Below are 54,311 nucleotides of genomic sequence, written 5' to 3' on the forward strand. Positions count from 1 at the left end.
CTCCGGGGAGCGGGTCGGGTCCTAGACAAGCCACACCCCAACCCGGGGGCTCTCTCTCGATCAACTACCGCTGGCCGCGTGTCACGCCATCCCGACCGTCACCAACGTCCTGGCCGAGTACACCTAGGGCATCGTCGACCCCGACCGAGCAGGTAGCAGGTGGCGACCACCGTGGTCAGAGCCCGTTCGGCGCGGCGGCGGCGCTCGAGCAGCCACTCCGGAAGTAGGAGCCGGAGCGCAGCTTGGGGATCGCCACGTCCAGGGTGCCGGCGTGGGTGTCGAACTCGCGGTGGCGGTAGCCGTTGCGTGACGATCACCAAGGCCGCCTGGTGATCGCGGCGGACGTCGACGGACGTTGCCTGAGCGACCGATCTGGCATCAAGCAAGATCAGCGCGCCCGCCCCCTGAGTGACGAACTGCGAGACAAGCACCAAGGGCACCGGACGATCGCCGGGGACGTCGACGGACGATGTCGAGCGGGCCGAGCGGGGATCAGGGAACATCAGCTGGCCGGCGATTTGCCTTCACACCGAAGAGATCACTCGTTCGACCCCAGTATCGGCCACCGCTATAACACCAGGTCAGCCCCGATATCCCCGGGGGCTGACCTCCCACCATCCGCGCCCAGTACCGCCGTCCTCCACATCCTCGCCACCTGCCGCTGGTCGACGCCCGCGCAGGCGGCCACATGGCCCTTCGGTAGCAGCGGTACGGGTATGCCCGACCCGGAGCACGTCCCCCTGGATCGACCTGACCCATCGGGCGCGACGAACGGCCCGGTGCCAGCGGCTTCACCGATCAGAAATCCTCCGCCAGGTCGTCAGTTCTGGTAGCCCCTCGCCACCCGCGGAAGGATTCACGACCATGACCGACGCCAGACTGCTAAGCGCCGACGAGGCTGCGTTCATCGCGGCGGCCCGCTCAGATGACACAGCACAGTTCGCGCTCGTCACAGAGCGCCACCGGCGTGAGCTGCAGGTGCACTGCTACCGGATGCTCGCGAACTACGAGGACGCCCAGGACATGACGCAGGAGACGTTCCTGCGGGCGTGGAACAAGCGGGAGTCGTTCGAGGGCCGCGCTGCGCTGCGGACCTGGCTGTACCGGATCGCGACCAACGCCTGTCTCGACTTCCTGGAGAAGCGCAACGACCGCACAGCCGTCCCGTCCGAGCTGCCGGACCCCGGCTCCGAGATGCTGTACCTGCAGCCGTACCCCGACCGGATGCTCCCCGAGGACCCGCAGGAATCTGTGGTGGCACGGGAGACGATCGAGCTGGCGTTCATCGTCGCCGTCCAGCACCTGCCGCCGCGGCAGCGGGCGGTGTTCATCCTGCGCGACGTCCTCGGCTGGCCGGCGTCGAAGGCCGCCGACGCCCTCGAGCTGACCGTCGCTTCGGTGACCAGCGCACTGCAGCGGGCGCGCGTGACGATGCGCGAGCGGCTGCCCGGCCGCCGCCTCGACTGGCGGAGCCCCGCCACCCACGAGCTGTCGGACGACGAGCGCAGCGTGGTGAAGTCGTACATCGACGCCCACGAGCGCAACGACCTCAGCGGGTTGATGTCACTGCTGCGCGACGACCTGCGCTTCGCGATGCTTCCCGATCTGGGCACCGTGATCATGACGGCCGAGGACGCGGTGGACGGCTGGGTCTCCGGTGGGCTCTTCCAGCGCGGCTACGACGACTGGCGCGGTATCACCACGACGGTCAACCGCATGCCTGCCGCGGTGCTGTACCGCCGCACCCCCGATGCCCCGGAGTACCGGTTGTTTGCCATCGCGGTCCTGCGCATCGTCGACAGGAAGATCGCCGATCTCACCGGATTCGACGCCACCGACAAACCATGGCTCGGCCTGCCCCCGACACTGTCATCAGACGGAGTCCCCATCGTCGACGAGGCCGGCGCAGGGGCCGCCGTCACCGAAGTCACCGCGGAATGGAGCACCCCGACCAGCTGAACACCAACCGACAACGCGAACACCACCGCCCCGCCGACGTGCCGGCGGGGCATTCTCATGCCCCGAAGAACATCGTCACGATCACCGACGCCGTCGTCCTCGTCCCCGGAACGCAACGAAGGGCCGGGGACGGGTGCCCACATAACCAGGGTCACGGTGAACACGCCGGGAAGGATTTCGACCCGGCCTCAGGAGCCGAGCACCTGGCCCGCGTTCATCGCCTCGTCTCGTATCGGGTCAGCACCACACCGCCGGGAAACGCCCGCGTCTCCACCAGGTTCAGGTTCACCCAGCTGTCCAGCGCCGTGAAGAACGGCGTGCCGCCGCCCACCACGACCGGGTGGGTGGCCAGCACGTACTCGTCGATCAGCCCGGCCCGCATGGCCGCCCCGGCGAGCGTTGCGCCACCGATGCCCATCGGGCTGCCGTCCTCGGCCTTGAGCCGGGTGATCTCGGCGACCGCGTCGCCGGTGACCAGGCGGGTGTTCCAGTCGACCTCGTCGATCGTCGAGGAGAACACCACCTTCGGCGTGTCCCGCCAGTTCCGCGCGAACTCGATCTCCGCCGGGGAAGCGTCGGGCTGCTGGTCGCCGGTCGGCCAGTAGGAGCACATCGTCTGCCACAGCTTGCGCCCGTACAGCGACAGTCCGCTCGCCCGCTCCTGGTCGAGCCACCACTGGAACAGCTCGTCGCTCGGCGGCCCACTCCAGCCGATGTCGTCGCCGGTCGCGGCGATGTAGCCGTCCAGGGTCACATTCATGCCGAAGATCAGTTTCCGCATCGTGCGAGCCTCCCGTGAGTCGATCTCACACGTACAGACGGGCGCGGCGCGGAAACCCGATCTGTGCACGATCTGCGGTCCGCAGGTAGTTCTCGCGTTCCGGACTCAGCACGGCGCACTCGGCTGGGCTCGAGTTCGAGGCGGCCGGGTCACCTCGGCACTGGACCAGGTCGCCGTCACCATGCGGGCGCTCGCGGTTCGAGGTCTGAGCAAGCGAGCTTCTCGCGGCGACCACAGCAGGTCCGACACGCTTCTCGCGCACCAGCCCCGAGAGCATCGGCACCGACGGGGCGCTTCGCGATGCGCTCGGCATCCGCCCGCGGGCGGCCATCTCGAGGAAGCCCGTACAGCAGGTTGGCTGGCCAACGGGACGTCGACCTGCCAGCCTTCACGAGTCGGAAAGGAGCTCCAGTGGGCGACATCGTTTACGTCTCCGAGGTCCGGATCGAGCGCGAGAACGGGCCGGTGCGGCGGGCCTACCTACCCGCGGAAGCCGACCCGGTCTACTACGGCACCCATGGCCCGGTGGCCGAGCACTACGGCCACGCACGCGGTCAGTTTCCCGAGCACGCCACCACACTTGACCACGTCGTCGGCGCTGCCGCCGGTTGACTGACGGGCACGTTCGCCGGCGCCCTCGCGGCCCGGCGGATCGATCCCACCGGTCTGGTGGGACACGCTCGGGGCGAGATCGAGCTCGAGGACAACGTCCTGGTCATCAAGCGGATCCACGTCGAATACAGCGGCGTGGCGGTGCCCGAGGACAAGCGCGACGCTGCCGACCGCGCACTCACAACGCACCAACAGGCCTGTCCTGTCTCCCGCAGCATCGAGGCGGCCATCGAGGTCACGACGGCATGGGCTCGGCCCGCCGACTCCTGACAGCGGCGGCGGCGTGGTGGGCTCGGCCGCCCGTTTCGCCCAGCCAAGGACTCGCACACCGCTGCCGAGACGCAGCCGGGACCGCGGCTCGTGATCTCGTCCTCGGCACAACGCCAAGACCGGCAACTCCAGGAACTCGATGACGGCGCCCCACCTCGGCCCACCAGCTGTTCGCCTCGCTGGTGGTCGAGTTCAGGACGACGCCTCGCAGGGACGGGTGCGTTCGTCCCCGCGCTGGTTGCCGACTGGTGGACCTTGGCAAGCCCACACCGGTCACGCCGGCGGCGCTCCAGGATCCGCTTGATCGCGGCGAGGTCCTCGTCGCTGGCGCGCCGGAGGGCGGTGGCGATCACACGTGCGAGGATCTGGCCGAAGCCGGCCGGTTCGCCGCGGTTGCGCGAGGACATTCGAGTGCGAGCGTTATCCACCGTCGTCCACGTGCAAGTGGTCTCCATGGGGAACGGCCCCTGGGCAGTCCGCATCACGACCTTCTCGCCCGGCATCCACTCGACGATCTCGTAGGTCGTCCGAGCCGGTCGTCCCGCGGGTCATTGCATCGCCGATGCGGGCGTCGGGTGCACCCGGGTCACGACGGAGCGGTCCGTGAGCAGCAGCTCGCCGACCGTCGGGCCGATGCGCTCGCGCCACTCTGGGTCCTCGTACACGGCGGTGTAGCGGGTCACGCGGTCGTCCTCGTCGTCGAACCGGCGGATCCAGACGTAGCCGTCCTGGTCCTCCTCGTCGATGAACGAGGCGATCACGGTCATCCCCTTGGCCTGCTGGAACGGGATGACGGTGTCTTCCATGTAGCGGACCCAGTCGTCCCGGCGTCCGGGGCGGGCCTGGTAGCGGCGGATCTCGTAGAACATGGTGGTCTCCTCAGGAGCCGAGGGTCAGGACGATCTTGCCGCGGGTGCGGTTCGTCTCGCCGAGGGCGTGCGCGCGGGCGGCCTGTTCGAGGGGGAAGGTGCGCGCGAGCTCGACCCGCACGTCGCCGGCGTCGATCAGTTCGGCGATCTGCCCGAGCGCGGCACCGTCGGGCTCGACGAGGAACGAGGACGCGTGGCCGTCGATGGCCTCGACCGCGGCGGCGAGCGCGTCGGACTCCCCGCCGGGCACGGCCACGATCGACCCGCCGGGGCGCAGGCAGGCGACCAGCCGCAGATCCTCGCCCCCGCCGACCAGGTCGACGACGCTGTCGACGTCCTTGATCAGCGATTCGTACCCGGCGTCGTGGTAGTCCACGACCTCGTTCGCGCCGAGCTCGAGCAGCCACTCGTGGTTCGCGGGACTCGCGGTCGCCAACACGTGCGCGCCGAGATGGCGGGCGAACTGGACCGCGAAGTGGCCGACGCCCCCGGCCGCGGCCGTGATCAGGATCCGGTGTCCCGGCTGCACGTGCAGGGTGTCGACGAGGATCTGCCATGCCGTGAGCGCCGCCAGCGGCACCGCCGCGGCCTGCGCGTCGCTCAGCGAGGTCGGCGAGTGGGTGAACTGGCGCGCCGGCGCGGTGACGTACTCGGCGTAGCCACCCGCTGCGCGCGGGAACCACGGCATGCCGTAGACCCGGTCTCCCACGGCGAGGGTCGTGACACCGAACCCGACCTCCTCGACGACGCCGGCCACGTCCCAACCGAGGACGAGGGGCGGTTCGCCGAGGGCTCCGGCCATGCCGTGTCCTTCCCGGGTCTTCCAGTCGACGGGATTCACCCCGGCGGCACGGACGCGGACGAGAACCTCGGTGGGCAGTGGCACGGGCCGGGGGAGCGTCTCGACGGAGAGCACCTCGCCACCACCGAAACGGTGCTGGACGACCGCACGCATGGTGTTGATCTGTTCGGGCATGCGTCCAGCCTCGCCCGACTCGAGAACACAAGGCAGTGGCTAGAAGGACATCGTGCGTAAAATTCTGGCCATGCCCCATCGCGTCGCCGTTCTCGCCCTCGACGGGGTGATCCCGTTCGACCTGGGTATCCCGGCCCGGGTCTTCCGCGAGGCCCTCGATCGGCACGGCAGGAACCTCTACAGCGTGTCCACGTGCTCGCTCGGTGGGCGACCCGTGCGCACCAGCCAGGACTTCGTCGTCGCGGTGGAGCACGACGAGGGCCTGCTCGCACGGGCGGAGACGGTCGTGATCGCGACGCAGGAACCGACGCCCGAGTTGCTGGCCACCGGTGCCCTTCCGGACGAGCTCACCGCGGCGCTCGCACGCGTCCCGCCGTCCAGTCGCATCGTCAGCCTCTGCACCTCGGCGTTCGTGCTCGCCGCAGCGGGCCTGCTCGACGGCCGATCCGCGACGACGCACTGGGCCCTGTGCCGAGCGTTTGCGGACCTCTTCCCGCAGGTATCGGTCGATCCCGACGTGTTGTTCGTCGACAACGGCCAGGTGCTCACCTCGGCCGGCGGTGCCGCGGGGATCGATCTGTGCCTGCACCTGGTTCGGCGCGACCACGGGGCCGAGGTGGCCAACGGTGCGGCCCGGCGATGCGTCGTCGCCCCCTGGCGGGACGGCGGCCAGGCCCAGTTCATCGAACACCCGCTGCCGATCGACCCGGAATCGTCGACCGCCGCCGCCCGGACCTGGGCGCTGGCCCACCTCGACGAGCCGATCGGCCTGCTCGACCTCGCGCGTCAGGCGAACATGAGCGTGCGCACCTTCTCCCGCCGCTTCCGCGCCGAGGTCGGCGAGAGTCCGGCCCAGTGGCTGATCCAGCGACGGATCGACACGGCGCGCCGCTTGCTCGAGACTTCCGACCTGACCGTCGACCAGATCGCCACCGCCGCCGGGTTCGGCAGTGCGACGCTGCTCCGCAAGCACCTCCACGCCGCGATCGGACTGTCGCCGGGCTCATACCGCCGGACCTTCACCGGGCCGTCGGAACCGGTCACGGCCGGCCCGAAGCGAACGGTCAGCGGCCGTAGCGGAGGAGGTCGCCGACCCGGTCTCCTGCCCCACCATCGCGTGGACGCCTGAGCGGTTGTCCGCCCCTGGCGACGAGGGACCCGAACGCACCGCCCCCTCGGCATCGTCACCGCCGTCGTCGGAGCTCCGCTGTTGCTCCTGCTCGTCCGCCGGCTCCGGTCGTCCGCCCCGTGACCCGGCGTTACCGGTAACGACAGCCATCGGTCCGGTTCGAGGTGGCGAGCTCCCGCCGGTGCGGTCCGTCCGCAGATCAGCGAGCACCATCGGGACCGGCCCAGCGCGGCTGGACCCGCTGCTCGGCAGCACTACCCTTGAACCATCCGGAACGGCGACGGGAGCTCACGTGCAACGCGACCACCGAGCGTCCGATGTCGAGCGGCAGGCCGTCGTCCGACGGCTCGAGCGGGCGTTGCGGGAGAGGCGGTTGACGGTCGTCGAGTTCGACGAGCGGACGCGAGCGGCCTACGCGGCGACGATGTGCGGTGAGCTGGATGTCCTCACCGAGGATCTGCCTCCGGATCTGTGGTGAGCGCGCGCTTCGCGGTCTCGTCACCATCGGTGTGCTGGTGCCCTCCGGCGAGCGCGGTGGGGTCGGCGGGCGGTGGCGGGGGGATCGAGGCGTCGGCAGATGCGGAACCGGTTCGTTCGCGGCTCGACATGCCGGTCGCGTTCTCGAAGAAACGCAGAAGCTCCACCGGTAGCGGCATGACCAGGGTGCTGTTCTGGTCCGAGGCCACGTCGCTGACGGTCTGCAGGAGCCGTAGCTGCAGCGCGCCGGGGGTGTCGGCCATGACCCGCGCGGCGTCCGCGAGCCGTGTGGAGGCCTGGTACTCGCCGTCGGCGGCGATGACGCGGGCGCGGCGGTCCCGCTCGGCCTCGGCCTGGTGGGCCATCGCGCGGCGCATGCTCTCGGGAAGCGCGATGTCCTTGATCTCCACCCGGTCGACGGAGACCCCCCATTCATCGGTCGGGGTGTCGATCACTGCACGCAGCTCGGCGTTGACCCGCTCTCGGTCCGACAGCATGGTGTCCAGGTCGGCCCGGCCGATCACCGACCGCAGCGACGTCCGGGCGACCTGGGAGATGGCGCCGAGGTAGTTCTCGACGTTGACCACTGCTTTCACCGGGTCTGTCACCCGGAAGTACACCACCGCGTCGACGCTGAGGGTCACGTTGTCCTTGGTGATGGCGCCTTGGGGTGGGACGTCGAGCACGATGGTCTGGACGGGCACTTTCACCATCCGGTCGGCGACCGGGATCATCAGGCGAAGGCCGGGCTGCCGCACCTCGGGCAGGAGCCGCCCGAAGCGCAGGACGACACCGCGCTGGTACTGCTGCACCATCCGGACCCCGCCGCTGACGAGCAGCACCACGAGCACGACGAGCACGATCAGTACGGTCGTGAGCACAAGTTCCACATCCTTCGTTCGGCGGACGGTGCCGATCAGGGGCTTCGGTCCGGCCGTTCTTCTCGGTGGCGGCGAGCAGCAGCCACGGGACGACGACCAGCGTGGTGGTGAGTCCGAGCGCGGCCCGCCACGGCGCCGGTAGCAGCGTGCCGGCGAGGACTCGGCGCTCCCATTCCGACAGGGCGTCGTGGTCGTCGTGACGGGGAGTGGACGATGCGGTCATCGCCGGGGCCTTTCGCGCAGTCCGTACCTGCTGCCGACCAGCCTTCCCGGCACGCCCTGTCCTGATCGTACGGTTCGCCGAGTCGACCCACCACCCCGCAGCTGCACGCGGATCGACCTCGGGGCCGGTCTTGGTCGTCGTAGGCGTCGGGTACTCCGCCGGCGGAGGTTCCCGGCTTCGGTCGCGCAGCAGGCCGGTGGATGTCCTTGTCGAGATGCGACGACCCGCTGCTTCGCGAGTACTTCCCGGCTTCTGTCTCGGCCGGCGACGCCCGTGAGCCAGCAGGTGCGGCGGCTGGAACGCGAGCTCGGGGCGGACCTGCTCGACCGGTCGTCGCGGTGGGTGCGGCCGACCGAGGCCGGTCGGCGGTTCTTGCCGGCGGCGCGGGAGGTGTCGGCTGCCGAGCAGCGGGCGCTCACCGCCGACAGGTGGCCCCTGCCCGTCACGACCGCAGCAAGGTGGCCATGCTGACGTAACACGGCAGCATGGCCACCTTGCTGTCATCCGGGAGTGACCGCACCCGAACGATCGGAGCACCGGCATGCGGCTGCGGGCCGTCACGATCAACGTCCAGAACGACGAGGGCGACCCTCGGCGCATCGGCCTGCTCAACCAGGAGTTGCGTCGCCTCGCGCCCGAGCTCGTCGCGCTGCAGGAGGTCGTCGGCCGCGAGCATCTCGACGAGCTGCTGGAGGGCACCGGGCTGCACAGCACCCATCAGGCCGACGTGATGGCCTACGCGCCGCCGTTCGCCGACCGCTACGGCGGCAACGCGGTGGCCACCCGCTGGCCCCACACGGTCGTGGAGGTCCTCGACCAGCGCCTGGCGGGTGCGGGTGACGTTCCGTGGTGCACCGTGGCGGTGAAGGTCCCGCTGCCGGACGTGGGTGAGCTGCTGTTCATCTCCGCCACCGCGTCCTGGCAGCTGGACGCCGAAGCCGTCCGCGAGCGGCAGGCCGTTGCACTCGGGGATCTCGACGCCCGGCACCGCACCGAGCTGCCCACGATCATCGCCGGTGATTTCAACGCCGACCCCGACGCGGCCAGCATCCGCTACCTCACCGGTCGCCAGTCGCTGTCCGGACGCAGTGTCCACTACCACGACGCGTGGGAGGTCGCCGGCAACGGGCCGGGCCATACCTGGAGCGTCGACAACGCCAACGCCGCCGCCCTGTTCGACCGGATCGTGCGCCAGCCCGGACACCGGGGCCGGCTCGACTACGTGTTCACCGGCTCATGGCACGCCCATCCGAAGGCGCGCTGCGAGATCCGTTCGGCGAGCGTTGCCTTCGACCGGCCCACCGACGGGGTGTGGCCGAGCGACCACTACGGCGTCGTCGTCGACGTCGAGATCGCCACGGACAGGTGACCCGATCGGACGCCCCCAGCAACCGGCAGATCCTCGAGCTGCATGAACCGGTCGGCGGCGGACCGGCGCGCCGGCGTCTCGCGCCGGCGCTGTGAGGGCAGCGGGCCGGCTCGCTCGGCCGGTCGGGCAGCCCACGGGTGCGGTCAGGCGCCGGCGGCGTAGAGGACGTCGCGCAGTCCGGGGAGATCCGCGCGGTCGTCGCGCCAGACGAGCCGCAGGCTCAGGTCCGGGGTGGGGAAGTCGAGCCGGTGGAGGGTGCCGGACTCCAGTGCGGTGGACACGGCGAACTCGGGCAGCAGGGCGATGCCGAGGCCCTGTTCGGTCCAGGTGCGCATCACCGAGACCGCGCCGGCGTGGACTCGCGTCGGGCTGCCACCGATGACCTTGTCGGCGGCCATGGAGAAGGAACAGTTCGGAACGTTGACCAGCAGCCGTTCCCCGGCGAGGTCGGCAGGGGTCAGCTGCGGGCGCCCGAGAAGCCGGTGGCCGTTCGCGGCGACCAGGACGAGCGGAACAGCGTCGAGGTCGAGGAACGCCAGTGGCTCGGCCGGGGCGGGGAAACCGAGGTCGCCCAAGGCGTCGCCGGTGTCCAGCAGCAGTGCCGCCTCAAGGCGCCCGGCCGCGACGTCAGCGAGCAGATCGTCGCGGCTCGCGCTCGAGCGCACCTCCACGCAGATGTCGGGTCGGCGCTCGGCAAGCCTGCCGAGTACGCCCGGGATGTAGGTGCCGGCGATGGTCTCCAGCGCACCCAGCCGCACCGCCTGGCGCAGGGCGCTCACCTCGCGGCGGGCTTGTTCGGCCTGATCCAGCAGGCGTCGCGCCCAGCTCAGCAGACGCTCGCCCGCACCTGTCAGGCGCATCCCCTTGGGCGTCCGCTCGAACAATGCGATGTCGAGGGACTTCTCCAGCGTGCGGATCTGTTCGGACACGCTGGATGGCGCCATCTCCAGGGCGACGGCGGCATCGGTCACCGTGCGATGCCGGACCACGGCCTCGAAGGTCCGCAGCTGGCGCAGTTCCATGGCGGTTGTCAACCAGCACGCCGCGTTCGGAATTTCCGAACGCGGGTGCGGGCGTGCCGGTGGAGCCGGTGGCGGCCGATCCGGACAGTGACAGGCGTGACAGCTTCCCGAACGTCCGACCCGCAGATGACGAGGCCGGGTGGTCGAGCCCTCGCGCTGCTGGGCATCTCGCTCGCGTACTTCATGGTGCTGCTGGACATGACCGTGCTCTCGGTCGCCGAGCCGGACCTCGCCGCGTCCCTGCACACCTCGATCTCCGGTCTCCAGTGGGCGACCGCCGGCTACACGGTCGTGTTCGGCGCACTGCTGCTGTCGGCCGGCGCGGTCGCCGACCGCTTCGGGGCGCACCGGGTCTTCCGGGTGGGCGTCGCGGTGTTCGGCGCCGGATCGCTGCTGTGTGCCCTCGCTCCCGCACTGGGGGTGCTGGTCGCGCTCCGCGCGGTGCTCGGCGCTGCCGGCGCCGCGTGCGTGCCCGCGTCGATGGCACTGATCGCGCGGCTGTACCCGGACCGGACCGAGCGCGCCCGCGCCGTCGCGACCTGGGCGGCGATCAGCGGTGCGGCGGTCGCCACCGGGCCGATCATCGGTGGCGCACTCGTCGACCTGGCGGGCTGGCGGGCGATCTTCCTGCTCAACGTGCCGATCGCGATGCTCGTGCTGACACTCGCGGCCGGCCGTGCGGTGCGCTGCCCGGCCGGTGAGGAGCGCATCGACTGGCCGGCGCACCTGGCGGCCTGCGCGGTGCTGGTGCTGCTGACCGACGCGCTCATCGCGGCGGGTGCGGGCGCCTGGGCGCACGCGGCCGGCTCGGGAACGGGCACCGTGCTCGTGGCTGCCGTGTTCGCCGTCCTCGAGCGGCGCAGCGCCCGGCCCGTGCTCAACCGGGCACTGCTGCGCAGCGGCGACGTGCGGGCAGCACTCGCGGTCGGCGCGGCGGTGACCTTCGCCCTCAACGGGAGCCTGTTCGTGCTGCCCCTGCTGTTCCAGCAGGATCGCCACCTCAGCGCGGTACTCAGTGGCCTGGCGTTCCTGCCGCTCACCCTGCCTTTCGCGCTCAACCCGCCGGTGACCGGCCGGATGGTGGCGCGTTTCGGGCCGCGCCCGCCGATCCTGACCGGGATGGCGCTGCTCGTCGCCGGTGGCGTTGTGCTCGGCTGCGCGGCCTGGGCGCGCGCCGAGTACGCCTGGCTCGCGCTCGGGCTGCTGCTCACGGGTTTCGGGGTGTCGTTCGTGCTACCCGCCGTGGTGGCAGCCATCCTCGGTGTCGCCCCACGAGGAACCGCCGGAGCCGCCGGAGGCCTGCTCAACGCCGTTCGCCAAGCCGGAGCAACCCTCGGGGTCGCGACCACGGGTGCCTTCGTCGGCCACGCCACGGCATCCGGCTCGGCGTACGCGTTGTTCCTCTCGGCATCGGTGTGCGTCGCGGCGGGCGCCTGGTTCACCCGCGCGACCCGCCGTAGCGACGATCATCGATGACCAGGAGACCCTGGACCCCTACGGAGCCGATCCCATCTCGGCTTCGACGGCCTCGAATGCCTTGCGGGCGGCGACGAGCACCGGATCCCACACGGGGGCGAAGGGCGGAGCGTAGGACAGGTCGAGGCCGAGGAGCTCGTCGACGCTCATCTCGTTCCAGATCGCGGTGGCCAGTACGTCGATCCGCTTGGCGGCGCCTTCCCGGCCCACGATCTGGCCGCCGAGCAGCCGCCCGGTGCGCTTCTCGGCCAGCATTTTGATCTTGATCGGCTGGGCCCCGGGGAAGTAGCCGGCGCGGGTGGTCGAGTCGACGGTCGCACGGACGAAGCGGAGCCCGGCCGAGTCAGCCTCGGCCTCGGAGAGCCCGGTGCGGGCGGCTTCCAGATCACACACCTTGGTGACCGCGGTCCCGATGACCCCGGCGAAGGTGGCGTAGCCGCCGCCGATGTTGATGCCCGCCACCCTGCCCTGCTTGTTGGCGTGCGTGCCGAGGGCAACGACGACGCGCTGCCCGGACAGGCGGTGCACCGACTCGACGCAGTCGCCGGCGGCCCACACGCCCTCGACGTGGGTGCGCATCTGGGCGTCCACGGCGATGCCCCCCGATGTGCCGAGCGGGATGCCGGCCTGTGCGGCGAGGGCGACGTCGGGGCGTACTCCCAGCCCGAGGACGACGGTGTCGGCCGGGAGCCGCCGGTCGGCGTCGGTGCGGACCGCGACGGCCCGCCCGTCCTGACCGGTCTCGATCTCGATGACCGCCTCGCCGAGGACGAGCTCGATGCCGAGCCCGCGGATGGCATCGGCGATGACAGCACCGATGTCGGGGTCGATGGTGCCGATCGGGGTGGGTGAGCGGTCGACCACGGCGACGTCGAGGCCGCGAACCTTGCAGGCCTCGGCGATCTCCAGGCCGATGTAGCCGCCGCCGACGATGACGACGCGCCGGACCCGATCGTCTTCCAGCTCGGCGCGCAGGGCGGCGCCGTCGTCCAGGGTCTGCACCCCGTGGACGCCGGCGGCATCGATGCCGGGTACGGCGGGCCGCATCGGCACGCTGCCTGCGGCGTAGACCAGCTGGTCGAACGGCTCGTCGTACTCGCGTCCCCGGTCGAGGTCGCGGGCGCGCACGGTCCGGGCCGCCAGGTCGATCGCGACGACCTCGGTGCGGGTGCGGACGTCGATGCCGTTCGCGCGGTGTTGCTGCGGGCTGCGGGCGATCAGGTCCTTCTCGCCGGCGACCACGCCGCTGATCCAGTAGGGGATTCCGCAGGCCGAGTACGACGTGGCGTGGCCGCGTTCGAACGCCACCACCTGCAGCGAATCGGCATCGCGCCGTTTCCGCGCCTGGCTGGCCGCGCTCATCCCGGCGGCGTCGCCACCGATCACGACCAGACGCTCTGGGGTCATGACAGGAACGGTAGCGGCGCGGGTAGTGGGTCAGGCGACCTTCTCGGGCATGACCCACTGCCCGTGCGTCACAGGGCGGGGCTCCCCGATGGCGCGAGCACGATCCTGCCGAACACCTCGCCGGCTTCCATCTCCCGGTGAGCCGCCTGCGCCTCCTCCAGGGGCAGCACGTCGTGGACGACCGCGTCCCACTCGCCGCGACTCGCGGCGGCGAACAGATCTGCGGTGACGGCGCGTCGGTCGGGTTGGGCCACGGTGTCGGCGCTGAAGGTCGCGAACGACATCGACTTCCGGAACGCCGCGATCATCTCCATGCCGAAGTCCGCCGGCGGCTGACCGCCGACCACGCCGACGGCCACCATGCGGCCGTTCGGGTTGAGCTTGGCGAAGAACGACGGCAGGTGCGCACCGGCGACGACGTCGACGATGACGTCGTAGCCCGCGGGAGCGTCCTCGTCCCCCTCCCCGGCGCGGTCCAGCACGTGGGTGGCGCCGAGCTTGCGCAGGCGATCGCCGCGCTCGGGCGACGACGTCGTGACCGCGACGACACCGGCGTCACCGCGAGCGGCGAGCTGGACCGTCATGACCCCGATGCCGCCGGCAGCGCCGCGCACCAACACCGACTCGCCCGGAGCGAAGCGGGCGTGGCGAAGGCCGAAGTGGGCGACCACTCCGGAGCTCCCGAGCGTCACCGCGTCGACGGCCGGCAAGGCCGCCGGGAGGGGGACGAGCGTCGCGGCCGGAGCGACCGCCTGCTCGGCGTAGCCGCCGCCCGTGCCGGTGAACGCCCAGACGCGTCGACCGACCCACGACGCGTCGACGCCGCCGCCGACCGCGGTGACGGTGCCCGCGATCTCGCCGCCGGGGATGTGACCTTCGGAGAAGCCGTAGGCGGCGAGAGCGCCACTCCGGATCAGGACATCGACTCCGCCGACGCCGATCGCCTCGGTGGCGATCAGCACCTGCCCGTCGGCGGGCCTCGGGTCGGGGAGGTCGATGACCGCGAGGCCCTCGGGGCTTCCGAACGCCTGGATCGCGACTGCCTTCACTGTCGTCTCCGTGTTCTGGGATCGATGGGACCGACGCGGCGGACGTTAACGGACACCGGCGTCCGTTTAGCTAAAGTGAGAGCGGTGACGGACCGTTTGCCTCACACGCTGCGCTCAGACGCCCGCGACAACCGCGAACGCATCCTGGATGCGGCCCGGGCGGTGTTCGCCGCCGAGGGTCTGAACGTGCCGATGCGGGAGATCGCCCGGCGGGCCGGGGTCGGTCCCGCCACCCTCTACCGCCGCTTCCCGACGAAGGAGATGCTGGTCACCGAGGCGTTCCGGGACCAGATGCGCGCGTGCGTCGCCGTTGTCGACGAGGGGCTCGCCGACCCGGATCCATGGCGCGGCTTCTGCCGCGCGATCGAGCGGATCTGCGAGTTGCACGCCCTGGACCGGGGCTTCACGGCGGCCTTCATGTCGACCTTCCCCCGCGCGATGGATTTCGCCGCGTTGCGCGCGTCCTCGCTCGACTCCGTCGCCGAACTGGCCCGTCGCGCCAAGGACGCAGGCCGCCTGCGCCCCGACTTCGTCCTGGACGACGTGATCCTCGTGCTCATGGCCAACAGCGGTATCCGGGCCGCCTCACCGGCTGCCCGGGTCGCGGCGTCCCGGCGCTTCGCCGCGCTCGCGATCCAGGCGTTCCAGGCCTCGCCGGTGGCCTCGCCGCTGCCGCCGGTGGCGCGGTTGGCGCCCGCCTCGGCGTGACGTTCCACGGTGGAGCCGGGCCATCGCGGTCCGGCTCCACCTGCGTGGTCAGCCGGCGCCGCGGATCTGGCGGAGCTCGATCCGGTTGCCGTCCGGGTCCAGCGCCGTGAGGCGGACACCGTACGCGTAGTCCACCGGCTCGGGTTCTACGAACTCGACGCCGCGGGAACGGAGCACCTCGAAGTCCTTGCGCAGGTCGTCCGACTCGATGAAGACCGGGCCCGGCGTCCCGTCGACCGCCGGGGTCCGAGTCGGATCACCCGGCCACAGGACGATCTGGACGGATCCGTCCGCCGGCACGACCGTGAGGAAGCGCCCCTCCGGACCAGGGTTGTCGGCGCCCTTCTCGAGTCCGAGACCCTCCGTGTAGAAGGCCAGAGCGCGGTCCTGATCGCGCACGTAGACCGTCACGAGCATCACGTTCTTCAACATCACGTCCTCCTGGCTGCTCGACGTACTCCGCCGACGTGGGATGCCGTTCCGAGTGGTCCGACGAGGCGACCCCCGGGAATGTGAGGCGCCGTCATTCCCGGCACGGTGCCCGCGTCGCCCCGCAACGGGTCCTCGCGGGCGGCTGGGCCCGTCGCCGGCCCGACGACCGACCCGGGTGAACGGGTCTCGGCGTTCCGGTGAACGCGTGGAATCGCCGGGGTAACGGCGTCACGTCGGCCGGCGAGTCCCCCATACCCCGTGTCCGGTGTCACGGTCCACGGCGCACCTTGCCGGACCGGCGGAGGGAGCCACTGTGGACGACGAGACGTTCGCGCCACCCGACGACGGCACGTGGGAGCTGGACACCACCCACCTCGCCCGCCCGATCACGTGGTTCACGCGGTCCCCGCTGGTCTCCGGCTTCCCGCGCGGGTTCGCGGAGGGCCTGGCGCGCTACGGCCTGCTGCTCGGCCGCTACGACGTGGCGGTGATCGGCGGGTTCATGTACGCCCAGCGCCTGCCGTTCGGTGCCGGTGGGACGGCGACGGCCGAGCAGATGCAGGCCCGCATCGAGACGTCGGCACGCGCGTTCACCGAGCGCTTCTGGCGGGAGGACCTGGCCCACTGGGACGAGGTGGTCAAGCCGGGCGCCGTCGCCGCGCACCTGGCCCTGCAGGCGGTCGACCCGGCGGCGCTGTCGGACGACGAGCTGGCCGAGCACGTCGGCCGCTGCAGGGACCACTTCGAGGCGATGATCGAGCTGCACCACCGCTACAGCGCGCCGTCCCTCATGGCGACGGGGGACTTCCTCGCCGGAGCGCTGGAGTGGACCGGGGCCACCGCGGGGGAGCTCATGGGCTTGCTCCGCGGCACATCGGCCGTCTCCACCGGCGTCGCCACCGCCGAGCTGGAGGCGCTCGCGGACGCCGTGGCCGCGTCCGACAACGCACGAGCGGTCCTCGCCGCGCCCGACGACCCCGAGGTCGTGCTCGACATCCTCACCGCGGATCCCGATGCGGGCCCGGCCGCGTGCGCCTACCTCGACGCGGTCCGGTACCGGTCGATCGGCTACGACGTCGGCGAACCATCGGCGGGTGAGCTGCCCGCGACGCTGGTCGGCGCCATCCGGGCGGCTGTCGCGCACCGGAAGACCGGGCCCGGCGACGACGGGGACTCCGCTCTCACGGCGATCCGGGGGAGGGTGCCCGCCGAGCACCTCGCCGAGTTCGACGACCGCCTGCACGAGGCGCGGCTGGCCAACCGGTTACGCGACGAGCGGGCCACGTACTCCGACGGGTGGGCCGTCGGTCTCGCCCGCCGTGCGCTGCTCGAGGCCGGGCGGCGGCTCGCCGCGCGGGGCGCGCTCGCGGACCCGGCCCACGCGGTCGACACCGACGCCGCCGAGCTCGCGGCGCTGCTGCGTGGCGAGCCGGGGCCGACCGCGGAGGAGGTGGCCGCGCGGTTCCGACGGCGGATGACGCGGACCGTCGACGACGCCCCGCCGTTCCTCGGGCCGCCGCCGTCCCCGCCCCCGCCGCTGGAGGCGGTCCCGGAGCCGGCCCGGCGCGCCACGCTCGCCGTGAACGCTGCGATGAGCAACGTGTTCGGGGTCCCGGACACCGCCAACTCCGCGACGGTGCTGCACGGCCTCGCGGTCAACAGGGGGGTCTACGAGGGCCCGGCCCGTCTCGTCGCCGACGGCGCCGACTTCGACCGCATCCAGTCCGGAGACGTCCTGGTCACCCGCATGACCTCCCCGTACTTCACGGTCGTCCTGCCGTTGCTCGGTGCGATCGTCACCGACCGGGGCGGTCAGCTCAGCCACGCCGCGATCGTGGCGCGCGAGTACGGCATCCCCGGCGTCGTCGGCACGCGGGAGGCCACCCGGCTGATCCCGGACGGTGCCCGCCTACGGGTCGACGGGACGACGGGCGAGGTGCGGCTGCTGGGATGAGGGCTGCATGTTCCCGTTGACCGCACTCGTCGAGGCCGCCGACCGGGATTCGTTCGGTGGCAAGGCGGTGGCGCTCGGGGCGGCCGCCCGCGCCGGGCTTCCCGTGCCAACGGGGTTCGCGCTGTCCGTCGACGCGGTCGAGGCCGTCGTGCACGGGGACCCCGACGTGCTGCACGCGCTGTACGACGCCTGTGCACGCGGCGGCTCGCGCGCCGTGCGGTCCAGCGCCGTGGGGGAGGACTCCGGTGCCGCCAGCTTCGCGGGCGCCCACTGCACGGTGCTCGGGGTACGCCGGCCCGAGGCGGTGGTCGCGGCGGTCCGGCGGGTCCACGCCTCCGGCTACGGGTCCGCGGCCCGCGCGTACCGGGGCCGGCTCGGGCTCGGCCCCTGCCGGATGGGGGTGTTGGTCCAGGAGCTCGTGCCCGCCGAGGCGGCCGGGGTGCTCTTCACCCGCAACCCGGTCACGGGTGCTGCGGAGCGGGTGATCGAGGCGAGCTGGGGCCTGGGTGAGGCGGTGGTGGGTGGCTTGGTGGTCCCCGACCGGTTCCGGCTGGACCGCCGGGGGCGGGTTCTCGAGCGGACGCCGGGTGAGAAGGACGTGGCGCTGCGGGCCGGACCGGCGGGGACCGAGGAGGTCGCGATCGCCGGTGCGGCCGTGCGCAGCCCGTGCCTGAACGACGCGCAGCTCGCCGCGCTGCACGTGCTCGCCGAGGCGTGTGACGCGGTCTACGGCACGCCCGAGCACGACATCGAGTTCGCTTTCGCCCACGGCGCGGTCTTCCTCCTGCAGCGACGGCCGATCACCGGTGGCTGATCCCCGCGCCTGGTGGTCGCTCGGCTCCGCCCTGCTCGCCTCGTCGCTGATGCCGCTCAACTCCACCATGATCGCCGTGGCGCTGCCGGAGATCGCGCGTGAGTTCGCCCGTCCGCCCGGGACGGTGGCGCAGGCAGTGGTGGCGAGCTACCTCGTGGCCGCGATCGTGCTGCAGGGCCCTGGCGGGAAGCTCGGAGACCGGCTCGGACACCGGAGGGTCCTGTCGCTGGGGCTGGCCCTGGTCGCGGCCGGTGCGGTGCTGGGCCTGGTTGCTCCCGCACTCGGCGTGCTCGCCGTGGCGCGTGTCCTGATGGCCGCGGGCGGAGCCGCGATCGTGCCGGCGACCGTGGCGCTGCTGCGGATCGAGCTGCCGCCGCAGCGCCGCGGCCGGGCGTTCGGCCTGTTCGGGGCGGTGATGTCGCTGGCGGCCGGCATCGGCCCGGTGGTCGGGGGCGAGCTCGTGAGCGCCTTCGGCTGGCCCAGCATCTTCGCGGCCAACCTTCCGGTGATCGGTCTCGCGGTCGTGCTCGCGGCGACGGGACGCACCCGGCGAGCGGACTCCCGGGACCGTCAACGGATCGACGTGGTGGGGAGCGTCCTGCTCACGGTGACACTGGCCGCGCTGGTGCTCGGCCTGCAGGCCTCCGGGAGAACCGCTGCCGTTCTCCTGGGCGCGTGCGCCGCGCTGCTCGTGCCGCTGGTGTGGTGGGAGCGCCGGGCCACCGACCCGGTCGTCGCCTTCGAGCTGTTCGGCCTGGTGGCGTTCACCGCCGGATCGCTGCTCGTCGCGTTGCAGAACCTGGTGATGTACACGCTGCTGTTCGAGCTGCCGCAGGTGCTCTCCGTGCTGCTCGCGGTCGACGCCGCGGCCACCGGCAGGCTCCTCGTGGCGTTGACGGCCGCGATGGTCCTCGCCTCACTGGTGGCCGGGCGGCTCACCGACGGGATCGGGGCGCGGTTGGTCGCGGTCGGCGGGACCCTCACCTGCCTCGCCGCGGTGGGCCTGCTCGCGGCGACGGGCCTGTCGTCGCTGCAGTCACTCGTGCTGCCGCTCGCCGTGCTCGGTCTCGGGGTCGGGCTGGCGACCCCCGCAGCGCAGAGCGCGTCACTGGCCGCCGTCCCGCGGGAGCGCAGCGGTGCCGCGGCGGGGATCGGTTCGACGATGCGTTACCTCGGCGGGGTCGTCGGCGTCGCGCTGCTCGGACACCTGGTGGACCTCACGGGCGACCGGTCCGCCGTTCTCGGCGAGCACCGGACCATCCTCGGCGTCTTCGCCGCCGCACTGGTGGCCGGCCTGGCGTGCGCGGTCGCGCTGCCCGGGCGGTCGGCGCGGGAACCGACCCGGCTGCGTGGCGGCTCGTGAGGTCGTCGCGGCGAGCGGGCGCTCGCCGCGGGGGGACCGGGGCCCCGCCTGCTCGCCGTCGAGGAGCCGCAGGCGTTCGCACGCACCGTCGCGGGCTTCCTCACCGGGTTCGACGCCTGGCTCACACCGACCACGTCCGAGCCTCCCGCGCCGCTCGGTGAGATCACCTCCACCCCGCGGGAGCCGCTGCGGGCCGCCGAGCGCGGCCGTCGCACGGTCGCCTACCCGCTGCTCGTCGCCAACATCACCGGCAACCCGGCGATGTCCGTGCCGCTCTGGTGGAACGTGGACGGCCTTCCGATCGGCGCGCACTTCCTCGGCCGGTACGGCGACGAGGCGACCCTGTTCCGGCTCGCCGCGCAGCTGGAGGCCGCCCGACCCTCGGCCGGCCGACGTCCGCACGTCCACAGCCTGCGCCACGGCGCCGGGCCAGGATGCGAGCAGGAGGACCACCAGCGGCGCGAACGGCCTCGTCTGCGACGACATGGTGCTCCCTAGGAGGTCGCGGCCGCCGCTCGGTGGACGGCGGCGGCGAGCCGGTCGTGTTCGGGATAGGACCAGTCGAAGGAGAAGCGGCGGCGGGTGTATCCCAAGGCGATGCCACTGCGGGGGTCGACGAACGATTCCGAGCCCGCGGACCCGTTGTGGCCGAAGGCGTTCGCGCTCAGGAACGGAAAGCGCAGACCCTTGGCCTGGAATCCCAGGGCGTAGTGCGTGTTGCCGGTCACCAGGTCGCCGCCGACGGAGTGGGGCATGGCGAACTCGCCCAGGGTGCCGGGCGCCAGCAGCGGGGGGCGGCCATCCAGACCGAAGACCGCGGCCGTGTACATCCCGGCCAGCCCTCGAGCGCTGCCGACGCCACCGGCAGATGCCTGGCCGAGCGCGCGCACCCGGCGCGCGTTGAGGAAGGCCACCTGGTCGAGGGGCGGGGTGGAGTTCAGGCCGTACCCGATTCCGGTGAGGCTGTGCGGCCCGGGGAGGTTCGCCCAGAACGCGGCGAGCTCGTCGGGGCCGGCGAGGCCCGGCAGCACCTCCCGGAACCGCCCCTCCTCGGCCTCGGGCAGCCCGAGGTACAGGTCCAGGCCGAAGGGGGCGCGCACCCGCTCCTCGAAATGGGCCTGCAGCGAGCGGCCCGTGGCCCGGCGGACCACCTCGCCCGCCATCGCGAACGTCACGAAGCCGCCGTAGCCGTACGCGGTGCCCGGCCTCCAGTAGGGCCGCTGCCCGGCGACCCGTTGCGCGATCACCCGGTCGTCGGCGAGCTCGTCGGCGGTGAGGCCGCCGTCGACGCCGATCACGCCGGAGCGGTGGGTGAGCACGTCCCGCAGGGTGATCCGGTCCTTGCCCGCGGCGGCGAACGCCGGCCAGTGGCGAGCGACGGGCTCGTCCAGCTCCAGCAGGCCGTCCTGCACCAGCACCGCCACGGTCAGCGTCGCGGCGCCCTTGGTCGAGGAGTAGACGCCGGTCAGGGTGTCCTCCGCGACCCCGTCCCCGGTCCACAGGTCGACGACCAGGCGGCCGTGGACGTACACCGCCAGCTGGGCACCGGCTTGCGGGTCGACCGCGGTGGCGAACTCATCGCGAACCGCCTCGAAGCCCTCGGCCACCGTCCCCTGAACGTCGATGTCGCTCATGGTGCTGCTCCGATCGTCATGTCCGATTTCGAAGGCATGACCCGCGGGCGGCGGAGGGTGTGACCAACCGTCCGGATGGTCACATCACGGACGTTCACGGGAGCTCGTGGGCCGTCGCGGGGCCGAGCGGTCCGGGGTCGGAGGTGCTGCGCGGCGTGCCGGGCGGTGTCGTGGCCGGCACCCGAGCCGGGGGACCGGTCGCCGCACGGTGCCGGGGCTCCGCGGGAGACGGACCGGGTAGCCGATGAGCTGGGCCGGGAACCGGCCGGCGACCTCGTGTGGTGGGTGCCTGCGCCGGCACGAATGGGCGCGCCGCGCCGGGTACCGGTCGTGAGCCGCGGGATCAGCGCGCGGCGAGGGCCGTCGGCACCACCACCTCTCCGGTCGCCCGCCCGCGCTCGTCCAGCATCCAGCCCATGCGCTTGGGGGTGCGCAGGTTGACGGCGTTGTCGCGCAGCCGCATCCAGGGCAGCCGTTCGCCGAAGAGGTGTTCGATCCGCAGCATGTCGTGCAGCGATCGGGTCCACACCGTCATCGCGATGTTCGCGTCGCCGGTCATGGACAGGCACATCCGCAGCTCGGGGAGGGTGGCCAGCGCCGCGATCGTGCGCTCGTGGTCGGCCGGCTCGACGTGGGCCGTCCAGGTGCTGCTCACCGCCCAGCCGGACACCTCGGCGGCGAGCTCGCAGCGGAACGACAGCAGGTCGGACGCGACGAGCCGGGCGAGCTGGCGGCGCACCGTCGCGGTGTTGCGCCCCGTCGACCGGGCGAGGTCGGCCGCCGTGCGCCTGCCGTCCACGGCCAGCGCCGCGATGAGCGGCCACGCCCTCGCCGGTGGCGTCGTCCGGTCGGCCGGGGTCGATCGGGCCCGCTCCGCCTCGAGGGCGCTCACCTGTGCCGGGTCGAGCGCGTCGAGCCGCCAATGGGTTCCGTGCCGGTGCACCGCGGTGGCCACGTACGTGCGCTGACGTTCGACGCCCGGCAGGGCCTCGAGGTCGTCGAGGACGAAAGCGGTCAACGCGGCCAGATCCGGGGTGATGACGGTGAGCAACAGGTCCCGGCCGCGGGTGGACTCCTCGACCGTGACCGCCCGGGGGTCGCGGCACACCGCCTCGACGACGGACTTGCGCGCGCCGGGGAGGCAGTCGACCTCGACCAGCGCGAGCGTGACGTGCCGATAGCTGCCGCCGGGGTACGCGGTGACCCAGGCCAGCCCACGCTCACGCAGCCGGTTCCAGCGGGCGGCGAGGGTCGCGGGGTTCGAACCGAGGACACGTGCCGCCTCGGCCCAGGAGACCCGCGGCGCGATCTGGAGGGCGTGCAGCAATGCGAGATCGGGCTCGTCGATCGCGTCGTCGTCGTGCACGGATCTGCTCACCTGTCGCATTCTGCTGCACGAATCGATGGATTTGCGCGCAGCCTCGCCTCGGATGCGCAGACTCCGGCGCGTGTCGGTCCTGGAGGATGCCCGCGAGATAGCGCCGGAGCTCACGCGGTGGCGCCGCGAATTGCACGCCCACCCGGAGGTGGGTCTCCGCCTGCCGCGGACGCAGGGGGCGGTGCTCGCCGCGCTGGACGGCCTGCCGCTGGAGATCGGCACGGGCACGGCGGCGACGTCGGTCACCGCGGTGCTGCGCGGGGCAGGCGACGGTCCGCCCGTGCTGCTGCGGGCGGACATGGACGCGATCCCGGTGCAGGAGCTGACCGGACTGCCCTACGCGTCCTCGGTCCCGGGGGTGATGCACGCCTGCGGCCACGACCTGCACACCGCGATGCTCCTCGGCGCCGCGCACCTGCTGGCCGCGCGGCGGGCGGAGCTGCCCGGTGACGTCGTGCTGATGTTCCAGCCGGGGGAGGAGGGCTGGGAGGGCGCTCGCACGATGATCGAGGAGGGCGTGCTCGACGCGGCGGGTCCGCGGGTCGCCGCCGCGTTCGGCATGCACGTGTTCTCCACCCTCCCGCAGCGGTTCCACACCCGCCGCGGCGCCGTGCTCGCCTCGTCCTCGGCGCTGGAGGTGACGGTGCACGGCGAAGGGGGACACGCTTCGGCACCGCACCTGGCGCGGGACCCGGTCCTCGTCGTGGCCGAGATGGTGCAGGCGCTGACGCTGGTCACCCGGCGCACCGACGTGTTCGACCCCGTCGTCCTGACGGTGACCGTGCTCCACGGGGGAGCGCGGCGCAACATCATCCCGGCCTCCGCGGGCTTCGAGGCCACCGTGCGGACGTTCTCCGACGCGACCGCGACCCGGGTCGGTGACGAGGCCCGGCGGCTGCTCGACGGCCTCGCGACGGCGCACGGTGTCGAGGTCGACGCCCGGTTCGTCCGGGAGCGCCCGGCCACGGTGAGCGACGCCGACGAGGTGTCGTTCGTCGAGCAGACGGTGCGCGACGCGCTGGGCGAGGAGTGGCTGCGCCCGCTGGAGCACCCCTTCACCGGTGCCGAGGACTTCTCGCGGGTGCTCGCCGAGGTGCCCGGTGCCTTCGTCGCGCTCGGTGCCCTCCCGGACGGAGCCGATCCCGCCCGGGCGGCGTTCAACCACAGCGGCCACGCCGTCTTCGACGAGGCGGTGCTCCCCCTCGGGGCCGCCCTGCACGCCGAGATCGCCCTGCGCCGGTCCGGTCGGCCCGGCCTCGCCCGGAACCCGGAGGACCAGCGATGACGCCAGTTCCCGACGCGCGGCGCGGGGCCCGCCGCGCGCTGCTCGCCATCGGCTTCGGCCATGCCCTGGAGTGGTACGACTGGGGCATCTACGCGATCTTCGTGCCGTTCTTCGCGGCGCGGTTCTTCGATCCGGGCGACCAGGTGTCGGCCGTGCTGTCCAGCCTCGCCGTGTTCGCCGTCGGGTTCGTGGCCCGGCCGCTCGGCGGCCTGGTCGTCGGGCGGCTCGCCGACCGGGTCGGTCGCCGCCCCATGATGGCGCTCACCGTCGGCGGCATGGCCGCGGCGAGCCTGCTGATCGGGATCTCGCCGACCTACGCCACGATCGGGGTCGGCGCGTCCGTGGTGCTGGTCGTGGCCCGGGTCGTGCAGGGGCTGGCGACGGGCGGCGAACTGCCATCGGCCCAGACGTACCTGGCCGAGGCCGCACCCCCGCAGCGGCGGGGCCTCTGGTCGAGCGTCATCTACATCGCCAGCGTCGGGGGGAACACGATCGGCGTGCTGCTCGGTCTGGTCCTCTCGCTCACCCTGACCACCGAGCAGATGGCCGGCTTCGGATGGCGGATCCCGTTCGTCGTCGGTGGGGTGCTCGGCCTGGTCGCCCTGTGGATCCGCCGCTCGCTGGAGGAGAGCGAGGTGTTCACGCGCGAGGCGGCCGTCGGTCCGGGCGCGCGGCCGCCGCGGATCTGGCCGGAGATCGTGCGCCACCGCCGCGAGGCGGCACAGGTCGTCGGGCTCTCCATCGGGTTCACGGTCGTCTACTACTCCTGGGTGATCGCCGCGCCCGCGTACGCGATCAGCGAGCTGGGGATCGACTCGAGCGCGGCGTTGCTGGCCGGGGTCCTGGCCAGCCTGGTGCTCATCGCCGTCCAGCCGGCGTGGGGGGCGCTGTCGGACCGGATCGGCCGGCGCCCCGTCCTGCTGATCAGCTCCGTCGGCACCGCGGCACTGCTGTTCCCGTTGCAGGCGATGGTGCGCGACGCGGTGCAGCTCGGGGTCGCGATGGCGATCGCCATGGTGTTCATCGGCGCCGGGGTCGCGATCCTCCCGGCCGCGTACGCCGAGATGTTCCCGACCCGCATCCGCGCGGTCGGCCTCGCGGTGCCGTACTCGATCGCCGTCGCCGCGTTCGGCGGCACCGCTCCCTACCTGCAGACCTGGGTGGGCACCACGCTGGGCCGGCCGGCCTTCACCGCGTACGTGGTGGCGCTCCTGGTGGTCACCGCCGCCACGGTGCTGACGCTGCGCGAGGGGCGCGCCACCGACCTCGCCGGCCCGCGTCCGGCCGGCTCCGCTCCCGGACGGGAAGGTGGGGAGCGTGAACCCGCTCGACCTGCTGCGTGACGATCTCGAGGTCGTCGACCTCGCCCAGCCGCTGGAGGTGGGCATGCCCGCCTCGCCCACCCACCCGGCCTTCGAGTTCGCGCTCCGGCAGCGCCACGGCGACGTGGTGCGCGCCGACGGCATGACCGGCTCGCACGAGGTGATGGTCCTCGGCGGTCACGTCGGCACCCACATGGACGCGCTGAGCCACGTCGCGGTGGACGGGCTGCTGCACGGCGGCGTGCCGGTGAACGGCGCCGTCGAGGCCGGCCGCTACCGCACGCACGGCATCGACCGGGTGCCGCCGCTGCTGCGGCGCGGCGTGCTGGTGGACGTCCCACGGTCCCGCGGCGTCGCGCGGCTCGCCCCGGGTGAGCCGGTGCGGGTGGCGGACCTGCTCGCCGCGCCCGAACCCCGTCCCGGCGACGTGGTCCTGGTCCGGACCGGGTGGGCGCAGCTCTGGGGCGACCCGCAGGCGTACCTCGGTGGCACCGACGGCGTCCCCGGCGTGGACGCGGACGCGGCCCGCTGGCTCGCTGCGCGTGGCGTGGGCGCCGTCGGGGCGGACACGATCGCGCTCGAACACATCCCCGCCGGGGGCGGGCTCTCCGCACTCCCGGTGCACCGGATCCTGCTCGCCGAGGCGGGCATCAACCTGATCGAGGTGATGGCGCTGGAGGCCCTGTCCGAGAGCCTGGCCGCGCGCGCCACGGGCGAGTTCCTGTTCGTCGGCGCGCCGTTGAACGTCCGCGGTGCCACGGGCGCACCGATCCGGCCGCTGGCGGTGATCCGGTGAGCACATCGGACACCGTCGTGCTCGGGGACGTGTCGGTGACCCGGGTGATCGAGTGGACCGGCCGGATCCGGACGGTCGCCGACATGGTGCCGGACAGCACGCCCGCCGGCCGTGCCGCGCTGGGACCCCCGTTCCGCGATCCCGCCGACGACGGCTACCGGTGCGCGATCCAGACCTGGGTGCTGCGGAGCGTTGGCCGCACCATCCTCGTCGACACCGGGGCGGGCAACGACCGCGACCGCCCGCAGATCCCGACGTTCGACCACCTGCAGACACCGTTCCTGGAAAACCTGGCCCGGGCGGGGGTGCGTCCCGAGGACGTCGACGTCGTGGTCAACACCCATGTGCACTACGACCACGTCGGCTGGAACACCCGCTACGACGACGGGCACTGGGTGCCGACGTTCCCCAACGCCACCTACGTCATCCCGCGGGTGGATCACGACTACTTCGACCCGGTGAACGAGCACCGCAGGCCCGCGCCGGTCACCGACGCGGACCGGCTGCGCCGCCGGGGGAGCCACCTGGTGTTCGGCGACAGCGTGCGACCGGTCGTGCAGGCGGGGCTGGTGACGCTCTGGGAGGACCGCTACGTGATCGACCGCAACCTGTCGCTCGAGCCCGCGCCCGGGCACACGCCCGGCTCGTCGGTGCTGCGGTTGCGGTCGAAGGGTGACCGGGCCCTGTTCGTCGGCGACATCCTGCACAGCCCCGTGCAGATCGCCGAGCCCGACGCCAACAGCTGCTTCTGCGAGGACGCCGGTGCGGCCCGCACCACCCGGCGCCGGCTGCTCGCCGAGGCCGCCGAGGAGCGGACGCTGGTCGTGCCGGCGCACTTCCCGGGCCATGGAGCGGCCGAGGTCCGGGCCCGCGGTGACGGATACGAGATCACGCGGTGGGCGGGCTTCCGCCCCGTCGGGGAGAGCGCACCCGCAGAACGGGGGTGACCGGGGACTGGTATTCCTATACCGCTGCCGTGCTACGGTCCTGGTATAACTATACCGGAACCGAGGACGCGAGGTATTCGTGATCGAACTGAAGACGCCTGCGGAGATCCAGCGCATGCACGTCGCCGGGCGTTTCGTCGCCGAGGTGCTCTCCGAGGTCGGCACGCTCGCCGACGTGGGCGTCAACCTCCTCGACCTGGAACAGCACGTGCGCGGCATGATCAAGCGGCGCGGGGCCGAGTCGTGCTACTGGGACTACGCCCCGTCCTTCGGCAAGGGCCCGTTCCGCAACGTCATCTGCCTGTCCGTCAACGACGCCGTCCTGCACGGCCTGCCCCACGACTACACGCTGCGCGACGGGGACGTGCTCAGCGCGGACATCGCGGTCAGCATCGACGGCTGGGCGGCCGACTCGGCGCGCACGGTCGTCGTCGGCACCGCTGCCGAGGAGGACCTGCGGATCATCCGCGCCACCGAGGAGGCGTTGGAGGCGGCGATCGAGGCGGCGCGTCCGGGCAACCGCCTCGGTGACATCTCGGCGGCGATCCATGCGGTGGCCTGCGACTACGGCTATCCGGTCAACACCGAGTTCGGCGGGCACGGCATCGGCCGCACCATGCACGAGGAGCTCCACGTCCCCAACAAGGGCCGGGCGGGCCGTGGCCTGAAGCTCCGGCCGGGGCTGACCCTCGCGCTCGAGCCGTGGTTCGCGCGGACGACCGACCGGATCGTGTTCGACCCCGACGGCTGGACCATCCGCTCGGCCGACGGCTCGCGCACGGCCCACTCCGAGCACACCGTCGCCGTCACCGAGGACGGCCCTCTGGTGCTCACCCGGCGCGACGCGGAGCTGAAGTCGATGCGATAGCGCATCAGGTGCGTACGCGCAACGGTTGCGGGTACTCCGGCCCGGAACGCCCAGCCTGCGCCGAGAGGTCGCGCAGCACTACCGGAAGAACCAGTGATGACGACCAGCCCGTGCGAGTCCGACGCACTGAGCGTCGAGTTCGAAGAGGAGCCCGGCGACGTGCTCGTCGCCCACATCCACGGTGCGCTCGACCTGTCCACGGCACCGGCCCTCGACCGCGCCCTCAGCCGGTACCTCGAGGAGGTGAGGGCTCGCCGGGTGCTCCTCGACCTCAGGGACATGGAGTTCCTCGGCTGTCAGGGCGTCACGGTTCTCGTCCGCGTCGCCCGGTGGGCGAAGGTGCACACGGGATGCGAGCCGCCGTGCCTCGTCGGACTGTCGAGCTGCGGCCGTCGCCTGCTGGCGTTGGTCGAGGTCATCGACATGTTCTCCGTGCAGGACAGCGTCGAGGGTGCCCTGACGGGGGAGTGAGCCGACCGGATGCCCAGAAGGCTCAGGCCGGGATGCCGGCCCGGGGCCGGTCCCATGCCCGGTGTTCGGCGATGGCCGCGGTGAACGCGTCGAGGAACCCGGCCGGTAGCTGCTCGCCCCCGCTCGCGGCGCTGACGACGCCGTGGTCGGCCACCACACCGTCGCCGTCGGAGGCGACGCGCACCGCGCCGACGACGGCGCGGTCCAGCAGCCGGGTGCCGTCCCCGATCGCGGCCACCGCCTTGGCGTGCTTCACGGCCTCGGCGACGAAGTGCACGGCGTACCCGTCCGCGGAGAGGGTGCTCACCGCCGTCACCCCGCCGGGCACGACGACGGCGTCGTAGAGCACCGAGGCCATCGTGGGCAGCGCGCGGTCGACCGGCAGGTCGTGGCCGCCGGCGGTGCGGACCGACCCGTCGGTCGGACCGAGCAGCTCGGGTATCGCACCCTGGGCGCGCAGCGTGTCGGTGAGGGCGGTGACCGGACCCCCTTCGACCCCGTCGGCGACGAGCACCGCCACCTTGCGCGAGCGGATCGTCTCCTTCGCCGTGTTGGCCTGGGACAGGGCGGGCGAGCTGCGGCCGTGGTTGGGGGTTGCCTCCGCGGGCGGCGGCTTCACGCCGACGCCCTCGGCCACCCGGGTCGCGAGGTCGTGGTCGACGTGGCTCAGCTGCTCGACGACCGCCTCGCGGACGTGCATGTGGTCGCAGTGCCCGAGCTCGAAGCGGAAGGCGGCCACGATGTGCTCGCGTTCCCAGTCCGACATGGAGTTCCAGAACAGGGTGGCCTGGCTGTAGTAGTCCTGGAAGCTGGCCGCCCGTTTGCGGATCTTGTGACCGTCGACCTTCTCCTGGTAGTGGCGGAACACGCCCTCGTCGGCGATCGCCGGGCAGCCGCCGCCCAGGGTGTTCTTGTGGTAGGCGGTGCGGCCCTGGTGGATGCGCTGCTGCTGGAAGCCGTCGCGCTGGTCGGTGTGCACCTCGGCGAGCGGGCGGTTGACCGGGATGTGGGCGAAGTTCGGCCCCCCGAGCCGGATCAGCTGGGTGTCGAGGTAGGAGAAGTTGCGCATCTGCAGCAACGGGTCGTTGGTGAAGTCGATGCCCGGCACCACGTTCGCGGTGTGGAAGGCGACCTGCTCGGTCTCGGCGAAGAAGTTGTCGGGATTGCGGTCGAGCACCATCGTCCCGACCGGCCGGACCGGCACCTCCTCCTCTGGAATGATCTTGGTTGGGTCCAGCAGGTCGAAGTCGAAGCTGTGCTCGTCGGACTCCGGGACCAGCTGGACGCCGAGCTCGTACTCGGGGAACGCGCCCGTCTCGATTGACTCCCAGAGATCACGCCGGTTGAAGTCGGGATCCTTCCCGGCGATCTTCTGGCACTCGTCCCACTCCAGGGAGTGCGTCCCGAGCACGGGCTTCCAGTGGAACTTCACGAACGTCCCGCGCCCCTCGGCGTTCACGAGCCGGAAGGTGTGCACGCCGAAGCCCTGCATCATCCGGTACGAGCGGGGGATCGCCCGGTCCGACATCAGCCACATCATCATGTGCATCGTCTCCGGCTGGAGCGAGACGAAGTCCCACAACGTGTCGTGCGCGGACTGGGCCTGCGGGATCTCGTTGTGCGGCTCGGGCTTCACCGCGTGCACGAAGTCGGGGAACTTGATGCCGTCGTGGATGAAGAAGACCGGCATGTTGTTGCCGACCAGGTCGTAGTTGCCCTCGGTCGTGTAGAACTTTGTGGCGAACCCCCGCACGTCCCGCACGGTGTCGGCGCTGCCCCGCGACCCGGCCACCGTGGAGAAGCGGACGAACACCGGGGTCGACACCGACGGATCGGTGAGGAACCGGGCCACCGTGTACTCGGCGAGCGAGTCGTCGAAGGGCCGGAACGTCCCGTACGCACCCGCCCCACGCGCGTGCACCACCCGCTCCGGGATCCGCTCGTGATCGAAGTGGGTGATCTTCTCCCGGGCGTGGAAGTCCTCGAGCAGCGTCGGACCGCGCTCGCCCACCGCGAGCGAGTCGTCGGTGTGGTCGACCCGGACCCCCTGCTGGGTGGTGAGAGCGGTACCCGTGTCGTCGACCCGGACCCCGTCCAGCTGCCGCTGCTTGCCCTCGCCGCCGCGTGCCTGTTCCGCCATGAGCTTTCCCGTCCTCGGTTGCGGCCCTACACCTGTCGGCTACCCGAGGGGACGCGGGTATACCCAGCCTGCCGAGCGTGCGGCGGCCCCCGTGCCGCCGTTTCCCGTGATCCGCCCCGGGTATCCGTCGCCGGTGCCCGACGGCCCTCCGCCCTCCACGCCGAGTCCCGAGCCCGGCCCGTCCGGTGGACGGGTCGTCGTCGGGCTGCTCGTGGATCCCGACCTGCCCGCCCTGATCGCGCGGCACCTCGCCGACGTCCTCCCCGACGACCTCCGTGCACACGTGAGCAGCGAGGCCGAGTGGAACATCGAGATCGTCGACGAGCCGTTCGAGGTCGCCACCCGGTACGAGCGGATGATCGACAAGGCGCGGGCGCAGGTCGAGGGCAGGGGCTGGGACATCGCCCTCTGCCTCACCGACATGCCGCTGCAGACGTCGAACGGGACCATCGTCGCCGTGATCAGCCGGCACGACTGCGTGGCGCTGATCTCGCTGCCGGCACTGGGCGGGGTCCGGATCCGCCGCCGTGCGCGCCGGGTCGTCACCGCCATCGTCGACGAGCTCACCGCCGCCTCCGAGGAGCACGCCACCGACCGGCCGGCGGAAGCGGCGCGCCGGCTCCGGCTCTCGCGCCTCACCCGCCGGGTGACGCCGGCCGACCACGACGTCGACGTCGACGTCGACGTCGAGCTGATCACGCCCGCGAGCCGGGGATCGCTGCGGCTGCTCGCCGGCATGGTCCGGGCGAACCGGCCGTGGCAGCTCACCCTCGGGCTGTCGATGGCGCTCGCGGGCGCCACCACGGGCAGCGCGTTCGGCATCCTCTACTCGGCGCTCTGGATGCTGGCGAACGCGCTCGAGCCGTGGCGGTTGACCGCGTTCACCGTGGGTGCCGTCGCGATGCTGGCCGTCTGGCTGCTCGCAGGCCACGGGCTCTGGCGGCAGCCGTCGACGACGCGCGCGCGAGCGCTGATCAACCTCGCGACGATCCTGACGATCGGCTACGGCGTGGTGGTGTTCTACGGCGCCCTGCTCGTGATCAACCTGGCCGCCGCGGGCCTGGTCATCCCCCCGCACTACATGGCGGCGGCACTCGGCGAACCGGTCGGTGCGTCGGACTACCTGCGGGTCGCCGTCATGGCGACCGGGTTGGGAACCATCGCAGGCGCCGTGGGATCCGGTCTGGAGAACGACGAGACCGTCCGCCGGGCCGCGTACAGCACCCGCGAGCAGCAGCGGTGGCGCCACGCCCGACGGTAGGTCTTGTGCACTTGCGCGTTAATTACGCGGCTGGTTACATAGCACCGTGGACGCGTTCACGGTGCTCGCCGACCCCCTGCGCCGAGAGGTCGTCGAACTGCTCGCCGGCGGGCCGGTCACGGCGGGCGACATCGCCGCGAGGTTCCCCGTCACGCGGCCGGCGGTGAGCCGGCACCTGCGCGTCCTGCGCGAGTCCGGGCTCGTCGAATCCGCCGTGCAGGGCCAGCACCGCGTCTACACGCTCCGCCGGGCGGGGCTCGCCGAGCTGGACCGCTGGCTCGATCGGTTCCGCCCGCTGATCTCCGCCGAGGCGGCACCCGCCGGGCCCGCCGCGCGGCTCGACGCCCTCGGCACCGAACTCCACCGCGGGCGCCGCGCTCGGCGCGCCGCGCTCGCCGACCCCCCAGCAGGAGAGCACCATGGCAGCGCCTGACCCGGACAGCCGCACCCTGACGCTGCGCCGCACCTACCCCGACCCGGTCGGCGACGTGTGGGCGGCGTTCACCGACTCCACCCGGCTGGCCCGCTGGTTCGGTTCCTACAGCGGCACCGGGCGACCCGGCGGCACGGTGCAGCTCACGGTGACCGGCGAGGTCGACGCCGGCGGCACCGTCTCCGACCCGGTCCCGGTAACCATCCACGAGTGCGTGGCGCCGCACCGGCTCGTCGTCGAGATCCCCGACGGCCCCGCCGGACCCTCCTGGCTGGTCGAGGTGAGCCTGGCCGGCACCGGCGACGGCACCGACCTGGTCTTCACGCAGCGGCTGGTCCCCGGCCTCGACCCGGCCGACGTCGAGGCGGGGTGGAACTGGTACCTCGACCGCCTCGGCGCCTCCCTCCACGACGGCGCGATGCCGGAGTGGGACGCCTACGCCCCCGGGGGCTCGCGACCTTCCTGATGCGGCTCGGCCGGTCGGGGCTGCTGCGCTGCCGGCGCGCTTCGGAAGGAGGTCGTCAGGTGCGTCGTGCGTGCTTCCCGCGGGCGTGGGTAGCCGCGAGGTGACCCACCCGGCCACGTCGCGAACGGAGATGGCATGGATCGCTGCGAGCAAGTGGTCGTCGTGACCGGCGCGAGCGGGGGGATCGGGCGCGCCACCGCACGCGCCTTCGGGGCCCGAGGGGCGAAGGTGGCGCTACTGGCGCGGGGTGAGGACGGGTTGCAGCACGCGGCGAGGGACGTCGAGGAAGCGGGCGGGACCGCGCTGGCGATCCCGGTCGACGTCGCCGACCACGTGGGGCTGGACCAGGCGGCCGACCGGGTGGAGCGGGAGCTCGGTCCGATCGACGTGTGGGTCAACGACGCCTTCACGGTGGTGTTCGGCCCGTTCACCGAGGTGGAGCCGGAGGAGTTCACCCGCGTGACGGAGGTGACCTACCTCGGCTACGTCTACGGGACGAAGGCCGCGTTGAAGCGGATGCTGCCGCGGGACAGCGGTGCGATCGTGCAGGTCGGCTCCGCGCTGGCCTACCGCGGCATCCCCCTGCAGTCGGCCTACTGCGGCGCCAAGCACGCGATCCAGGGTTTCACCGAGTCCCTGCGCTGCGAGCTGCTGCACGACAGGAAGAACGTGCACGTGACGATGGTGCAGATGCCGGCGGTGAACACCCCGCAGTTCTCCTGGGTGCTGTCCCGCCTGCCCCACCAGGCGCAGCCGGTCCCGCCGATCTACCAGCCCGAGGTCGCCGCCGAGGCGGTGCTGTTCGCCGCTGACCACCCGAAGCGCCGCGAGTACTGGGTCGGCGGCTCCACCGTCGGGACGTTGGTGGTGAACAAGTTCGCTCCGGGGCTGCTGGACCGGTACCTGGCGCGGACCGGCTACCGATCGCAGCAGACGTCGCAGCCCCGGGACCCCGACCAGCCCGCGAACCTGTGGGAGCCCGCCGACGACCGGGACGGCCACGACTTCGGCGCGCACGGGATCTTCGACCGCAGGGCGACCAGGCGGAGCTATCAGCTGTGGGCCTCCCAGCACCACGGGGCGATCGGCGCCGCGGCCGCAGCCGCAGGCGCCCTCGGCGTCGCCGTCGTGCGCGCGGCGCGGCGCTGAGGGGCAGCACGATGGCGATCGACGTGTCGGTCGACCTGGCCTCCGAGCAGGGGCCGATCTGCCGGCGGGCGGGGACAGCGCCGTCGCGATGAGTGCGAGCCCGTCGCGGTGGCGCCACCGGCTGCCGGTGGTGGTGTTGTCGCTGGCCGGGCTGGCGGTCGCGACCGTGCTCACGCTCTTCCAGCTCGGCGTGCTCGACGCGGTGTGGGAGCCGTTCTTCGGTGACGGCAGCAGGCGGGTGCTCACCTCGTCGATCTCGCGGACGCTGCCGGTGCCGGACGCGTCGCTCGGGATGGTGGCGTACCTGGCCGAGGCCGTGCTCGAGTCGATCGGCGGACGGCAGCGGTGGCGGCAGCGCCCGTGGCTGCCGATCGCGGCCGGGGTCGTCGCGGCCGGTTTGGGGGTGGTCGCGCTCGGGCTGATCGCCGCACAGGTCGTGCTCGTCGGCGCGTTCTGCACGCTCTGCCTGGTCTCCGCGGCGATCTCGCTGCTGGTCGCCGCGCTCGCCGCTCCGGAGGCCGCCGCAGCCGTGCAGGCGCTGCGACAGCGGCATCCCGTGTGACCGGAGCCGCGCGGTCAACGACGGTAGGACTGGAACGCGCGCTTGCATCCGGTACCCAGGTACGGGTTTAGCGTGGGTGTCGGGCCCGACCGGCGGGCCGGCCGGGAGGCGGATCCGATGGTGAGAAGGGTGCCCGAGTTGCGGGCCACGGTGGCAGAAGCCCGGCAGGCGGGTGGACCGGTGCCCGTGCCGCTGCCGTGGGCGCCGGGCGAGGCCTGCACGCTGCCCAGCGAGGAGCAGCCGCTGCGGGAGGCCGAGTTCCACGCACTGTTCGCGACGGCCCTGCGTCGGGTGGAGCGGCCGGAGCCGACGTTGCTGCAGCTGACCCTCGACGGCGACGGGGAGGTGGTGGCGAGCACGCGGGATCTGACTGGGCGGGAGGCCTGGTGCTGCTCGTTCTTCGACTTCCGGCTCATCGCCACGGCCGGTGGCCTGAGGCTGGACGTTCGGGTGCCAGAGGCGCGGATCGCGGTGCTGGACGGCCTGGCCCGCCAGGCCGAAGCCGCCCGCTCGGCCGCGGAGCCGGGTTCGGGGGTGATGGCGTGAGCAGGGGGCTGCGGTCGGGCGAGCTGGCCGGGGCCGCGGGTGTGAACGTGCAGACGCTGCGCTACTACGAGCGTCGCGGCCTGCTCCCCGAACCGCAGCGCTCGCTGGGCGGGCATCGCGAGTACGGCCCGGAGGCCGTGAGCCTGCTGCGGGTCATCCGGGGCGTGGCTCGGCTGGGGTTCACGCTCGACGAGATCTCGGCCCTCATCGAGGTCGGTTCGCATCGCGGGCCCCGACCCGGGTTGCGCGACGCCGCTGCCGAGAAGCTGGCCGAGGTCGAGGCGAAGATCGCCGACCTGCTTCAGGTCCGGGCAGCGCTGACCGACGTGCTCGCTGCCGGGTGCAGCGACCTGGACGAGTGCTCCTGCACACCGGGCTGCCCGATCCCGTTCTCCGAGCTGCAGCGGGGCGCGCCGCTGCCGACCAGCCGGGGCAGCGGCACGGGAGTCCGGCGATGCTCGAACTGATGACCGAGAACGAAGGCTCCGTTCTCGCGGTCCGGGCGTGCGGGGTGCTGACCGAGAACGACTACCGGGAGATCCTGGTTCCAGGCGTGGACGCGGCGCTCGAGTCCGCCGGGCGAGTCCGCGTGCTCTTCCTCGTGGAGGAGTCGTTCCAGGGCTGGACCGCCCGGGCCGCCTGGCTCAACACCCGCCTCGACCTCCGCCACCGTCGGCACTTCGACAAGGTCGCGATCGTCGGGGCGCCCAGCTGGGAACAGCGGTGCGTCAAGCTGGCGAACCTGCTCATCACCGGCGAGATCAAGGCATTTCCCCGGGACGAGCTCTGCAGGGCGGAAGCCTGGCTGCGCGCCTGAGCCGAGCTCGGCCGGCCCCGTGCCGAGCAGCACCGTGTGAGCGGACGCGCGAGCGGCAGCGAGCGGGAACAGGCCGTCCGTCACAGCGGCAGGACGAAGAGGCTCGGTGGGGTCGTGGCGACCGCGAGGGCGGCGAGGGCGAGCCCCCACCGGTGGTGGGCCGCGAGCGGCCGCCGCGCTCGGCGCAGCCGTTCGATCCGCACTGCGAGGTCGTCGGCCGCGCCGAGCGCTCCCCGGGGGGTGACCCGCATCCTGAGCTCCTGGAACCGCCGCAGGGCCGCGATCAGCGGCGCGGTGCCGCGGTCGCGGGCCGCGGCGTCGTCGGCGCACATCTCCACGAGCAGTTCGACGCACGCGGCGGCGCGCGCGGTCACGCGGCACGGGACCGTGCGGCGTAGCGCGTGGAACGGGGCGAGGACGAGGTGGTGGCGTTCCCGGCCGTCTCTGTGCTCGTGGGCGAGGACCGCGGCGAGCTCGGCGTCGGAGAGCGCGTCGCGGGTCCCGCTGCTGATGACGACGCATCCCGCCGAGCTCGCCGTGCCCGGCAGGAAGTAGGCCGCGGCGCCCGGGTGGTCGAGCACGAAGTCCGGTCCGTCGACGTCGGGGCGCGCGACGAGGCGGAGCAGGAGACGGTGCCGTTCCCGTTCCCGGCGGACCGACCAGGAACTGCGGATCTGCACCGCCATCCCGGCGGCGACCAGCAGCATTCCGGTGGCGACCGCGAGCGCGTGTCCGACCGTCAGCCCGGGTGGGGTGACGCCGGCCGTGAGATCGGCGGAGAAGCGGCAGAGCGCGGGCAGGATGCCGAGCCGGTAGGGGGCGAGCCCGGCGCTGAGCAGGAGGCCCGCCGCGGCGGACACGGCGCTGAAGGCGGTGGCCTGCCAGAGCAGCACGGCGAGCCGGGGTGAGCGGTGGACCCACCGTGCCCGGGTCAGCGCGTACCCGGCGCCGATGGCGAGGACGAGCGCGACGACGTGGTGCCAGACGTAGATCACTCGTCGCCCCGCTCCGCGTCGTCGAGCGCCGCGCGCAGGACGCCGGCCTCGGCCGGGCTGACCGAGCGGGCGAACCGCACGAGTGCGGCATCGCGGTCGCCGCTGTGGTCGAGCGCGCTCAGCATGAGCTCGGCGACGTAGTCGGCACGGGGGGCCGCCGCGGAGTAGCGCCAGCTGCGGTCGACGCTGACGCGCGCGACCACACCCTTGCGCGTGAGCCGCTCCAGCACGGTCTTCACCGTGGTGTAGGCGAGATCCGCGTCGCCGATTTCGCGCAGGACGGTGCGCGCCGTGACGGGCCCCGACTGCGCCCACAGCACGCTCATCACGGCGCTCTCGAGCTCGCCCCGGCCCCTGCCCACGTCCGCCTCGCTCTCGTGCCTCGTTCTTCTACGTCTTGTAGTGCTACCTTTCGTAGCAGTCTACTGCCAGGAGGGATCGTGCTCGCCGTACCACCCCCGTGCGCGCCGCCGCGCTGGACCGCCCTGCCCGACGGCGTCGAGGGCTGGCTCGTCACCCGCTACGGCGACGCACGAGCCGTGCTCTCGGACCCGCGGTTCATCCGCGACCCGGCCCGGGTGGCCCGCCTGCGCGGTGCCGCGGGCCTTGCGCCCGCGCACGGCCGTGGGTTCGGGGTGGGGCGTGGCTCGACCCTGCTGCACGTCGACCCGCCCGAGCACACGCGGCTGCGCCGGGCGGTGGGCCCGATGTTCACCACCCGGCGGGCCGAGTCGCACGGCTCGCTGATCGACGAGCTGGCGAGGACGCTGGTCGGGCGGTGCGCGGGCTCCGGCATGGCCGACCTGGTGTGCGATCTCGCGGTCCCGCTGGCGGTCGGTGTGCTGTGCCAGGTGGCCGGCCTGCCGCCCGCGGACCACGCCCGGTTCGGTCCGTCGGTCCGGCGGGTCCACCGCATCGACCAGGGATCCGGTGCCGGGCAGCGGACCGTCGAAGCGATCAGCGCGCTCGACCGGTACCTGGAGGAACGGATCGCCCGCGGCCGCGCCTCCGGCGTGCTGGCGGAGCTGGTCGACTCCGAGCGGCTGTCCGAGGACGAGGTGATCGCACTCGGGCGCGACCTGCTGGTGGGCGGGTACGAGAGCACGGCGAACCTGATCTCCGGCGGGCTCGCCCTCCTGCTCGCCGAACCGTCGCGTTACGAGCGGGTGCGCCGGGACCCGACGCTGGTGGGGGCGACGGTCGAGGAGAGCCTGCACCAGGTGGCGCCGTTCCCGGAGCTCGAGGCCCGGTACGCGGCGGAGGCCGTGGAGGTCGGCGGGACCCTCATCTCGGCGGGGGATGCCGTGGTCGTGAACGTCGCCGCGGCGAACCGCGACCCGGACCGGTTCCCCGCGGCAGAGCGGTGGAGCGTGGACGAGCCGGGCGGGCACCTGTCGTTCGGGCACGGGGCGCACCACTGCCTCGGCGCGGTGCTCGCGCGCCGGGAGGCGGACGCCGCGCTCCGGGCCGTGATCAACGGGCTCGGCGACCTCCGCCTCGGTTGCCGGCCGGAGGAGCTCGAGTGGGAGCCCGGCCTCTCACCGGGGCTGCGATCGTTGCCGGTGCGGTTCACGGCGCGGCCGCCCTCCGGCCACGCGGGCTGAGGCGAGATGCCCGACCTCCTCGCGTTCCCGGGCCCGGTCGCGTGCCTCGTGGTGTTCGGCCTGCTGGTGGTCGAGTCCGGCTTGTTCGTCGGCGTGTTCCTGCCAGGGGACTCGATGCTGTTCGGCGCAGGCCTGCTGGTGGGCAGCGGCCGCATCGACGTCCCGGTTGCGGTGCTGGCCGGCTCCGCATGGCTCGGGGCCGTCCTGGGTGACGTCATCGGCTACGGCCTCGGCCGGCGGCTCGGTCGGCCCTGGGCCATGCGACGGCGGCGCGGGTGGAACCGGCGCGCTGTCGCGACCGCGGAACGGGTGTACGACCGCCATGGCTGGTTCGCGATCGTGGTCTGCCGCTGGTTCCCCGGGATCCGTGCGCTCGTGCCGGCCCTGGCCGGGGTGGGCCGGATGCACCCGATCGCCTTCGCGCTCGCGAACGGCACCGGGGCACTGCTGTGGGCGGTCGGCATGGTGCTGATCGGCCACGCCACGGCATCGGTGCCGCAGACACCGGCCGCCCTGGCGGCAGCGTCGACACCGGCGCCTCTGATGAAGCTGCCGGCTCTGAGCACGGCGAGCCGGCTGCGTGCGACTCGGCCGGCATCGGTGCTGGGGGCCTTGATCCGGGTGGCGCTGACGCGACTGGTGTCGACCCGTCCAGCCCTCGCTCGGCTGGCGCCGGCTCGACCCGCACTCGCCCGGACAGGCCCGACCCGGCCGCCCCCGAGCCGGCCGGTGCCGGCGAGGCCAGTGCCAGCTGGGGCACCGACGAAACGACGGTCCCGGCCGCGGCCGGGAGGCTGATCGACGACCACCCGGCCGAGGATCAGCGGGCCGGCACGCCGACCGGAGCCGGCCCGGCCGACACCAGCGCCGACACGAGCCCGGACCTGTGGCGCGGAGAGCGGGTCGGGGTGCGGGAGGGGGTCGAGTTGCGGGTCGGGCTGGCCACCCTGCTGGGCGGTGACCAGCGGCCGGGTGAGATCCCCGGCCTGGGACCGGTCGACGCCGAGATCGCCCGGGCCGCGGCCGCGCGGCAGCGCCGGGGTGCGCGGTGGCAGTTCGCCATCGTCGACCCCCGTGGCTACCTGCTGCTGGCCGGGCCGCTGCGCCGCCGACCCCGCACCACCACCTCACCGCGAGGGTCGGGGCGGGTGCGCGGTGGGGTGGTGGAGTTGCACCTGACCCTCGAGGAGCTGTCCCGCCTCGCCGCCGACCCCGCCCTGACCGGTGGCTGGACCGGGGTGATCGCCGAGGTCGCCCAGCGGTGGGCCGAGCGGCACCGGCTGTGGCGGGAACTGGGCAAGAACCCACACACCCGCTACGCCCGCGGTGCGTTGGCCCGCCACGTGCAGGTCCGGGATCGCAGCTGTGTGGGGCCCGGCTGTGAGCGTTCGGCGCGCCGCTCGCAGATGGACCACACCGTGGATCACGCCCGGGGTGGGCCGAGCGTGGAGACCAACATCGGTCCCGGCTGCTGGCGGCATCACCCGGACAAGGACCGGGGCTGGCGCCTGAGCCAACCGGAGCCCGGGCACTTCGTGCGGGTCTCCCCGCTAGGGCGGGTCTACCGGACCCGGGGTGAGCCGGTCCGGCCCGACCTGCCCGACCCCGACCCGCCACCGCCCGGCACCGACCCCCGCGCCGACCCGGACACCGACACGGGACGCCCGGTCGACCTGCGCATCCTGTGGAGACAGGCCCGCGACCCGGCACGACCACCCCCACCGCCACCCGACGACGAGGAGGAACCACCGTTCTAGATGGTTGGTTCCTGGGTTCTCAGTGGTCGAGGGCGATCGGGGAGCGCTCGACGGGGGCGTCGTCGCGGCGGTCGGGGGGCACGAAGGTGATGCCCGGGCCGGCCGTGCACGTGGTGTCGCCCTACGTGCGGCACGCGCACCGGATCGTCGATCAAGGGGAAATGGTGGCCGAATGATCTCCGGGAGCGACCATCCGCCCTTGGTCACCGCTGCAGGGCAACCATTTGCCCTTGATCGCCGCGCGCCGGCCGCGCCCGGTGGGACCGCCTCCTGGTGGCGCCGCGCGCCCCATCGGGCAGGCCCCGGCCTGCCTGCGCTGCTGCCCATAGGGGCCGCGGAGGCTCGGAGGTCACGGGTCGCGCAGCGATCGCGCAGCGTCGCAGGAGGCGCCCTAGAGCTGCGAGGGGCGGCCCCGCACACTGCGCGGCGCCGCCAGGAGGCCCGGAGTAGGACCCCACTGTCTTGCCCACAGGAATCAACCGTCTAGGGCCGGACGGCACGCCACTCGTGCCCGCGCCATGCTCGGAGCCTGCGGTGCAGCGGTGGTGTGCGGGGCGGCGGGCATGATGCGCGACTCTCCGATGCCGAGCACGTCCTCCACGTGCGGACGGCGGTGGGCGCCCGCAGACGTCAGAAGGAGAAGCGGGCCAGGCGGAGGGTCCCGTCGCGCTGGTTCTCGCTGACCACGCGCATCGCCGGCACGAGCTCGCTGGTGACGACCCCGTGCTCGGCGGTGATCTCGTCGACGACGTCGAACGACTTCGCGATCCGGTCCGGGGTGTCGACGACGACCGTGACCACGGGGACGCTGCGCCCGAGCTGCAGGAGGCGGTCGCCGTGCGGGGGGCGGTCGTCGTGGAAGCCCCAGATCCCGCGCAGGGCGGTGGCGCCACGTGCGCCGGTCTCCCGGAGCCTGCGCACGAGGGCCTGGTGCACGGGTTGCCCGGCGTGCATCGCGCGTTCCGAGGTGTACACCATGAGCTTCTGCCACAGCGCCATCCCGGCCTGATCGCTCGGCGGCAGCTGGTGGGGCCGGGCGAGGAGCTCGCCGCGCTGCTTGCAGACCCGCACCCGCTCGAGCGTGAGCAACGGCCTGCGCAGCAGCCCGCCGAGCTCGGGCAGCACGCGGCCGATCCGCTCACCCGACCCGACCGCGATGATCATCATCGGCACGTCGGCGTTGCGGCCGAAGAAGCGGGCCCTCGCCCGCTCGCCGTGCGCGGTGCCGTCGACGCCGAGCAGCACGGTGGCTCCCGCGATGCCGCGCCGGTGCAGCAGGTCGCACACGGCGAGGAACGCCGGGGTCCGGTAGACGCGTTCCTGGCGGCCGACGTACACAGTCAGCTTCGTCGCCTCGTGCAGGTCCTCCGGCAGCACGACCGGCCCGATGTCGTCGCGCAGCATGCGGGCCCGCTCCAGGGTCACGAGCCCGCAGTGGTCGATCGTGCGGACGTCCTCGAGCAACCCCTCGACCCGCTCCTGCGTGTCGACGGCGACGGCCGTGACGGGGAGGTCCTCGGACAGCGTGAGCAGGCGGTCGGTGCGCAGCGCGTGCCTGAGCCCGAACCCCTCGGCCCCGCGCAGCAGGACGCTGGTCGCGATCTCCCGCTCCCCGAACAGGTCGAGCAGCACGTCGGCGAGGAACCGCCCGCCCACCCGCTGGCGTTCGCCGAAGTACGCGGTGAGCTTGAGGCTGTCCAGGTTCACAGCGCGCCCCCGACGAACCGGCCGAGCGCGGCGGCGCCGACCCCGACCACGAGGCTCACCACGATGTTTCCGGCGAGGCGGGACACCTGGCGATCCTCGGCGAGCCGCTGCGTCTCGAACATCCAGGTCGAGAACGTGGTGTACGAGCCGACCAGCGCCGTGCCCGCGAGCAGGGCGGTCCGCTCGTCCAGCACGAGCCCGGTGAGGAAGCCCAGCACCAGTGCGCCCGAGACGTTGACGACCAGGGTGCCGTAGGGGAAGGCCCGGCCGGTGCGCACGGAGACCGCCTTGTCCAGCGCGAAGCGGAGAACCGAACCGACGCCGCCGAGCAGCACGACGCCGATCCAGACGAGAGCGTCACCGATGGGGTCGTTCATGCCCGCACCCGCACCCGCCGGACCATCGCCGTCGCCAGGTGGATCGCGGCGTACCCGGCGACGACGCTCACCAGCGCGTAGGCGAGCGCGAGCGCGAACTGCCGGTGGTCCAGCATGACGAGGATCTCCACCTGCATGGTCGAGAACGTGGTCAGGCCACCGCACAGCCCCGTTCCCAGCAGGGGACGGCGGTAGCTGGACAGCGGGAGGCGCTCCTGCAGCCGCGTCGCGAAGTACCCCAGGAGGAACGCGCCGACGATGTTCACCACGAACGTCGGCCACGGCCACTGCGTGGGCGCGTGCGGGAAGGCCACGCCCAGCAGGGTGCGGGCGAGCGCGCCGAGCGCGCCACCGAGGAAGATCGCGACCAGTTCGCGCCCGTCAGGCCTGGCCACCGGCCACACCCCCGGCCGTGCTCCCGCCGGCCTCGCGGCCGTTGCTCCGCCTACCCACACCGCACCCGTCGTCGTCAGGACCAGGGAAGACTACGCGGGCCCGCGCGCCATCCGGATCTGACGAGCCGGCGGCGCGGGTCGGGCTAGAGGTCGTCGGTGCGCCGCCGCTCCAGGAAGACGGTGTCGCGCCAGACGCCGTGGTGGCGGCCGATGCGTTCGCGCATCCCGAGAGTGCGGAAGCCCGCGGACCGGTGCAGGGCGATGCCGGCCCGGTTCTCCGGGAAGATCGAGGTCTGCAGGGTCCACAGGCCTGCCTCGTCGGCGGCCGTGACCAGCCGGTGGACCAGCGCCTTCCCGACGCCGCGGCCGCGGTAGCCGTCCCCGACGTAGATCGCGGTCTCCGCGACACCGGCGTAGACGGGGCGGCCCGACACCGGCGAGGCCGCGGCCCAGCCGACGACGCGGCCGTCGAGCTCGGCGACCCAGCGGTGCCCGGGCAGCCAGCTGCGGTCCAGGGTGCGCCGGTCGGGCACCTCGGTCTCGAAGGTGGCGTTCCCGGTGGCGATGCCCTCGGCGTGGATGCGGCGCACGTCGGTCCAGTCGGCTGGGTCCATGGCGCGGACGGTGACGTCGGCGGGCAGGTCGGTGGGGCAGCACGGGCGCGGCCCGAGCATCCCCATCACCGCGTCCGCGGCGTGCGGGAGCCCGGTGCAGCAGGCCGGGTTGACCGACACGAGGGTCGCGGTGCCCTCCTTGCGCAGCCGCACGAACCCGACGTCGGCGAGCTTGCGCAGGTGGTGCGAGCAGGTGGACTGGCTGATCCCGAGCCGCTCGGTGAGCGCCCCGACGGTGGTCTCCCGCCCGGCGACGGCCACGGCGTGCAGCAGCCGCACCCGCATCGGCTCGGCCAGGCAGGCGAACCACTCCGCATACGTCGCCGCGTCCGCCGGCGCGAGCTGCGCCGGCTGGAACGCCGACTCCTCCGGTGGCACCACCGACAGCGGCAGGGACGCACTCATGCCGCCCAGTATCGACGCACATCGATGGTTGCGTCAATCGATGTCGGTCGATACAGTCCGGCCCCATCAATCGACGCACATCGATGGAGGGCTCATGGACGAGGTGCTGCCGGTCGTGGTGGTGGGTGCCGGGCCGGCCGGGTTGGCCGCGGCGGCGCAGCTGGTGGAGCGGGGCCTGCCGCCGCTGGTGCTGGAAGCCGGGCCGGTGGCGGGGACGGCGGTGCGCGAGTGGCACCACGTGCGGCTGTTCTCCCGGTGGGCCGAGCTCGTCGACGCGGCGGGGGAGAAGCTGCTGGCCCCGATGGGGTGGCGGGCGCCGGATCCGGACCGCTACCCGACCGGGCAGGAGTGGGCCGAGCAGTACCTGCAGCCGCTGGCCGACGCGCTCGGTGAGCGGGTCCGGTACGGAGCGCGGGTCGTCGGCGTGGCCCGGCGCGGGTGGGACCGGGTGGTCGACGTCGCCCGGGCGTCCGAGCCGCTGACCGTGCGGGTGGAGACCGTCGCAGGGGAGGAGCGGATCAGCGCCCGGGCGGTGATCGACGCATCCGGTACCTGGGGGTTGCCCAACCCGCTGGGTGGGGACGGGCTGCCGGCCCTCGGGGAGCCTGCCGCGGCGGACCGGATCGGCTACCGGGTGCCCGATCTGACCGATCCGGGCGTGCGGGCGCGCTACGCGGGGAGGCGGATCGCGGTGGCCGGTAGCGGGCACTCGGCCCTGACCGCGCTCGTCGCCCTCTCCGAGCTGGCCGGCGAGGTGTCCGGGACGCGGGTGGTGTGGCTGCTTCGTCGCGGGGAGATCGGCAACGCGTTCGGCGGTGGTGCGGCCGACCAGCTGCCGGCCCGCGGAGCGCTCGGGCGGCGGGCCGCCGAGGCGGTCGCCGCGGGGCACATCCGCACGGTGACCGGGTTCCGCACCGCCGCGGTGGAGCGGGACCCCGCCGGGGCCGACCGGCTGGTGCTGGAGTCGTTCGACGGGGTGCGGCTGGACCCGGTGGACGAGGTCCTGGTGCTCACCGGGTTCCGGCCGGACCTGAGCTTCCTGTCCGAGGTCCGGCTGGACCTCGACCCGGTGCTGCAGGCCCCGCGGGCACTGGCGCCGCTGATCGACCCGAACGTGCACTCCTGCGGCACGGTGTACCCGCACGGCGCGCGGGTGCTGGCCCAGCCCGAGCCGGACGTGTACCTGGTCGGCATGAAGAGCTACGGGCGGGCGCCGACGTTCCTCTCGCTGACCGGCTACGAGCAGGTCCGCTCGGTGGTCGCCGCGATCGCGGGGGACCGGGAGGCCGCCGAACGGGTCGAGCTGGTGTTGCCCGAGACCGGCGTCTGCTCGGGTGCCGGCGTGCTCGCCGCCCCCGCCGACCTCGCCGCCCCCGCCGATCGGGTCGGCCCGGGCGAGGTCTCCGGGCGTTGTTGTGGCCCGGCGGCCGCGCAGCGCTGACGGTCTCGCTGAACCACCACGGCCGCCGTCGGTGACGTCGCGGCCGCGGTCGGAATCACCTCGGGGATACCCACGCTGCCGGATCCGGCAGGAGCCCGGGGAGTACCTCCCCGGGCTCGCCTGCGGCCACGAGCCGGCCCGCGCGCAGCAGCAGGCAGTGGTCGGTCCGCGCCGCGACGTCCGGGTCGTGGGTCACGCGCACGACCATGGTGCCGGCGGCGGCGGTCCGGGCGAGCTCGGCGTCGGGCCGCCGGCGCCCGCCCGCACCACCACGGTCACGGGGAATCCTGCTGACCGGCCCGTGCGGCGTCGCGTGATCAACTGTGAGGTCGTCTCAGGGCGCGAGCCCTAGCGTCGGCGTCGGGCCGGGACGAACCCGGGCCGGGAGGGGACGCGATGACGCAGGCCGACACCGTCGAGCTCGGCGCGAGGTTCTTCACCGACCCGCACGAGCTGTACCGGACGCTGCGCCGGGAGGCACCGGTGACGCCGGTGATCGCCCCGGACGGCCTGCGGGCGTGGGTGGTCACCCGCTACGAGGATGCCCGGCCCGCGCTCAGCGACCCGCGGCTGTCCAAGGACACCTCGCGGTTCCACGAGAACGGCCCCATCGGTTTCCTGGACCGGCACATGCTGAACAGCGACCCGCCGGACCACACCCGGCTGCGCAAGCTGGTGAGCCGGGCGTTCACGGTGCGGGCGATCGCCCGGATGCGCCCGCGGATCGAGGAGATCGCGCAGGGGCTGGCCGACCGGATGGCGGCGAAGGCCGGGCGAGACGGCGTGGTCGACCTGCTCGACGAGTTCGCGTTCCCGCTGCCGATGACCGTGATCTGCGAGCTGCTCGGGGTGCCGGACGGCGAGCGCGACGACTTCCGCGCCTGGTCGAACACCATCCTGTCGGAGGCGCCCCAGCACGAGCACGAGGCGGCGGCCGCGGCGATGGCGGACTTCCTGTCCCGGCTCGTCGCCGAGAAGGGGGCGCGCCCCGGCGAGGACATGCTCTCGGCCATCGTGAGGGCGTCGGAGGACGGCGACACGCTGTCGGCGGGGGAGGCCACGTCGATGGCGTTCCTGCTGCTCGTCGCCGGGCACGAGACGACGGTCAACCTGATCGGCAACGGCGCGCTCGCCCTGCTGCGCCACCCCGGCCAGCTCGCCGTGCTGCGCGCCGACCCGGCGCTCGTCCCGAACGCGGTCGAGGAGTTCCTGCGCTTCGACGGCCCGGTCAACCTGGCCACCTTCCGCTACACCACCGAGCCGGTCGAGATCGGCGGAACGACGATCCCGCAGGGCCAGGTCGTGCTGGTCTCGCTGGTCTCGGCCAACCGCGACCCCGATCGCTACGGTGATCCGGGCGCGCTGGACGTCACGCGGAACGCGGCCGGGCACATCGCCTTCGGCCACGGGATCCACCACTGCCTGGGTGCCCCGCTGGCCCGGCTGGAGGGTGAGATCGCCTTCCGCACCCTGCTCGACCGCTTCCCCGGGCTCGCGCTCGCCGGCGAGCCCGCGACGCTGGCCTGGCGGCGCTCGACCCTCATCCACGGCCTGACCCGCCTGCCCGTCCACCTCTGAGCGACCGGGCGCCGGGAGCGCGCGCCACCGCCCTGGTGCGGGGAGGTGGCGCTCGCCGAGCCCGCCGTGGGCGTCCTCGATGACGCTTGCCGATCTCCCGGGGGGCGACGCGGCGTATCATTACACGATTACAGCGGGGTGCACCCCGGAGGAGGGGACGGGAGCCGATGAGCCTTCGCCAGTTCGAGTACGCCCTGGCCGTCGCCGCGGAGGGCTCGGTGACGGCGGCGGCGGAGCGGCTGCACGTCGCCCAACCGTCGATGTCCCAGCAGATCCGCAACCTGGAGCGGGACCTCGGCGTGACGCTGTTCACCCGCACCCCGACCGGACTGGTGCCCACCGTGGCCGGCCGCGCGTTCCTGCGGGAGGCGGAGGTCGCGGTGAACGCGGCACGGCGGGCGCGGGCGACGGCGCGGGCCGGTGCCGACGACCTGGTGGGCGAGCTGGTCGTCGCGGCGCAGATGGGCTTCGGCACCCGGCAGCTGCCGGGTGCGCTGAGCGCGCTGCGGCGCCGCTTCCCGCGGGTGGAGGTCACCGTCTTCGAGGAACCGAGCTCCGCCGAGCTGGACCGGCTGTGCCGACGGGGCGTGCTGGACCTCGCCCTGATGGCGAAGTGCGAGCGGCCCCCCGCCGGCGCCCACCGCCTCGGCGACGAGGAGTTCGTCGTGGTGCTGGGCGCCGGGCACCCGCAGCTCGCCGCGGACCGGGTCGAGCTGCGCGCGCTGGAGGGGGAGTCGTGGGTCAGGTTCGACCGCGACAGCGCGCTCGACGCCGTGCTGCTGAACGCGCTGCGGGACGACGACCCGGCCCCGAGCACGGCCGCCCGGGTCTCGCAGACGGCAACGGCCGTGCGCTGGGCCGCCGACGGGCTGGGGGTGACGCTCGTCCCGGCCTCCGCGGTGCCCCACGGTTACGAGCACCTCGTGCGTCCGGTGTTCCCTGCCGTGTCCCAGCCCGTCATCGCCGTGGTCCGCCCCCACGCCGGCCCGGCGGAGACGGCCCTGCTCGACCTCCTGCGCCACGAGACGTGGCACGAGGCGGCCGCTCCCATCTCACTGGTGTCCTGACCCGCGCTCGCCCACCCGGGTCCTCCCGACGGCTTCTCAGAGTTGCGTGCGGCCGCCGTCGACGGCGAATTCCGCACCCGTGGTGTAGGTGGCGTCGAAGGCGAGGAATGCGGCCGCCCTGGCGAACTCGTCGGGGGTGCCGAAACGCTGCATGGGGTTGTCCGCGATCACCTGCGCCGTGAACTGTCCGGCGGCCTCTTCGGTCATCGTCTTCTCCAGGATTCCCGTGTCGATGGGACCGGGGCTGATCGCGTTGACCCGGATTCCGCGGGGGAGCAACTCGCGGGAGAAGCTGCGGGCCATCGAGCGGAGCGCCGCCTTGCCGGCCGCGTAGACGCTGGTGTCCAGCATTCCGATGGCGTTCGCCGCCGAGGTGGTGAGGACGACACCCGCGCCCGTGCTCAGCAGCGGGGCGAGCTTCTGCACGGTGAAGAAGGCGCCCTTGACGTTGATCGCGAACAGCTCGTCGTAGGCCTCCTCGGTCGTCGACTCGAAGGGCGTGGTGGCTGCGATGCCGGCGTTGACGAACAGGGCGTCGAGCGTGCCGAGTTCGCCCTTCACCCGGTCGGCCAGAGCGTCCAGGTCGGACACCGAGGCGACGTCGCCCCGTACGGCCAGCGCGTTCTCGCCGAGGTCCCGCGCGGCATCGAGCGTGGCCTGCGAACGACCGGTGATCACCACCCGGGCTCCGCCGTCCACCAGCAGCTTCGCCAGCGCGAACCCCATGCCGGCGCCACCGCCCGTGATCACTACGTTCTTGTCGCCGTACGTTCCCGTCTTGTCGTCACCCACGGGGGTACTCGCCGCCGTCCACGCCGACGACCTGCCCGGTCAGCCAGCTCGCCCGGTCGGACACGAGGAACAGCACCGCGTGGGCGATGTCGTCGGGCCGCCCGTCGCGCCCCAGCGGAGGGGTACCGACCGCGCCCGGTCCCACGCCCAGGCTCTCCCAGTGCTTCCGCGTCGCTTCGCCGCCGGGGGTGGCGGTTCTGCCCGGGCTCACGGTGTTGACCCGGACCCCGGAGGGCGCCAGCTCGGCGGCGAGTCCCCGGCTGTAGTTCTCCAGCGCCACCTTCGCCGCCTGGTAGTGCAGGAACGGGGGCGCCGGGGGGACGACCGCGGCGGTGGACACGTGCACGATCGCCCCCGAACGCCGCTCCCGCATCCCCGGTGCCAGCAGCGCGTTCAGCCGCACCGACGACAGGAAGTTCAGGTCCAGCGCGTCCTGCCACTCCTCGTCCGGGATGGCCAGGCCGGACGGGTGCGGTCGCGCCCCGCCCACGTTGTGGACCAGGATGTCCACCCCACCGAGCGCCTCGTGGGCGGCCGCGGCGAGCGCCTCCGCACCGGCCAGGGTCCGCACGTCGGCCGCCACGAACGCGGCGCCCTCCGGCACCGTGCTCGTCGCCGACCTGGCGGTCGCGAGCACCTCGGCGCCGGCGTCCAGGAGTCGGCGCACGATGGCCGCCCCGATTCCGCGAGAACCACCCGTGACCAGGGCGCGCTTTCCGGTGAGCTCGCGCGTTCCCGATCCGTTCTCGACCGTGGTCATGCCACCAGTCCTTTCGATTGTGTGTAGGCGCGCTCGACGAAAGGATCGACCGGCGCGGCGCAGATCTCCGAAGAATTCGCGGGGCGCGCATCTCGTCGAGCCGTTCCACGCTACGTCCGGAAAGGGATGGGAGGCAAAGACGAGATGTCAGCAGGCGGTATAGGGCTTTCCTATGGCGCTGCGGCCCGGCGGGTTCTCAGCGTCCCGCCGCGCCGCGGCGACCCGCCTGCGGTGTCCACCACGGGTGTGGGATGGGTACGGTCCGGGGGCCCGGGCAGGCCGGCGCCTGCCGGGCATGTCCAGCGACCGACGCCGCGAGCGAGGGGGAACCACATGGGAACGGATGACCTCTCGAAACCCTGGGCCATCCACGGTGATCCGGACCGCCTCGTCGAGGCGGCCGCAGCGCTGCGCAGGGCCCGACCGGAGGACGTCTTCGGGAGCCGCTACCCCGGGGAGTACGTCATGTCGGCGGTCGCCCGGCTGCTCGACTCCCTCGCCCATGAGATGCGCGAGACGGACGGCCTCGGTCACGACGTCGTGTCGGCGGCGACCGAGCTGTCCGAGCACGTGATCGCCTACGTCCCCCGGCCCGGGGGCCAGCGGTGACCCGCTACGTGATCGACGCCCCGACCTTCTGCACGTGGTCGCGCACGACGTCCCGGTCGGTGCGGGGCACCAGGTCGTCGCCCCCCACCTCATCCGCTCCCACGCGCTGGCGCTGCTGCTCGATGCCGTGCGTCGCGGTGACCTCTCCGAGCGGGAGGCGCTCCGGCACCACGAGCGCCTCACCGAGCTGAAGATGCGCCTGCTCGGTGACCGGGTGTCCCGCCGCACCGCGTGGAAGATCGCGCGTGAGCAGGGCTGGGAGTCGACGTACGACGCGGAGTACGTCGCCGTCGCCAGGCTCCAGGCCGACGCACTGGTCACCGTCGAACCGCGGTTCGCGGCGAAGGCGAAGGCGAAGGACCTCGTGCCGCTCGCCCCCCTCGAGGCGCTCACCGCCGACCCGCCGAGGTGAGGACGGATCGTCCAGCGGCGACCGGGTCAGCGGCGACCGGCGGAGGCCTGGTGCAGGACGCGCCTGGCGCGGCGGGCCGCGGTGGCCACCCGCCCGGGCCGGAGGTGGAGGGTGTCGGTGGGCAGGCGCCGCGCGCGCAGCGCCGCCCGGGTGGCCGCGGCGTCGTAGGGGTCGGCGAAGAAGTGCACCCGGGCGCGGTCGAGGTCGAGCAGGGCGAAGCGGGCCCGCGGAACGCGCTCGCGCTCGCGCGACTGGCCGACCGAGCCGGGGTTGACCAGGTACCGCTCGTCCGGTGCGAGCGGCAGCGCCGCGGATCCCGGGGGAGCGTCGGCGGGGAACACGGTGCCGGCGTGCGCCCCGGCGAGCCAGTGGCGGTGGGTGTGGCCCAGTACGAGGAGCCGCCCGCCCGGTAGCGACCGCAGCAACGCCGCCGCCCGCTCGTCCGTCCGGACGTACTCCTCGGGGTCGTCCGGCGATCCGTGGGCGAGGGCGATCCCCGCGACGGTCGTCGTGAGCGGCAGTGCGGCGAGGTAGGAGCGGACGTCGGGCCGCACGGCGCCGCGGGTCCACGCGATGGTGCGGCGGGCGAGCCAGCCCGCGCGCGTCACCGGCAGGGACCCGAGGAGCATCAGCTCGTGGTTCCCGGCCACGCAGGTGGGCTCGAGCTCGGCCACCGTCTCGACGCACTCGTTGGGGTGCGGGCCGTAGCCGACCAGGTCGCCCGCGCACACCCAGGCGTCGACGCCCTCGGCGCGGAGCCGGGTGATCGCCGCCCGCAGCGCGAACAGGTTCGCGTGGACGTCGCTCAGCAGTCCGATCCGCATCCCTCACCCCGAGCCGGTGGTCGACGAGCGACTGCGCCCTTGACCCGGACCGCGGCCATGCCGAGCAGCGGCCCCGGGTCGTCCCACTTCCAGACCCCGGTGACCGGCCGGGTGCGCCACAGCCAGGAGAGCCACTCCGTCATCGGGACCCCGTGGGCGCGGGCGGCGAGGACGTCCTTGGGGTGCACCCAGTCGACGTCGCCACCGGTTCTGCCGCACCGGGGCCGCGGGCGGCCGGTGAGATCGGCGTGCACGATGGCCGGGAGGTTGACGCCCGCCCGCGCGCCCGGATGGACCCAGAGGGTGAGTCGCGCGTTGATCTCGAAGAGGTACAGGCGCCCGTCGGGGCCGTACTTGAAATCGATCTTCGCAACGCCGCGCAGGTCCAATGCCGTGCAGACCTTTCGGCCCAGTCGCCGGACCTCGGGGTCGTCCATGATCGTCAAGGAGGCGGTGTGGCCGTACTCCACGGGAATCGTCCGGATCTTGCGCCCGGTGAACTCACCCGCGATCTCACCGTTCCCGTCGACGTAGACGTGGTAGCTGACGACCGCGGTCTCCGGCCCCGGAATGCTCTCCTGGGCGATGGCGGGCTTGCTCAGCCCGCGCAGCCGCGGCCAGACCTCCAGCAGCTGCTCCTTGCTGTCGATCCGGATCGCCTTGGTGTTGCTGCCCACCGCCTCGACCCACGTGCGGTCGCGGGCCGTCGGCTTGACGATCAGCGGCAGCCCGAGGTCGAGGAGCTCGTCCGGCGGCTCCGGCCGGCAGACGTCGAGGACGACCGTCGGAGGCACCGGCAGCGAGCGGGCCGTGGCCAGCGCGGCGAACCTCGCCTTGTCCTCCATGGCCTCGACCAGCGCGGCGTCCGGTACGGCGAACCGGAAGCCCTCGGCGAGCCGGCGGCGGTGCCGGGACACGAAGACCATCGGCTGGTCCGAGCAGTACAGGAGCACGGGCGGGCTGGACTGCTGCCGGGCGAACCGCACGAGCCGGTCGGCGAGCGCGTCGTCGTGCCGCTCGGCCGGCAGCATCCAGTCCCACGTCATCACGTTGCGGGCGTAGCGCGACCACCGGGCCGGGTCGCCGGTGGGCGTCACGACCCCGACCGGGATGCCCCCCATCGCCAGCGATCGGACGACCTCGATGACGCGTGCCCCCAGCACCACGGCCATGGGCGTTTCTGCCACGCGCCATTCCCCCGTTCACGACGAAATAGGGCGAAACTCGGAGCCGCCTCGCCGGGGCGAATCCGGACATTTCGACCGGCCATTGGTCTTACGGTTCTCAGTAAGATCGCAGGCGCGCTCGACATTACCGGACCTTCTCCGAATTACACCGGTCTATCCGGGCAGCGGCGCCATCCGTTACTCGCCCGGGTGGTTCCGGTGGCGGGTGCGATCACTACCCACGGCCCGCCTCCCGCTCGTAGGCTGCGGGGCATGTCTCGGGTCAACGACGTCGGCGGGCAGTCCGGCTTCGGGCCGGTCGCCGTCGAAGGGGACGAGCCGCCGTTCCACGCCGACTGGGAGGCGCGGGTCTACGCGCTCAACGTCGCGATGCTGCGGAAGGGCGTCTACAACCTCGACCAGTTCCGCGACGCGATCGAGCGGATGCCGCCCGCCGAGTACCTCGCGGCGTCCTACTACGAGCGCTGGCTGCACGCCGTCGAGACGCTCACGGCGTCCGCGCGCCATGGCTGATCCCCGGTTCGCGGTGGGCGACCGCGTGCGCACGAGCACGGTGGACCCGCCCCACCACACCCGCCTGCCCCGCTACGCCCGCGGCCAGGTCGGCGAGGTGGTGGACGTGCAGGGGGCGTGGCCGCTCGCCGACGACCGGGCGCGCGGGTTCACCGACCCGCGCGTCGAGGCGGTGTACATGGTTCGCTTCCCGGCGGCCGACCTGTGGGGCCCGCCCGGCGGGCACTGGGTGCAGGTGGAGCTGTGGGAGTCCTATCTGGAGGTCGTCTCATGAGTGGCAGTCATGCGAGCTCCGAGGTCGCGGTGCGCGTCCGCCGGTTGGAGGAGCAGCTGATCGACGCCGGGCTGACCAGCGACGACCAGCTCGACGCCATCATCGGGCGCGTCGTGTCGGGCTCGCCGGCGAACGGCGCGCGCGTCGTGGCGCGTGCGTGGGCCGACCCGGCCTTCCGAGAACGACTGCTGACCGACGCGAACCGGGCGCTCGAGGAGCTCGGCCTTTCCATGAGCGGTGGCCCGCAGCCGCAGCGGTTCACCGTGGTCGAGAACACCCCCACCACGCACAACGTGCTCGTCTGCACGCTGTGCTCGTGCTACCCGATCGCCCTGCTCGGGCCCTCGCCGTCCTGGTACAAGAGCGAGGCGTACCGGGCGCGCGTCGTCCGGGAGCCGAGGGCGGTGCTGGCCGAGTTCGGCCTCGAGCTGCCCGCCGGCACCGAGATCGTCGTGCACGACACGAGCGCGGAGAGCCGGCACATGGTGCTCCCGATACGACCCGACAGCACCGCCGGGCTGGACGAGTCCGAGCTGGCCGAGCTGGTCACCCGGGAAGGGCTGATCGGCACCGCAGCGGTGTAGGAGCGCCGGTGCAGACCAAGGTCACGACGCGTAACGCCGGTAACCGAGCGGCGGTGGTCGTCGCTCCACAGTCTGCCCATCCTCGACGACGTTGATCCTTCATCCGGACCGCCGCGACCAGCCGTCTGCCCGCGAGCGGTCTCGCCGCCACGTGGTGGCGCGGCTGGCGACGTTCCCGGGCGCGCCGCTGACCCCGGCCGAGGTGGAGGACCTGCGGCGCGCCGCGCGCTGAGCCGGATCCTCACACCGAGCGGGGGGCGCGGCGCCTGCGGGGGGCCGCGGAGCGGGGTGGCTGGGCGCGCATGTGGTCGCGCACGCGGCTCATGATGTCGCCGAGGTGGCGCACGTCGTCGTTCGACAGCGGGTCGACCAGCAGGCGGCGGACGACCTGGACGTGGCCCGGCAGGATGCGGCGGACGAGGGCCAGGCCCTCCTCGGTGATGGTCACCAGGGTGGCGCGCTCGTCGTCCACGCTGGGGCCGCGGGTGATGAGCCCGGCCTGCTCCAGCAGCCCGGCCTGGTAGGTCAGGCCGCTGCGGCTGTAGACGACGCCGTCGGCGAGCTGCGTCA

Annotated in this window: 62 protein-coding genes and 1 pseudogene (1 of these 63 running past the window's edge); 39 read left to right on the forward strand and 24 right to left on the reverse strand. The window is 73.0% G+C overall.

All coding sequences use genetic code 11. From position 1 onward, the window contains the following. Positions 1-131: 131 nt before the first annotated feature. Positions 132-313 (reverse strand): annotated as a pseudogene (locus tag ABEA81_RS28825) (transposase); the annotation flags it as partial. 551 nt (positions 314-864) lie between these two features. On the opposite strand from ABEA81_RS28825, the gene ABEA81_RS28830 reads away from it, so the two are divergent. Further along, positions 865-1,959 (forward strand): RNA polymerase subunit sigma-70, encoded by a 1,095-nt coding sequence (locus ABEA81_RS28830; RefSeq protein WP_345609142.1) that lies wholly within the window; start codon positions 865-867, stop codon positions 1,957-1,959. A 214-nt stretch (positions 1,960-2,173) separates the two neighbouring features. On the opposite strand, the gene ABEA81_RS28835 is transcribed toward ABEA81_RS28830, so the two are convergent. Further along, a complete protein-coding gene (locus ABEA81_RS28835; protein WP_345609144.1) occupies positions 2,174-2,740 on the reverse strand; it encodes a dihydrofolate reductase family protein in 567 nt (188 codons plus the stop codon). Positions 2,741-3,151: 411 nt separating this feature from the next. Here ABEA81_RS28835 and ABEA81_RS28840 point away from each other — a divergent pair, with 411 nt between their 5' ends. Together ABEA81_RS28840 and ABEA81_RS28845 are read left to right on the forward strand one after the other, a co-directional pair. Further along, positions 3,152-3,352, forward strand: a complete 201-nt coding sequence (locus tag ABEA81_RS28840; protein ID WP_345609146.1) for a hypothetical protein — start codon at positions 3,152-3,154, stop codon at positions 3,350-3,352. Beyond that, complete coding sequence (locus ABEA81_RS28845; protein WP_345609385.1) at positions 3,353-3,622, forward strand: OsmC family protein; 270 nt, start codon at positions 3,353-3,355, stop codon at positions 3,620-3,622. A 548-nt stretch (positions 3,623-4,170) separates the two neighbouring features. Here the strand turns inward: ABEA81_RS28845 and ABEA81_RS28850 are convergent. Then, entirely contained in the window at positions 4,171-4,491 is a 321-nt protein-coding gene (locus ABEA81_RS28850; RefSeq protein ID WP_345609148.1) for an NIPSNAP family protein, read from the reverse strand. Between the two features lie 10 nt (positions 4,492-4,501). Continuing rightward, entirely contained in the window at positions 4,502-5,467 is a 966-nt protein-coding gene (locus ABEA81_RS28855) for an NADP-dependent oxidoreductase (RefSeq protein ID WP_345609150.1), read from the reverse strand. A 70-nt stretch (positions 5,468-5,537) separates the two neighbouring features. On the opposite strand from ABEA81_RS28855, the gene ABEA81_RS28860 reads away from it, so the two are divergent. Both ABEA81_RS28860 and ABEA81_RS42775 read left to right on the forward strand, forming a co-directional pair. After that, on the forward strand, positions 5,538-6,596 hold the full coding sequence (locus ABEA81_RS28860; protein WP_345609152.1) for a GlxA family transcriptional regulator: 1,059 nt from the start codon (positions 5,538-5,540) through the stop codon (positions 6,594-6,596). A 292-nt stretch (positions 6,597-6,888) separates the two neighbouring features. Further along, complete coding sequence (locus ABEA81_RS42775; RefSeq protein ID WP_425570711.1) at positions 6,889-7,074, forward strand: DUF1707 SHOCT-like domain-containing protein; 186 nt, start codon at positions 6,889-6,891, stop codon at positions 7,072-7,074. On the opposite strand, the gene ABEA81_RS28865 is transcribed toward ABEA81_RS42775, so the two are convergent. Further along, complete coding sequence (locus ABEA81_RS28865; protein WP_345609154.1) at positions 7,043-7,954, reverse strand: slipin family protein; 912 nt, start codon at positions 7,952-7,954, stop codon at positions 7,043-7,045. The two genes, ABEA81_RS42775 and ABEA81_RS28865, sit on opposite strands and share 32 nt — an antisense overlap. A 196-nt stretch (positions 7,955-8,150) precedes the next feature. Here ABEA81_RS28865 and ABEA81_RS28870 point away from each other — a divergent pair, with 196 nt between their 5' ends. Beyond that, positions 8,151-8,648 (forward strand): LysR family transcriptional regulator, encoded by a 498-nt coding sequence (locus ABEA81_RS28870; RefSeq protein WP_425570718.1) that lies wholly within the window; start codon positions 8,151-8,153, stop codon positions 8,646-8,648. Between the two features lie 70 nt (positions 8,649-8,718). Then, positions 8,719-9,546, forward strand: a complete 828-nt coding sequence (locus tag ABEA81_RS28875; RefSeq protein WP_345609156.1) for an endonuclease/exonuclease/phosphatase family protein — start codon at positions 8,719-8,721, stop codon at positions 9,544-9,546. 143 nt (positions 9,547-9,689) lie between these two features. Here ABEA81_RS28875 and ABEA81_RS28880 read toward each other — a convergent pair whose 3' ends face one another. Further along, positions 9,690-10,568, reverse strand: coding sequence for a LysR family transcriptional regulator (locus ABEA81_RS28880; RefSeq protein ID WP_345609158.1), 879 nt, complete (start codon positions 10,566-10,568; stop codon positions 9,690-9,692). Positions 10,569-10,664: 96 nt separating this feature from the next. Between ABEA81_RS28880 and ABEA81_RS28885 the strand changes: the two genes are divergently transcribed. Continuing rightward, a complete protein-coding gene (locus ABEA81_RS28885) occupies positions 10,665-12,044 on the forward strand; it encodes an MFS transporter (protein ID WP_345609160.1) in 1,380 nt (459 codons plus the stop codon). Between the two features lie 18 nt (positions 12,045-12,062). Here the strand turns inward: ABEA81_RS28885 and ABEA81_RS28890 are convergent, their stop codons facing one another. Both ABEA81_RS28890 and ABEA81_RS28895 read right to left on the reverse strand, forming a co-directional pair. Next, positions 12,063-13,451 carry an FAD-dependent oxidoreductase gene (locus ABEA81_RS28890; protein ID WP_345609162.1) on the reverse strand — a complete coding sequence of 463 codons (1,389 nt, stop codon included), beginning with the start codon at positions 13,449-13,451 and terminating at the stop codon, positions 12,063-12,065. A 68-nt stretch (positions 13,452-13,519) separates the two neighbouring features. Beyond that, positions 13,520-14,500, reverse strand: a complete 981-nt coding sequence (locus tag ABEA81_RS28895) for a zinc-binding dehydrogenase (protein WP_345609164.1) — start codon at positions 14,498-14,500, stop codon at positions 13,520-13,522. An 84-nt stretch (positions 14,501-14,584) separates the two neighbouring features. Between ABEA81_RS28895 and ABEA81_RS28900 the strand changes: the two genes are divergently transcribed. Further along, on the forward strand, positions 14,585-15,208 hold the full coding sequence (locus tag ABEA81_RS28900) for a TetR/AcrR family transcriptional regulator (RefSeq protein WP_345609166.1): 624 nt from the start codon (positions 14,585-14,587) through the stop codon (positions 15,206-15,208). A gap of 48 nt (positions 15,209-15,256) precedes the next feature. On the opposite strand, the gene ABEA81_RS28905 is transcribed toward ABEA81_RS28900, so the two are convergent. Continuing rightward, positions 15,257-15,640, reverse strand: a complete 384-nt coding sequence (locus ABEA81_RS28905) for a VOC family protein (RefSeq protein ID WP_345609168.1) — start codon at positions 15,638-15,640, stop codon at positions 15,257-15,259. A gap of 313 nt (positions 15,641-15,953) precedes the next feature. Here ABEA81_RS28905 and ABEA81_RS28910 point away from each other — a divergent pair, with 313 nt between their 5' ends. The 4 genes from ABEA81_RS28910 to ABEA81_RS28925 are packed head-to-tail and all read left to right on the forward strand — an operon-like array spanning position 15,954 to position 20,269. Next, positions 15,954-17,594, forward strand: a complete 1,641-nt coding sequence (locus tag ABEA81_RS28910; protein ID WP_345609170.1) for a PEP-utilizing enzyme — start codon at positions 15,954-15,956, stop codon at positions 17,592-17,594. A 7-nt stretch (positions 17,595-17,601) separates the two neighbouring features. Then, entirely contained in the window at positions 17,602-18,408 is an 807-nt protein-coding gene (locus ABEA81_RS28915) for a PEP/pyruvate-binding domain-containing protein (protein ID WP_345609172.1), read from the forward strand. Continuing rightward, a complete protein-coding gene (locus ABEA81_RS28920) occupies positions 18,401-19,771 on the forward strand; it encodes an MFS transporter (RefSeq protein WP_345609174.1) in 1,371 nt (456 codons plus the stop codon). The genes ABEA81_RS28915 and ABEA81_RS28920 overlap by 8 nt, the downstream gene beginning before the upstream one ends. Positions 19,772-19,819: 48 nt before the next feature. Beyond that, positions 19,820-20,269 carry an amidase family protein gene (locus ABEA81_RS28925; protein WP_345609387.1) on the forward strand — a complete coding sequence of 150 codons (450 nt, stop codon included), beginning with the start codon at positions 19,820-19,822 and terminating at the stop codon, positions 20,267-20,269. Here ABEA81_RS28925 and ABEA81_RS28930 read toward each other — a convergent pair. Continuing rightward, positions 20,266-21,405, reverse strand: a complete 1,140-nt coding sequence (locus ABEA81_RS28930) for a serine hydrolase domain-containing protein (RefSeq protein ID WP_345609176.1) — start codon at positions 21,403-21,405, stop codon at positions 20,266-20,268. The two genes, ABEA81_RS28925 and ABEA81_RS28930, sit on opposite strands and share 4 nt — an antisense overlap. 343 nt (positions 21,406-21,748) lie before the next feature. Then, positions 21,749-22,783 carry an Lrp/AsnC family transcriptional regulator gene (locus tag ABEA81_RS28935; protein WP_345609178.1) on the reverse strand — a complete coding sequence of 345 codons (1,035 nt, stop codon included), beginning with the start codon at positions 22,781-22,783 and terminating at the stop codon, positions 21,749-21,751. 70 nt (positions 22,784-22,853) lie between these two features. Between ABEA81_RS28935 and ABEA81_RS28940 the strand changes: the two genes are divergently transcribed. The 6 genes from ABEA81_RS28940 to ABEA81_RS28965 all read left to right on the forward strand — a co-directional run bounded on the left by ABEA81_RS28940 (position 22,854) and on the right by ABEA81_RS28965 (position 28,472). Further along, a complete protein-coding gene (locus tag ABEA81_RS28940; protein WP_345609180.1) occupies positions 22,854-24,068 on the forward strand; it encodes a M20 metallopeptidase family protein in 1,215 nt (404 codons plus the stop codon). Continuing rightward, positions 24,065-25,411 carry an MFS transporter gene (locus ABEA81_RS28945; protein WP_345609182.1) on the forward strand — a complete coding sequence of 449 codons (1,347 nt, stop codon included), beginning with the start codon at positions 24,065-24,067 and terminating at the stop codon, positions 25,409-25,411. Before ABEA81_RS28940 ends, ABEA81_RS28945 begins: the two co-directional genes overlap by 4 nt. After that, complete coding sequence (locus ABEA81_RS28950; RefSeq protein WP_345609184.1) at positions 25,386-26,186, forward strand: cyclase family protein; 801 nt, start codon at positions 25,386-25,388, stop codon at positions 26,184-26,186. The genes ABEA81_RS28945 and ABEA81_RS28950 overlap by 26 nt, the downstream gene beginning before the upstream one ends. Next, positions 26,183-27,133, forward strand: coding sequence for an MBL fold metallo-hydrolase (locus ABEA81_RS28955; RefSeq protein WP_345609186.1), 951 nt, complete (start codon positions 26,183-26,185; stop codon positions 27,131-27,133). Before ABEA81_RS28950 ends, ABEA81_RS28955 begins: the two co-directional genes overlap by 4 nt. Before the next feature lie 79 nt (positions 27,134-27,212). Further along, positions 27,213-28,001, forward strand: a complete 789-nt coding sequence (gene map, locus ABEA81_RS28960; protein ID WP_345609188.1) for a type I methionyl aminopeptidase — start codon at positions 27,213-27,215, stop codon at positions 27,999-28,001. A gap of 96 nt (positions 28,002-28,097) precedes the next feature. Next, entirely contained in the window at positions 28,098-28,472 is a 375-nt protein-coding gene (locus ABEA81_RS28965) for an STAS domain-containing protein (protein ID WP_345609190.1), read from the forward strand. Positions 28,473-28,494: 22 nt separating this feature from the next. Here the strand turns inward: ABEA81_RS28965 and ABEA81_RS28970 are convergent, their stop codons facing one another. Further along, entirely contained in the window at positions 28,495-30,612 is a 2,118-nt protein-coding gene (locus ABEA81_RS28970) for a catalase (RefSeq protein WP_345609192.1), read from the reverse strand. Between the two features lie 133 nt (positions 30,613-30,745). On the opposite strand from ABEA81_RS28970, the gene ABEA81_RS28975 reads away from it, so the two are divergent. From ABEA81_RS28975 to ABEA81_RS29010, 8 genes are all read left to right on the forward strand, one after another. Then, entirely contained in the window at positions 30,746-31,873 is a 1,128-nt protein-coding gene (locus tag ABEA81_RS28975; RefSeq protein WP_345609194.1) for a hypothetical protein, read from the forward strand. 46 nt (positions 31,874-31,919) lie between these two features. Next, a complete protein-coding gene (locus ABEA81_RS28980; RefSeq protein ID WP_345609196.1) occupies positions 31,920-32,306 on the forward strand; it encodes an ArsR/SmtB family transcription factor in 387 nt (128 codons plus the stop codon). After that, positions 32,293-32,772 carry an SRPBCC domain-containing protein gene (locus ABEA81_RS28985; protein WP_345609198.1) on the forward strand — a complete coding sequence of 160 codons (480 nt, stop codon included), beginning with the start codon at positions 32,293-32,295 and terminating at the stop codon, positions 32,770-32,772. Before ABEA81_RS28980 ends, ABEA81_RS28985 begins: the two co-directional genes overlap by 14 nt. A 135-nt stretch (positions 32,773-32,907) precedes the next feature. Beyond that, positions 32,908-33,921: an SDR family oxidoreductase gene (locus ABEA81_RS28990; RefSeq protein ID WP_345609200.1), complete on the forward strand. Its 1,014-nt coding sequence runs from the start codon at positions 32,908-32,910 to the stop codon at positions 33,919-33,921. An 88-nt stretch (positions 33,922-34,009) separates the two neighbouring features. After that, entirely contained in the window at positions 34,010-34,483 is a 474-nt protein-coding gene (locus ABEA81_RS28995) for a vitamin K epoxide reductase family protein (protein WP_345609202.1), read from the forward strand. A 129-nt stretch (positions 34,484-34,612) separates the two neighbouring features. Further along, the gene (locus ABEA81_RS29000) at positions 34,613-35,029 is read left to right on the forward strand and encodes a hypothetical protein (protein ID WP_345609204.1); all 417 of its coding nucleotides are present in this window, start codon (positions 34,613-34,615) and stop codon (positions 35,027-35,029) included. After that, the gene (locus ABEA81_RS29005; protein WP_345609206.1) at positions 35,026-35,496 is read left to right on the forward strand and encodes a MerR family transcriptional regulator; all 471 of its coding nucleotides are present in this window, start codon (positions 35,026-35,028) and stop codon (positions 35,494-35,496) included. The genes ABEA81_RS29000 and ABEA81_RS29005 overlap by 4 nt, the downstream gene beginning before the upstream one ends. After that, the gene (locus ABEA81_RS29010) at positions 35,496-35,846 is read left to right on the forward strand and encodes a SpoIIAA family protein (protein WP_345609208.1); all 351 of its coding nucleotides are present in this window, start codon (positions 35,496-35,498) and stop codon (positions 35,844-35,846) included. The genes ABEA81_RS29005 and ABEA81_RS29010 overlap by 1 nt, the downstream gene beginning before the upstream one ends. 80 nt (positions 35,847-35,926) lie before the next feature. Here the strand turns inward: ABEA81_RS29010 and ABEA81_RS29015 are convergent, their stop codons facing one another. Then, positions 35,927-36,841, reverse strand: coding sequence for a M48 family metalloprotease (locus ABEA81_RS29015; protein WP_345609210.1), 915 nt, complete (start codon positions 36,839-36,841; stop codon positions 35,927-35,929). After that, positions 36,838-37,203, reverse strand: a complete 366-nt coding sequence (locus ABEA81_RS29020; RefSeq protein WP_345609212.1) for a BlaI/MecI/CopY family transcriptional regulator — start codon at positions 37,201-37,203, stop codon at positions 36,838-36,840. The genes ABEA81_RS29015 and ABEA81_RS29020 overlap by 4 nt, the downstream gene beginning before the upstream one ends. Before the next feature lie 78 nt (positions 37,204-37,281). Between ABEA81_RS29020 and ABEA81_RS29025 the strand changes: the two genes are divergently transcribed. The 3 genes from ABEA81_RS29025 to ABEA81_RS29035 all read left to right on the forward strand — a co-directional run bounded on the left by ABEA81_RS29025 (position 37,282) and on the right by ABEA81_RS29035 (position 40,202). Further along, positions 37,282-38,445: a cytochrome P450 gene (locus ABEA81_RS29025; protein ID WP_345609214.1), complete on the forward strand. Its 1,164-nt coding sequence runs from the start codon at positions 37,282-37,284 to the stop codon at positions 38,443-38,445. 6 nt (positions 38,446-38,451) lie between these two features. Then, positions 38,452-39,243: a DedA family protein gene (locus ABEA81_RS29030; RefSeq protein WP_345609216.1), complete on the forward strand. Its 792-nt coding sequence runs from the start codon at positions 38,452-38,454 to the stop codon at positions 39,241-39,243. 110 nt (positions 39,244-39,353) lie between these two features. After that, a complete protein-coding gene (locus ABEA81_RS29035) occupies positions 39,354-40,202 on the forward strand; it encodes an HNH endonuclease signature motif containing protein (RefSeq protein WP_345609218.1) in 849 nt (282 codons plus the stop codon). 630 nt (positions 40,203-40,832) lie between these two features. On the opposite strand, the gene ABEA81_RS29040 is transcribed toward ABEA81_RS29035, so the two are convergent. From ABEA81_RS29040 to ABEA81_RS29055, 4 genes are all read right to left on the reverse strand, one after another. Next, the gene (locus ABEA81_RS29040) at positions 40,833-41,909 is read right to left on the reverse strand and encodes a DUF190 domain-containing protein (protein ID WP_345609220.1); all 1,077 of its coding nucleotides are present in this window, start codon (positions 41,907-41,909) and stop codon (positions 40,833-40,835) included. Further along, complete coding sequence (gene crcB, locus ABEA81_RS29045) at positions 41,906-42,286, reverse strand: fluoride efflux transporter CrcB (protein WP_345609222.1); 381 nt, start codon at positions 42,284-42,286, stop codon at positions 41,906-41,908. Before crcB (ABEA81_RS29045) ends, ABEA81_RS29040 begins: the two co-directional genes overlap by 4 nt. Then, complete coding sequence (gene crcB, locus ABEA81_RS29050; protein ID WP_345609224.1) at positions 42,283-42,681, reverse strand: fluoride efflux transporter CrcB; 399 nt, start codon at positions 42,679-42,681, stop codon at positions 42,283-42,285. Before crcB (ABEA81_RS29050) ends, crcB (ABEA81_RS29045) begins: the two co-directional genes overlap by 4 nt. A 143-nt stretch (positions 42,682-42,824) precedes the next feature. Then, a complete protein-coding gene (locus ABEA81_RS29055) occupies positions 42,825-43,700 on the reverse strand; it encodes a helix-turn-helix domain-containing GNAT family N-acetyltransferase (protein ID WP_345609226.1) in 876 nt (291 codons plus the stop codon). Between the two features lie 94 nt (positions 43,701-43,794). Between ABEA81_RS29055 and ABEA81_RS29060 the strand changes: the two genes are divergently transcribed. Beyond that, positions 43,795-45,141 carry an NAD(P)-binding domain-containing protein gene (locus tag ABEA81_RS29060; RefSeq protein WP_345609228.1) on the forward strand — a complete coding sequence of 449 codons (1,347 nt, stop codon included), beginning with the start codon at positions 43,795-43,797 and terminating at the stop codon, positions 45,139-45,141. A 55-nt stretch (positions 45,142-45,196) separates the two neighbouring features. Here ABEA81_RS29060 and ABEA81_RS29065 read toward each other — a convergent pair whose 3' ends face one another. After that, on the reverse strand, positions 45,197-45,337 hold the full coding sequence (locus ABEA81_RS29065) for a hypothetical protein (protein WP_345609230.1): 141 nt from the start codon (positions 45,335-45,337) through the stop codon (positions 45,197-45,199). 200 nt (positions 45,338-45,537) lie between these two features. Here ABEA81_RS29065 and ABEA81_RS29070 point away from each other — a divergent pair, with 200 nt between their 5' ends. Further along, on the forward strand, positions 45,538-46,719 hold the full coding sequence (locus ABEA81_RS29070; RefSeq protein ID WP_345609232.1) for a cytochrome P450 family protein: 1,182 nt from the start codon (positions 45,538-45,540) through the stop codon (positions 46,717-46,719). 167 nt (positions 46,720-46,886) lie between these two features. Then, the gene (locus ABEA81_RS29075; protein WP_345609234.1) at positions 46,887-47,786 is read left to right on the forward strand and encodes a LysR family transcriptional regulator; all 900 of its coding nucleotides are present in this window, start codon (positions 46,887-46,889) and stop codon (positions 47,784-47,786) included. Between the two features lie 36 nt (positions 47,787-47,822). Here ABEA81_RS29075 and ABEA81_RS29080 read toward each other — a convergent pair whose 3' ends face one another. Both ABEA81_RS29080 and ABEA81_RS29085 read right to left on the reverse strand, forming a co-directional pair. Beyond that, positions 47,823-48,578 carry an SDR family oxidoreductase gene (locus ABEA81_RS29080; RefSeq protein WP_345609236.1) on the reverse strand — a complete coding sequence of 252 codons (756 nt, stop codon included), beginning with the start codon at positions 48,576-48,578 and terminating at the stop codon, positions 47,823-47,825. Continuing rightward, positions 48,571-49,338, reverse strand: coding sequence for an oxidoreductase (locus ABEA81_RS29085; RefSeq protein WP_345609238.1), 768 nt, complete (start codon positions 49,336-49,338; stop codon positions 48,571-48,573). The genes ABEA81_RS29080 and ABEA81_RS29085 overlap by 8 nt, the downstream gene beginning before the upstream one ends. 333 nt (positions 49,339-49,671) lie before the next feature. On the opposite strand from ABEA81_RS29085, the gene ABEA81_RS29090 reads away from it, so the two are divergent. Both ABEA81_RS29090 and ABEA81_RS29095 read left to right on the forward strand, forming a co-directional pair. Continuing rightward, positions 49,672-49,947, forward strand: a complete 276-nt coding sequence (locus tag ABEA81_RS29090; protein WP_345609240.1) for a hypothetical protein — start codon at positions 49,672-49,674, stop codon at positions 49,945-49,947. A 34-nt stretch (positions 49,948-49,981) separates the two neighbouring features. Next, positions 49,982-50,359 carry a type II toxin-antitoxin system VapC family toxin gene (locus ABEA81_RS29095; RefSeq protein WP_345609242.1) on the forward strand — a complete coding sequence of 126 codons (378 nt, stop codon included), beginning with the start codon at positions 49,982-49,984 and terminating at the stop codon, positions 50,357-50,359. A 26-nt stretch (positions 50,360-50,385) separates the two neighbouring features. On the opposite strand, the gene ABEA81_RS29100 is transcribed toward ABEA81_RS29095, so the two are convergent. Together ABEA81_RS29100 and ABEA81_RS29105 are read right to left on the reverse strand one after the other, a co-directional pair. Continuing rightward, positions 50,386-51,183 carry a metallophosphoesterase family protein gene (locus ABEA81_RS29100; protein ID WP_345609244.1) on the reverse strand — a complete coding sequence of 266 codons (798 nt, stop codon included), beginning with the start codon at positions 51,181-51,183 and terminating at the stop codon, positions 50,386-50,388. Further along, entirely contained in the window at positions 51,165-52,370 is a 1,206-nt protein-coding gene (locus ABEA81_RS29105; protein ID WP_345609246.1) for a carboxylate--amine ligase, read from the reverse strand. Before ABEA81_RS29105 ends, ABEA81_RS29100 begins: the two co-directional genes overlap by 19 nt. Before the next feature lie 252 nt (positions 52,371-52,622). On the opposite strand from ABEA81_RS29105, the gene ABEA81_RS29110 reads away from it, so the two are divergent. The 4 genes from ABEA81_RS29110 (at position 52,623) to ABEA81_RS29125 (ending at position 53,973) form a co-directional block, all read left to right on the forward strand. After that, positions 52,623-52,883 carry a hypothetical protein gene (locus ABEA81_RS29110; protein WP_345609248.1) on the forward strand — a complete coding sequence of 87 codons (261 nt, stop codon included), beginning with the start codon at positions 52,623-52,625 and terminating at the stop codon, positions 52,881-52,883. Beyond that, the gene (locus ABEA81_RS29115; RefSeq protein WP_345609250.1) at positions 52,876-53,157 is read left to right on the forward strand and encodes an SH3-like domain-containing protein; all 282 of its coding nucleotides are present in this window, start codon (positions 52,876-52,878) and stop codon (positions 53,155-53,157) included. The genes ABEA81_RS29110 and ABEA81_RS29115 overlap by 8 nt, the downstream gene beginning before the upstream one ends. Further along, positions 53,154-53,741: a nitrile hydratase subunit alpha gene (locus ABEA81_RS29120; protein WP_345609252.1), complete on the forward strand. Its 588-nt coding sequence runs from the start codon at positions 53,154-53,156 to the stop codon at positions 53,739-53,741. The genes ABEA81_RS29115 and ABEA81_RS29120 overlap by 4 nt, the downstream gene beginning before the upstream one ends. A gap of 91 nt (positions 53,742-53,832) precedes the next feature. Then, entirely contained in the window at positions 53,833-53,973 is a 141-nt protein-coding gene (locus tag ABEA81_RS29125; RefSeq protein ID WP_345609253.1) for a hypothetical protein, read from the forward strand. A gap of 9 nt (positions 53,974-53,982) precedes the next feature. Here the strand turns inward: ABEA81_RS29125 and ABEA81_RS29130 are convergent, their stop codons facing one another. Further along, positions 53,983-54,311 carry the 3' portion of a MarR family winged helix-turn-helix transcriptional regulator gene (locus tag ABEA81_RS29130; RefSeq protein ID WP_345609254.1) on the reverse strand. 169 nt of this gene lie beyond the right edge of the window, so 329 of the gene's 498 nt are visible here — the last part of the coding sequence; its start codon lies beyond the right edge, outside the window; its stop codon occupies positions 53,983-53,985.

This window comes from Pseudonocardia adelaidensis (genome assembly GCF_039543345.1).
Classification (GTDB): Bacteria; Actinomycetota; Actinomycetes; order Mycobacteriales; family Pseudonocardiaceae; genus Pseudonocardia; species Pseudonocardia adelaidensis.

Coding starts and splice junctions, on each gene's coding strand:
- ABEA81_RS28830 (WP_345609142.1), top strand. CDS start 865: ATGACCGACGCCAGACTGCTAAGCGCCGACGAGGCTGCGTTCATCGCG.
- ABEA81_RS28835 (WP_345609144.1), bottom strand. CDS start 2,740: ATGCGGAAACTGATCTTCGGCATGAATGTGACCCTGGACGGCTACATC.
- ABEA81_RS28850 (WP_345609148.1), bottom strand. CDS start 4,491: ATGTTCTACGAGATCCGCCGCTACCAGGCCCGCCCCGGACGCCGGGAC.
- ABEA81_RS28855 (WP_345609150.1), bottom strand. CDS start 5,467: ATGCCCGAACAGATCAACACCATGCGTGCGGTCGTCCAGCACCGTTTC.
- ABEA81_RS28860 (WP_345609152.1), top strand. CDS start 5,538: ATGCCCCATCGCGTCGCCGTTCTCGCCCTCGACGGGGTGATCCCGTTC.
- ABEA81_RS28875 (WP_345609156.1), top strand. CDS start 8,719: ATGCGGCTGCGGGCCGTCACGATCAACGTCCAGAACGACGAGGGCGAC.
- ABEA81_RS28880 (WP_345609158.1), bottom strand. CDS start 10,568: ATGGAACTGCGCCAGCTGCGGACCTTCGAGGCCGTGGTCCGGCATCGC.
- ABEA81_RS28890 (WP_345609162.1), bottom strand. CDS start 13,451: ATGACCCCAGAGCGTCTGGTCGTGATCGGTGGCGACGCCGCCGGGATG.
- ABEA81_RS28905 (WP_345609168.1), bottom strand. CDS start 15,640: ATGTTGAAGAACGTGATGCTCGTGACGGTCTACGTGCGCGATCAGGAC.
- ABEA81_RS28915 (WP_345609172.1), top strand. CDS start 17,602: ATGTTCCCGTTGACCGCACTCGTCGAGGCCGCCGACCGGGATTCGTTC.
- ABEA81_RS28930 (WP_345609176.1), bottom strand. CDS start 21,405: ATGAGCGACATCGACGTTCAGGGGACGGTGGCCGAGGGCTTCGAGGCG.
- ABEA81_RS28945 (WP_345609182.1), top strand. CDS start 24,065: ATGACGCCAGTTCCCGACGCGCGGCGCGGGGCCCGCCGCGCGCTGCTC.
- ABEA81_RS28965 (WP_345609190.1), top strand. CDS start 28,098: ATGACGACCAGCCCGTGCGAGTCCGACGCACTGAGCGTCGAGTTCGAA.
- ABEA81_RS28970 (WP_345609192.1), bottom strand. CDS start 30,612: ATGGCGGAACAGGCACGCGGCGGCGAGGGCAAGCAGCGGCAGCTGGAC.
- ABEA81_RS28985 (WP_345609198.1), top strand. CDS start 32,293: ATGGCAGCGCCTGACCCGGACAGCCGCACCCTGACGCTGCGCCGCACC.
- ABEA81_RS28990 (WP_345609200.1), top strand. CDS start 32,908: ATGGATCGCTGCGAGCAAGTGGTCGTCGTGACCGGCGCGAGCGGGGGG.
- ABEA81_RS28995 (WP_345609202.1), top strand. CDS start 34,010: ATGAGTGCGAGCCCGTCGCGGTGGCGCCACCGGCTGCCGGTGGTGGTG.
- ABEA81_RS29010 (WP_345609208.1), top strand. CDS start 35,496: ATGACCGAGAACGAAGGCTCCGTTCTCGCGGTCCGGGCGTGCGGGGTG.
- ABEA81_RS29030 (WP_345609216.1), top strand. CDS start 38,452: ATGCCCGACCTCCTCGCGTTCCCGGGCCCGGTCGCGTGCCTCGTGGTG.
- crcB (WP_345609222.1), bottom strand. CDS start 42,286: ATGAACGACCCCATCGGTGACGCTCTCGTCTGGATCGGCGTCGTGCTG.
- ABEA81_RS29055 (WP_345609226.1), bottom strand. CDS start 43,700: ATGAGTGCGTCCCTGCCGCTGTCGGTGGTGCCACCGGAGGAGTCGGCG.
- ABEA81_RS29060 (WP_345609228.1), top strand. CDS start 43,795: ATGGACGAGGTGCTGCCGGTCGTGGTGGTGGGTGCCGGGCCGGCCGGG.
- ABEA81_RS29070 (WP_345609232.1), top strand. CDS start 45,538: ATGACGCAGGCCGACACCGTCGAGCTCGGCGCGAGGTTCTTCACCGAC.
- ABEA81_RS29075 (WP_345609234.1), top strand. CDS start 46,887: ATGAGCCTTCGCCAGTTCGAGTACGCCCTGGCCGTCGCCGCGGAGGGC.
- ABEA81_RS29085 (WP_345609238.1), bottom strand. CDS start 49,338: ATGACCACGGTCGAGAACGGATCGGGAACGCGCGAGCTCACCGGAAAG.
- ABEA81_RS29090 (WP_345609240.1), top strand. CDS start 49,672: ATGGGAACGGATGACCTCTCGAAACCCTGGGCCATCCACGGTGATCCG.
- ABEA81_RS29100 (WP_345609244.1), bottom strand. CDS start 51,183: ATGCGGATCGGACTGCTGAGCGACGTCCACGCGAACCTGTTCGCGCTG.
- ABEA81_RS29110 (WP_345609248.1), top strand. CDS start 52,623: ATGTCTCGGGTCAACGACGTCGGCGGGCAGTCCGGCTTCGGGCCGGTC.
- ABEA81_RS29115 (WP_345609250.1), top strand. CDS start 52,876: ATGGCTGATCCCCGGTTCGCGGTGGGCGACCGCGTGCGCACGAGCACG.
- ABEA81_RS29120 (WP_345609252.1), top strand. CDS start 53,154: ATGAGTGGCAGTCATGCGAGCTCCGAGGTCGCGGTGCGCGTCCGCCGG.